Source organism: Fervidicola ferrireducens (genome assembly GCF_001562425.1).
Taxonomy (GTDB): Bacteria; Bacillota; Thermosediminibacteria; order Thermosediminibacterales; family Thermosediminibacteraceae; genus Fervidicola; species Fervidicola ferrireducens.
In genome coordinates this window covers 1-43,490 of record NZ_LOED01000019.1, presented here as the reverse complement: position 1 = coordinate 43,490, position 43,490 = coordinate 1, and the positions used below count along the sequence as shown (strand labels likewise).

Below are 43,490 nucleotides of genomic sequence, written 5' to 3'. Positions count from 1 at the left end.
TGCGTGGCGGCTCCTCCAGTTTGCCTTTCCGGTACAGCCGCAGGCAGGCAAAGAAGGAGTCCCACGCCTTCCTTGCCTTTTTGATGACCTCCTGCCCTATGTGGGCGGGCAGGGCACGATACGCCGGATGCTCCTTGAACTCGGCACACAGGGTTTCGTAGGAAGGCACGGGTTCACTCTTGAAGAAGGCCTGCCTGCACCTGTACTGAATGGCATTCCAGAGAGCAGCACAGCGATCCCCGATTGTTTCGAGTATTTGCTTTTGTTGCTTGCTGGGCAAAACCCGGACAATATTTGTTCGCCTCATGCTTCTATTTTAGCACAACTGGCCGCCGCTTTCATCCATACCCTTGAAAGGGTAGAGCCTTCCCGCGGCGGTTATGTAAAAGGCTGCGAAAACGCAGCTTTTTTTTGTCTACATGTTTTGAAACTTCTTTACCAGATTTAATAGTAATGCCGCGATACCGGCTGCCACCAGAGGGCCTGTGGGAAGGCCCTTAAAAAATGTGGACCCGGCTATCGAACCCATGAGGAGGCATATCATGGTTCCGGGATTTTCTTTTAAAAGCCTGACTCCATCCCGGGCCATCACCGCCGAGGCGATTCCGACTAGAAAAATTACAATCACCTCTATGTTAAAAATGCTCCTGTAAACCTGCTTTGTATCAAATTCGCCGGTGCACAAAGGTAGAAGAACTCCGATGACGAGAAGCACTATTCCGAGGTCCAGAATTACGTTCTGATAAGAAGATTGCGGCAGGATTCCCAAAATTTTTAATATCATGAGCGCCGCCGAAGAAATCATTATGAGGTGGTTTTTTCCGAGATATCCGAGGGCCAGGATTAAAAAAATAATGGATGAAGATTTCAAGAAGGGCACCCCCGTCGGGATCTTCACTAAATTATATTTTCATTTAGCCCAATTAATTCACCGAATTGGCGGTGAAAAAATAATATGAGTATAGATATTTTTCTTGGGGGGGTAGTGGGTCATGAGAGGAAGAAAGGTTGCCGTTTTTCTTTTGGTGAGCTTTTTATTCTGCATCGCAGCTCTTTCGCTTTCTGGCTGCGGGGCATCGCGCAGTGCAAATGCTTCAGCGGGAATTTCGTCTCATTCTCGCGGCGAGGTTATAAGGGTGGCCAAACAGTTTGGCCTTGTCTACGCACCGCTTATGGTGGCCGAAAAAATTGATTTCTTTTCAAAATACGGTCTGAAAGTGGAATGGGTCACCTTAGGCTCGGGCGGAGCGGTAAGAGAAGCTATGGCATCTGGCAAAATCGATGCGGCTTTTATGGGAATTCCACCTTTCCTGATAGGATGGGATAAAGGCCTCGATGCCAAGATTGCCGCAGGCTACACCGTGTGCCCGATAAAACTTGTGACATATGACCCCGGCATAAAAAGCCTGGCGGATTTTAAACCCGAACATAAAATAGCACTGCCTTCACCGGGAAGCGTCCAGCACATACTGCTCGCGATGGGCTTAAAAAAGCAGCTGGGGGACGGAACAGCCCTGGACGACAACCTGGTAGCCCTACCTCATCCCGACGGGATGCAGGCTATGCTGGCGAAGAAGGATGTTACGGCCCATTTCACAACACCGCCGTACCTAAACGAAGAATTGAAGCAGCCTGGATATCACGTGGTGCTGGACGGTTTTGAGGCGTACGGAGGGGAGTTTAATTTCAACGTGCTTTTGGTAACTAAAAACTATCATGACCACCATCCCGTGGGGTATGCAGCTTTCGTCATGGGGCTCAACGAAGCTGTGAATTGGGTGAACCAGCATAAAAAGGAAACAGCCGAACTTTTAGCCCCCGAATTCAACATACCCGAGGAAGAACTGTACCGTCAGCTTACCGCTCAGGGCATAAACTTCACAACGGCACCTTACGGCCTTCTGGGATTTTCGGAATTCATGAAAGAGGCCGGATACATTTCCAAAGTCCCCGGCGACCTTTCTGAAATAGCATGGGAAAACGTGCTAGCCCTTGTAGGTAAAAGCGAGGGGAACCCTAGTACCTTTGAAAGGATGCAGGGCATAAGGTAGGGGTATAAGGAAATGAAGAGAATTTTTTCCAAGTTGACCTTGATATTTACATCGGCTTTGCTGTGGGAAAGTGCAAGAATTATTGGCGGCTATTCTGAGCTGCTTTTGCCCGGCGTTTCGGGCGTCGCCCGTTCCTTGTGGATGGAAAAAATCGAACTTTTGAAAAATACGGCGTTTTCCTTAAAACTTATCGGGTTCGGCCTTGCCGTGGCATTTGTGCTTGCGATGATACTTGCGATTTTATGCATGGCAAGCAGGGCCTTTCAGGGACTAATTACCGACGTGATGGCAGTAATGCATCCGCTTCCTGGCATTGCCATCCTTCCAGTGGCCATTCTTTGGTTTGGCATTGGCGTTAAATCAGTGATTTTTGTAATAGTGTTTTCGGCTGTTTGGCCACTTCTCAACCACTTTTACACGGGTTTTCGGTCCATACCGAAAAATCAGCTGGAGGTTGGAAGGAATCTGGGGCTCTCGGGAGTAAAACTTGCTGTTTACGTTATGCTTCCGGCGTCGCTTCCCCACATTTTGGGAGGGCTCCGCACAGGATGGGCCAGGGCGTGGCAGGCGTCGGTGGCGGCGGAGCTGGTCTTTGGTGCTGCCGGGGGTCACGGGGGACTTGGCTGGTACCTTTACAAGAAAAGGTTTATGATGGAAACGCCGGGGGTTTTCGCCGGGATGATCGTGATAATTGCCATAGGCTTGCTTGTGGAATACTTTGTCTTTTCAATACTGGAAAACCTGACGGTGAAAAAATTAAAGCAAGTGATTGACTGAAGGGGGATGAGACGGTGGCACCGTTTGTCAGAGTGGAAAACCTGACGAAAATATACGGCCGCACAAATGAAGCTTTTGCGGGGATAAAGGAAGTGAGTTTTGAAGTTAACGAAGGAGAGTTTTTAGGGGTTATAGGGCGTTCGGGGTGCGGGAAAACGACCTTGCTCAGGTGCATCGCAGGATTTGAAAGTCCGGATGGCGGGAAAATCCTTTTGGACGGGAAAAGCGTATCCCGTCCGGGGCCCGACAGGTTCATGATATCCCAGGGCCTCGACCAGCTATTTCCCTGGCTTTCGCTTAAGGGAAATATCGTGTTTGCCATGAAAACGGTAAACAAAAGGGTGGCCATTAAAGAACTTCAGCGAAAGGCTGAATACTATCTCGAATTGGTGGGGCTTTCCGAATGGGGCGACTACTACCCCTATCAATTATCGGGTGGGATGAAGCAGAGGGCTTTCCTTGCCCGGGCGCTTTCGGTTAACCCCAGGGTGTTGCTTTTGGACGAACCCTTTGGTAGCCTTGACGCCTTAGGGAGAAAGGCCATGCAGGACTTGCTCCTCCAGCTCTGGGGCAAAACGGGAACCACAATAATCCTGGTAACCCATGATATAGATGAGTGCATCCGGCTTTCCGACAGGATTCTGGTGTTCACAAAAGGCACTTTAAGGCATACCCTTTTAAATCCCCTGACAAGGCCCAGAGAGTACGACGATCTAGCCTACAGGGAATTTTACAGAAAGCTGAGCCGAATTTTGGAAAGGGATAAAATTATGAATTTAACATGGGCCGACGCCGTTTTGCGGTGACGATTTGCCATCTTATGCCACCGCGCGATTTTTTTTGTATAATTAAAAGAGGAGAAGATTCAATGATGGATATTTGAAGGAAAACGCTTCGATATATCGAATATTAAGATTTAGAAAAAGAAGAGGTGAGTTTTATGGGCCAGAAGATATTAGTAGTGGACGACGAAAAGCCCATAGTCGATATTTTGAAATATAACCTCGTAAAAGAAGGATATGAAGTGCTTGCCGCTTACGACGGAGAAGAGGCCATAGAAGTTGCTTTCTCGCAAAATCCGGACCTGGTATTGCTCGACATAATGCTGCCGAGACAGGATGGATTTTCCGTGTGCAAAAAGCTAAGGGAAAAGCTCGTATGTCCGATAATAATGCTGACGGCAAAGGGCGAGGAAGTGGACAAGGTGCTGGGCTTAGAACTAGGAGCCGATGATTACGTCACAAAGCCCTTCAGCATGAGGGAGCTGATGGCCAGGATAAAGGCGAACTTGCGCAGGCTTACGCTTTCGAATCCCGCCGAAGAGCAAAAGGTAATCAAGGTAAAGGACCTGGAGATAGACTTGTCGAGCTTCCAGGTGAAGAAAAACGGCAGGGTGCTGGAGCTCACCCTGAGGGAGTTCGAACTTTTAAAATTTCTGGCCGTCCAGGCAGGACAGGTTTTTTCGAGGGAAAAACTGCTGGAAGAAGTTTGGGGTTACGAGTATTATGGGGATATCCGCACCGTGGACGTAACGGTGAGAAGGCTTAGAGAAAAGATAGAGGACGACCCTTCGAATCCAACGTACATATTGACCAAGCGGGGAGTAGGCTACTACTTTTCCAAAAACTAGGGTGATTTTAATTGTTTAAGAGCATACAGGCCAAACTGGTGACGATTTACATACTCCTTATCCTTCTTGCCATGGAAGTGGTGGGCTTTTACTTGATGCAGTCTCTTGAAAGATATCACGACAGGAAGCTCACCGAAAGCCTGATAATAAATGCCCAGCTTATCTCGGATTTTTTGCTGGTAAGGTATTTGCCTCCTGAAAGAAAATTGTCAGTTAACGATTCCACCATCCAAGAATACATAAAACAGGTGGCACCTAGCAGTATAAAATATATAGCGGTGATGGACGAAAAAGCGACGGTGGTGGCTTCGACGGACGAAACGAGGTTTAGCAGAGGCTCCAGGATTTTGTCGCCGGAAGTGATGCAAGCCACCTTTGGCAAGCAAGCCGAGGACATAAGGCAAGACCCCAATACCAAAAAAAGATATAAGTACCTTGCTTATCCGATAAAAAACGACGGTGAAGTGGTGGGAATACTTTACCTGGTGGCTTCTTTGGAGGATATCTACGAGACCCTGAACAATATAAGGTTGATCCTGCTTACGGCGACGTTCCTTGCACTTTTGATCACGGGATTTCTGGGTTACGCTTTGTCCAATACCATAACGGGGCCCATTCGTGAAGTTACGAAACGGGCCGCACTCCTGGCGGAAGGCAACTTCGACCAGAAGATAGAGGTGAAATCCGACGACGAAATAGGAAAGCTCACTGACATGTTCAATTTCCTTGCCGGTCGCTTGAAGGCCACTCTGGAAGAAATCTCAGAGGAAAAGGAAAAAATGGAAGCCATCCTTACAAACATGGCGGACGGGGTCATAGCCTTGAACGGCAGGGGCGAGGTAATCCACATTAATCCGGCAGCGATGCGCATGCTGGGCCTTGAAAGAGAACGGCTCGAAGGAGATTTTGCGGAAAAATTAAAGGATATTTTAAAAATCCACCCTGAGGATTTCCAAAAAGCGGAAAAAACTCCGCTCGAAGTTTTAGTTAAGGTAAAAGACGGCACGCTGAAGGCCATTTTTGCCCCTTTAGCGGGAGAAACGAAGGAGGCGGGTTACATCCTGCTTTTGCAGGATGTAACCAAGCAGCAGCGGCTCGAAGAAATGAGGAAGGAATTCGTCGCCAACGTTTCCCATGAACTTAGAACTCCCCTTACGACAATAAAGAGCTATGCGGAAACTCTGCTTGACGGGGCCATGGACGATTCTTCGGTAGCCCGCCAGTTTATAAGTGTTATAAACGATGAAGCGGATAGAATGACAAGGCTCGTCAACGACCTTTTGGAGCTTTCCAGGTTGGACAATAAAGAAATTAAATGGAATAAAAGGCCGGTTAGAATTGACTTGCTTCTTCGTGAGGTAATATCCAAAATGATGATGAGTGCGAGGAAAAAAAGGCTTTCGGTGGAATGCGAGATAGAGGAAAAACTCGAAGTGTTCGCCGACAGGGACAAAATGGAGCAGGTGTTTCAAAATGTGTTTTCCAACGCCATAAAGTATACCCCCGAGGGAGGCGGGATTTTCGTAAAAGCCAAAAATATTGGCAATCAAGTTTGCATCTCGGTTAAAGACACGGGGATAGGAATTCCGAAGGAAGACCTGCCGAGGATTTTCGAGCGTTTTTACCGGGTTGATAAGACTAGGAGCCGCGAACTGGGCGGAACGGGGCTCGGACTTTCGATAGCCCGCGAAATAGTGCTGGCGCACGATGGCGAGATAAACATTTTTAGCGAACAGGGTAAAGGTACGGAGGTAATAATCAAACTTCCGGCACTTGTGTAAATCAAACGTAATTTCAATGTAATACTCCTGTAATAATTTTGGGTTAAACTGTAAAGAGAGGTATTTTATTTAAAAGAGGAGCAAAGTATCATGAAAAGGCTCATCGGGATAACAGCATTGTCCCTTTTTATAGTTTTTTTGCTTTTCATCATAGCTGATGCCAAGGAAGCATTCGTGCTAAACCGCCCCAAGGAAGACTATGTGACAACTCAAAGCTACGTGGTCGTTTCGGGCGAGACCGTTGCCGATACTTCGGTCGCCGTTTTTGTGAACGGAGAAAAGAAGGAGACCATCAAGGTAGGAGCTTCGGGACTTTTCGTAACCCAGGCCGATATCAGGCTCGGGAAAAACGTCATAACTGTAAAGGCAGTGTTCCCCTCGGGCGAAGAAGAAATCGTATCGCGAAACGTATACAGGCTTGACAAGGATATGAATTTGAAAAGCTTGAGCTCCATAATCCAGGCATTAAAACTTCTCATATTGCAATAAAAGGCGGTGCAGCCGTGAAAAATAGGGATTTCTTTCTCGGTTTGTTGCTCGCTCTGCTGGTCGGCACCAGCCTTTTTCTCTCCGGCATAACGTGGTGGCGCCTTTACGGCGAATACGGTGATATTCAGGCCGAAAATTCCGCCTTGAGCGTTGTAGACCTAGCCGATGTGATTACCCCCGATAGAGTTGTGTTGCATTTCGGACAGGATATGCACAGCGTTCTTTATCCGAATGCACCTTTTTACAGGGAAAGCTGGGATTTTGCAAGAAAGGTACTCCACGGAAAGGAGCTTGTCGAGGTTAAAAACGCGAAGTTGGACGATGAAAACTTACGGCAAAAAGTGGGGATGGAACTCTTTTTCCCCGTGCCTTTACCCGTTGAATTTTTAACAAAGGTTTTCAATATGAACATAACTCAGCAGGCCATCCCTCAGGAAAGATTGGTAAATTCGATGATGATAATTGAGGATGATGGCCTTTCCGTGTTTTTTAAGGGAAGTAGCGGCGAATTTTACGGCTTAAAAAACAGAGAAAGCAGCTTTGAACTGAAAGAGCTTTTGGAGCGGGTAAGACTGGAAAATCCGCCAGTATATACGTACCTCCCGCCTGCCAAGATAAACGTCAAATTCGAGGAAGGCATCTACGTGCCTGTGTCGACAGAACAAAATGACCTGCCCGTGCTTTCTCTTAAACACGAAAAAATGCCGCCCCAAAGCACCATAGCCCAATTTTTCCCCGATTTTTCTGCGACGCGTAAAATCGAAGAAAAAGACGGCGCGGTGGTTTATACCGATGGAAACCGGGGGCTTCGCATATACCCCACCGGTGCCCTTGAGTACAGCAGGCCACTCACCGGAGGACTCAAAACGGGCTCGGATTTTTACGAAGCCTTGAAAATAGCTGCTAATTTTATCAATACCCACGGCGGATGGCCCCAGGACGTATACCTTTCAGGCTACAAGGTGGCTCAAAATCAAAGGACCGCATATACCTTTAATTTCGGCATAAGAATCAAAGGATTGCCGCTTTTAAGTCAAAGCGAATACCTTACGGTTACCGTGGAAGAAAATCAGGTATCCAGGTATTTCAGAAACATTGTAAAAGAAAACAAGGTGCTTTATGAAATTCAGCCCATATCTCCCATACAGGCTCTGGATGCGGCAATCGCCACTTTCAATTTGAAAGAGATAACATCGCTGGAACTCTCTTATCTCATTTTTGAAGATGCGCTGATTCCGGTTTGGACCGTAGAAACCCGGTCCGGCAGAATTTTTATAAACGCCAAAAACGGCATGGCCATCAATTTTTAACCAAAGAGGGAGAAAGATGGATTGGAGAAAGGCCATATGGATTCTTGCCGTATCTTTTTTTGTGCTCAACATTGTGCTTATAGCAAATCTTTATATAAAAACCATGCCGGGACAGGGTTTTAAGTTGGAAGAAGACCAGCAACAGGCGATAAAAATCCATCTCGAAAGCAGAGGAATAAAGTTGGAGACTCAACTGCCTCCCAGGGGGGTTCCCGTGTCTTTTCTAGAAGTAGGCAGAGAATCATTCAAACGGGAAGAACTCATAAAAATGTTCTTCCCCGGAGGGATAGCAGAAGTCGAGGAAATACAGGGCGGGGAAAAATATATTTCTGGCCGACAACAACTAATTTTGACGGAAAGCGGCTCCATTATCTTCGAAGACGGCGAAAAAACGGAAACTTTCGGCGAGCTGGACGAAAAAAAAGCCGTTGAAATAGCCGAAAGATTTATAAAAGAGCACGGAGGCCTGCCCGAATATGCCAGCTTAAATTACGTTAAGTACGACCCTGAAATTGGCGGATATATCGTAGAGTACATGGGGAATTACAAGGGGTTCTTCGTGGCCAACAGCTACATAAGACTTTCGGTAACCCCTCACGGCGTTGTGAATTTTCAGAGAAACTTTTTAAAACCCATCGCATTTAAAGGAAAAAGGCGACAGGTAATACCCCCGTTGACGGCGGTTTTGAAGGTGGACGCCGAAAGAAAGAGCGGGGCGCCAATGGTGGTAAAAAAGGTTGAACAGGGATTTTACTCGCAATTTTACAATGCAGAGCGGTGGTTGGCAGCACCCGTCTGGAAGGTAGAATTAAATAACGGAGAAGTTTATTATGTTAATGCCTATACCGGCGAATTAGAAAGATAATTATATGCATTGTCAGAATCCAGAATAAAAAGTAAAATATAATAAAACAACGCTAAAAAGGAGCAGGATTAATAATGGAAGTGACAGCCGTTGAATTAAAATACGGGCGCAAAGTGATAAATCTGGAAATTTCAAAAAATAACTTATTGGCGGTTCTGAAGGCAGGAAACATCCCGGCAGTCTCCGATGAAAGACAGGCCGTAATAAAAGCCCTGAAAGCCCCCATCGGTTCGCCGCCCCTTTCCGAAATCGTAAAAGAGGGCGACAGGGTGGTCATTATAGCCAGCGACATAACGAGGAACGTTCGAAATCAGGTGGTAATCCCGGCGATTATCGATGAGTTAAGGGAGGCGCACGTACCGTACGAGGATATAACCATCGTGGTAGCGACGGGGACGCATCGCGGGCATACCTTTCAGGAGCTGGAATATCTTTTTGGTCCCGAAGTAACGAAGCGCGTCCGCATAGTAGATCACGACAGCAAGAATAAGGACGACCTCGTGTATATCGGGACCACTTCCAGGGGTACGCCGGTATGGATAAACCGCTTAGTGGCCGAGGCCGACAAGGTGATAATAACCGGCGGTATTGTGTATCATTCGATGGCCGGATTTGGCGGGGGAAGAAAGGCTATTTGCCCTGGTGTTTCGGGGTTTGATACCATTCAGCACAACCACAAGCTGATGTTGAATCCTCCGGAAGAAGGTGGAGGGTTGAAAGAAACGGTAGGATGCGGAAAGTTAAAGGACAATCCCATGGCGGAGGACATGGATGAAATAGCCGCCATGGTGAATCCCTCCTTTATGGTGAATGTGATTTTGAACGACGAAGGGAAGATTGCGAAGGTTGTAGCAGGGGATTACAGGAAAGCCTTCGAAGAAGGCTGCCGGGTTGTGGAAAAGTTTTTTAGCTTGAAAGTCAAGGAAAAAGCCGATGTCCTTTTTCTTTCCTGCGGCGGATTCCCCAAGGACATCGACCTTTATCAGGCCACCAAGGCCGTGGAAAACAGCATCGGAGTGCTTAAAGAAGGCGGAGCGGTGGTGCTTTTTGCCGAATGTCCGGAGGGAGTGGGCCACGGTGATTTTTACAGGATAATCCATGAGTTCAGGGCCCGCAGGGAGAGGGAAGAGGAGCTCTGGAGGGAATTCACCATTGCAAAGGCCGTGGGCTACATGCTCACTCTGATATGCGAAAAACACCGGGTGATACTGGTGTCGAATTTCGACTCAAAAGATGTTTTGGAGCTGGGGATGATACCGGCGGAAGATGCGGGGCAAGCCTTGGGAAAAGTAAGGGAAATTCTAGGTCATGAGTTCAGGGCCTATGTGGTGCCGGAGGCCTCTTCAAGCGTGCTTTTCCTGTCGGATGACGGCGAATTATTTCCCGGGAAATAATATTTTGTAGATGATCTGAAAAGGGGGATAAAGTTGTTTTTCGATATTTATAGGACTATAGCGCAGGAAGCCTCGGGTGAAAGGTGTTTCGACATTTTGAACGGAATAGTCCGCTTTCACAGGCTGCAGCTCGGTCCGGGGATAGAAGAAGCAGCCATGTATTGCGCCGGGGTGCTGAAGGATAGAAGCCTGGAGGCCGAAGTAAAAATATACACACCGGAAAATGGCGGGGGATTTTTCGGCTACCGGCCCTCGCCGGGTTGGGAGTGTCGAGAGGCAAAGCTATGGATGTGGGACGAGAGCAAAAAGGAATATGTAAAACTTTCGGATTTTGAAGAAAGCGCCTTTTCTGTAATCCAGAGGAGCTGCCCTACCCCGGAAATGGGAATAGAAACGGAGCTCATTGAAATTGAAGACCCGGAGAGCGAGGAAAGTTTTGCGTCGAAAGATTTACGGGGAAAGATGGTGCTGGTTCGCGGCAAGGTCGGCATAGCATCCTATTTTGCGGTAAAGTACGGCGCTATCGGTATCGTTGCCGATGACCTCAACGAATACTGGCCCGTGAGGACCAGGTGGGACCTGCCCGATGCCAGGCAGTATACGGCCTTCCCGGCTTACGCGTGTGAAAAATTATTCGGATTTGTGCTGACGCCCAGGCAGGGAGAAATGATAAGGGGAATGCTTGCCCGCGGCCCGGTGAAGGTGAAAGCCAAGGTGGAATCCCGCTTTGAAAATCCACGGGTCCCGGTTGTAACCGCCTTAATACCGGGGCATGTACGGGAAGAAGTACTCATAGTCGCCCATATCTGCCATCCAAAACCTTCCGCCAACGACAACGCTTCGGGTGCAGCGGCGGCCATGGAGGCAGTGGCGGTTTTAAACGAATTGATAAAACGCGGCAAGCTCCCCACTCCCCGCCTGGGGATAAGACTCCTTCTCGTGCCGGAGATGGGTGGAACCTTCGCTTATCTTGCATCGGAACCCGAAAAGGCCAGAGCTTTGGCCGGGATAAACCTCGATATGGTGGGAGAAAATCAGATGTTGTGCGGAAGCACGATGAAGGTAGAATATCCGCCACTTGCGGCTTGCTCCTTTGTTGGTACACTTTTAAAAGAAATCACTGCATTTTGCGCAAACGACGCCGGCATGACGGGTGAGCAGAAGGGCTTCCCTGGCTTGAGATGGGGTGTTTTTCCATATTCGGGAGGCAGCGACCATTACATACTATCCGACCCTTCCGTGGGAATCCCCACGCCAATGATAAATCAGTGGCCCGACAAATTCTATCACACGGACTATGACACGCCCGACAAAGTGGATAAAACTATGTTAAAAAGGGCCGCAGTCATCGCTGCCACATACGTGTATTTCCTCGCGACCATGGGTGAAAAGGAAGCGCTTTGGATTTTAGATATGGCATTGTGTGAAGCTAAAAAAGAACTTGTAGACTGCTACCAAGGTGTACTCCGTTCGGCTGAAAGAAACTTGTGCTATGATGATACGAAGGCCAGGCTTAAGTTTTTGACGGAGATGAAAAAGGCCGCATTTAGCTCCGTAACGTGCTTTGTGGACACGCCCCGCCTGAGGGAGGCCATCGGCGAAGCGGAAAAAGCCCTGGACGAAATATCGAGGGTGCTGTGCGGCCGCCTGTCAAAGGCCCGAGAAGTATACGGCTGGGCGGGTTGCGGAGATAATAAAAGAAGGGCGTCGGACGAATATATAAAATTGGTGAAAGAAGCCCAGGCCCTGGTGCCCCGGCGGGTCTTTCCGGGGCCGGTGGAACTTGTCCAGTACCTGGAGCAGATGGATGAGGAGACGCGGAAAGAATACTTCGAACTTTTTAAGAAAAACGAGAGAAAAAACACCGAATACCTTTTCTACTATGCCGACGGAAAATCAACTTTATACGAAATAGCTCGGAAAATCTACTGGGAGACGGGCGAGGAATCACTGGAATTCCTGTTAAAATATGCCAAAATCCTGGAAAAACTCGATCTTATCGAACTACTCCCTACAACGGGCAATAATCGATAAGGAGGAGGAAGCTCGTGAAAAGCAAAATATTTTTCGCTGATGCAAGGGTAAAAAGCTACGACTACAAATACAGCTTGGTTGCCAAATTTGAGCAGATTTTAAAGATAGTGGATTTCGGCTCTTTTATAGAAAAAGGCGATTACGTGGCGATAAAGACCCATTTCGGTTCTTACGGCGCCCACCGCATCGTAAGGCCCATTTTTTTGAGAAAAGTGGTGGAGAGGGTTAAAGAAGTTGGAGGCATGCCCTTCGTCACCGATACGGTGAGGATACCGGGGCTGGAATACCTGGAAGTTGCCAACATGGAAGGCATCAACCATCTCTCGGTGGGAGCACCCGTGGTTTTGGCTGATGGGATTTTTGGGCGGGACCAGATAAAGGTCAAAGCAGGTCCCATCCTGGGAGAGATAGGAGTAGCGTCGGCCATTTATTATGCCCCGGCCATGATAGTCGTATCCCACTGCAAGGGCCATATAGGCTCCGGCTTCGGGGGAGCTATCAAAAACCTCGCCATGGGATGCATAAGCTGCAAAGACCACCAAGGCAAGGCGGAAAGGGGTAGGATACACTTTTACGAAGGAAAGCACCTTGAATGGGTTGAAGTCCGGTGTACCCGCTGCGGTCAGTGCGTCCGCGTATGCCCGCACAAGGCTTTACAGCTCGTCGATGACAGCATAGTTATAGACAAGAGTATCTGCGTGAAGTGCGGAAGGTGCGCGCGGGTCTGCCCCGCAGAGGCAATGGTGGTGCCCATCGACGAAGTGACTTTCCAGAAAGGCCTTGCCGAGTCGGCGTATGCGGTCGTTTCCACTTTCGAAAAGGGAAGAATCCTTTACATAAACTTCATAACCGAGGTGCAGCCCGAATGCGACTGCATGCCAATGGCGGACACTCCCCTGGTACAGGACCAGGGCGTACTGGTGTCCCACGACATAGTGGCGATAGACCAGGCGTCGCTGGACTTGATAAATGGTGCGGACCCCCTTCCGGGGTCGAAAGCGGCAGATAAAAACGTAAAAAAAGGCGACAATATATTGAAAGCGGTAACAGGGAAAGACGCCCAGCTTCACATCGATGCTGCATTCGAGCTGGGTATGGGAAACAAGGAATACGAACTGATACCGGTGACCGAAAAAGAAGTTCCTGAAGAAGAGAAAAAAGACTAATATAAACCTTATTAAAATTCATTGATGCCGACGATTCCGTTATAGCGGTTTGATTCCTGAACATCTCCGTCAAAGCGGAGATGTTTTTTTTCGGCAATTTTTGTGGTATAGTGTTTTGTAGATTTATTTTAGGGCTAAAAATAAAGAAGGGTAAGGGTATGAACATCACAATAATAGCTGTGGGGAAAATTAAAGAAAGTTACTTGAGAGAAGGCATAAAGGAATATGAAAAAAGGCTAAAAGCTTACTGCACCTTGCGGATAATAGAAATCGATGAAGAAAGAGCACCAGAAACTCTAGTACCGGCGGAAAGGGAGAAGGTGCTGAAAAGGGAAGGGGAGCGAATTTTGGGTAAAATCCCCCGGCAAGGCTTTAAAATTGCTCTTTGCATTGAAGGAGAGAGATTTTCGTCAGAAGGGATGGCCGAGAAAGTTAAGGACCTCGCCCTTCGCGGCATTTCAGATATAACCTTCGTAATAGGCGGGTCGCTCGGCCTTTCCGATGAAGTTAAAAAAGCCTGCGACATGAGGCTTTCCTTTTCCGACTTTACCTTGCCCCACCAGCTAATGCGCCTGGTACTCCTGGAGCAAATTTACCGGTGGTTCAAAATAATCCGCGGAGAGCCGTATCATAAATAAAGGGGGAATGAAGGATGAAAGTTTACCGGACGGCATGCCCGCGGGATTGCCTGGACTGCTGCTCCATGCTGGCCTGCGTCGATGAAAAGGGAAGGCTCGTGAAGGTAATGGGAGACCCAGAACACCCTGTCACCCGGGGGTACCTTTGCCCCAAGGGGAATTCTTATGTGGAACTGGTATACCATCCCGACCGTCTCCGCTATCCAATGATGAAAAAAGGCGGGCGATTTTTAAGGGTTACGTGGGATGAGGCTCTGGACTTTGTAGCAAAAAGGATGGTGGAGGTTATCGAAAAATACGGTCCATTAGCCATTCTCCATTACCACTATAGCGGCTCGGAAGCGCTGACCAAACACATAGACACCAGGTTCTTCAATGCATTAGGCGGCATCACCGCCGTAAAAGGCGACCTTTGCTTCAGTGCAGGCCTGGCCGCGCAAATTTACGACTTCGGCGGCCTTTCGCAAAACAGCATCGAGGACCTGCCCAACGCCAGAGGCTGTGTGCTCTGGGGAAGAAATGTGAAATCCACCAATATCCACGCCATGTCCTTTATCGCCGAATGTAAAAAAAGGAGAGGCAGAATTGCCGTGGTAAATCCCCTCTCCACTGGCCTTGAGGATATGGCCGACCTGGTGGTAAGGCCAAAGCCCGGCACCGATGCTGCTCTTGCCTTAGGGGCTTGCAGATACCTGCTGGAAAGGGAAATGTTGGACCGAAATTTCATAGAAAGCTACACTTTTGGCTTTGACCGGTTCAAAGAAGTGCTTAAAGATTATCCTCTAGAAAAAGTTTCACAAATAACCGGAGTCAATGTTGAAGATATAGCAAGGCTTGCGCGGTTTTATGCTGAAAATAACCCCGTTACCACTCTCCTCGGCTTTGGACTTCAAAGATACCGAGGCGGCGGCAACGCCGTAAGGGCTATAGATGCCCTTGCAGCCCTGACGGGAAATATTGGAAAACCAGGAGCTGGAGTGTCGTACTGCAGCGACATCTTCTGGGAAGTAGGAAGCCATGTAAAGGGCATCTCCTCGGCGGGCAGGACCTTTAACGTTTGGAGCCTGGGTGAGGATATATTGAAGGCAGACCCGCCGATAAAAATGGCCTTTATTACCAACGCAAATCCGGTGGTCAATGCACCGGACAGCGCAAATGTTATAAATGCCTTGAAAAAAATAGAAACTGTTGTTGTGGTGGACCTTTTCATGACCGACACGGCAAAAGAAGCCGATGTTATTTTACCCTGTACCACCTTTTTCGAAGAGGAAAACATAAAGGTGAGTTCTTGGAGCCCGTGGATTTACTACTGTCCTAAGGTCATCGAACCTGTAGGTGAAGCAAGGTCTGACGAAGAAATTTTCATAGAGCTTGCAAAAAGACTAAAGTTAGAAGGGTTCCCCTGGAAAAGTCCGGAAGAATTTTTGAAATTTGCGGCAGAAGCTTTTAAAAAATTCGGCGTAAATCTTGAACGCCTGAGGGAAGAAGGACACATCAAAACTCCCTCTATACCGGATGTCGCCTGGCAGGACAAAAAATTCCGCACTCCTTCCGGCAGGTTCGAGTTTTACTCTCAAAGAGCCCTCTCAGAAGGTCAATCGCCAACGGCAGTTTACGTCGCCCCGGAAAGTGAAAAAGACCCCTATCCGTACCATCTAATAACCCCTCATTCCCGCCACCGCATACACTCTCAGTTCCAAAAAACGGAATATATAAAGAAGTTAAATCCCATTCCAAAAGTGTATATTAATTCTGAAGAAGGAGTAAGGCTCGGATTGAAAGAGGGGCAGGAAGTGGAAATCTACAATGATACGGGGAGTATAAAAGCCAGAGTTTATTTTGACCCGATGATGAGGAAGGATACCGTTAGCTTAGAATCGGGATGGAATGTGGAAAGCGGCGCTTGTCCTAACTTCCTTATACTTTCACGAGTTAGTGAAATGGGAGGCTGTGCGGCCCTTTATGATGTTAAGGTGGGCATAAAAGCTTAAGATGGTCCATTGAAAATTTTACCATTATATGTTATAATTTTTCTACAAAAATAAAAATGAGAGGATTGCAGAAATCGGGCTGCCGGAGGTGCTTTTATTTAAAAACAAATAAAAGCAAATTCATCCCCCTTCGGTAGCCCGAGTTTTTAGTAAGGAAAAACGATAAAAAGGAGTGAGCCAATATGGATTTAAAAGGTAAAAAAATAATGGTCCTTGCGGAGGAAGCCTTCGAAGATTTGGAACTTTGGTATCCAGTCCTGCGGTTAAAGGAGGAAGGTTGCGAGGTAACGATAGTGGGTACCGGAAGCAGCGATACGTACAGGGGCAAGCATGGAGTCCCGGTTAAGGTTGATAAAAACATCGGAGAAGTTTCGGCAGATGATTACGACGGTGTAGTCGTCCCCGGAGGATGGGCGCCGGATAAGTTGAGAAGGTATGAAGCGGTAAAAAAACTGGTCAGGCAGTTTGCCGAGCAAAAAAAGCTTCTGGCTACTATTTGCCACGGGCCGTGGGTCCTAATCTCAGCCGGTGTTGTGAAAGGCTATACGATGACTTGTGTTGAGGCTATAATCGATGATATCGTTAACGCCGGAGCCGTATATGTGGACCGAGAAGTGGTGGTAGACGGGAATATGATAACTTCAAGACGGCCGCAAGATCTGCCGGCCTTTATGAGAGAGATAATTAACTATCTGAAACAGCACTGAATAAAAGTCATCTAAGGATTTCCCATTTGACAAAAAATTTAATTAAGGAGAAGAGAACACAAAAGATAAAGATAAAAGGGGGCCTATCCATGTATAAAAACGTAAGTATCGAAGATGTGGCGGGGAAGTTGGTGGAGCAGCTGAAAAAAGGTGCTTTTCTGACCGTAAAAAGCGGCGACAGGGTGAATACCATGACGATTGCCTGGGGTACGCTGGGCTACATGTGGCAAAAGTATGTGTTCATGGCGATGGTGAGGCAATCCAGGTACACCTTTGAACTCATGGAAAATGCCGCAAGTTTTACCGTGAGCCTCCCTTTGAAAGGCCAACTGAAGGAGGCCTTGAGCTTTTGCGGCACCAAATCGGGAAGGGACGTAGACAAATTCGAGGAATGCGGTCTTTCCCTTTTGCCTGCTGAAAAGGTAGAGACGCCTGTCATTGATGGATGCGACCTTTATCTGGAATGCAAAATCATTTATAAGTCACCTATGCATCCCGAACAATTACACGAACAAACTAAGAGATTATTTTACGGCAACGATGACTACCATGTCCTTTATTTTGGGGAGATAGTGGCCGCTAGGATGAAGGAAGAAGCCTAGTGCCTTATCAGGATGATTCCAAGAATTACAAGCAAAGTGCCGAAAATTTTCTTAAGCGTTATGTTCTCGTGCAGGAAAAGGAAGGCGAGAATCAGCGTAAACAATGGAAAAGAAGAACTTACAGGGACAACCTTTGAGGCTTCGCTGTACTTCAGGGCGTAATAATAGGTCAGCTGTCCTAGTAGTGAAGCCATAATGCCTTCTGCTGCGATAAATATAAAAGACCTTGCATCTACTTGGAAGTTTTTAAAACTGCCCGAAAGCAGGCCTGCGGCGAGCAATATGATGCTTATCGTGAAAGAACGGAGCGACAACGCAAGAAAAGGCGGCAACTTTGTGAGACCCATCTTGCCGAGTATGGGTGCCGCTCCCCAGCACAAAGCTGTGAGAAAGGCAAATATAAAGGATTTCATGCCAATCCTCCTTTGTACTTAGTACTTAAAAATACGATCATGATGCCGGGAGTTTTGTGTAAATATTATATCATCAAAATCCCGGCTTTCAAAATTGCAAAACATGTAGTAAAATAGTAGTGAAAGCTGTGAAAATAACAAGGAGGGCAGGTTATGCTAACTCCACCCCAGGAGTCCGGGTCTTCCCTTAGATACAAAATATATCAGCATCTGAAGAACGCTATACTGAACGGTGTATACAAGCCCGGCGAAAGTCTTATAGAGATGAAGATAGCAAGGGAACTAGGCGTGAGCCGCACTCCGGTGAGGGAAGCCATAAGGCAGCTGGAGTTAGAGGGATTGGTTTCCAGTATCCCGAATAAGGGGGTAATAGTTGAGGGCGTCACGGAACAGGATGTGGAAGATATTTATACGATAAGAAAAATGATCGAAGGCCTTGCTGCTAGGTGGGCTGCGGAGAAGATAACCCCCGAACAGCTCAAAGAACTTAAAGATGTGGTAGACCTTATGGAATTCTACACGAAAAAAGGGGAAATAGACAAGGTATCGGAACTGGATACCCGATTCCACGATATCATATTCAGGGCATGCAAGAGCAGGCCCTTAGAATCTGTGCTCACCAATTTCCACCATTTCATTCAGAGGGCCCGGTTGGTTTCCATCAAAAGCGGCGGAAGGGCGCCGGTTTCATTGGAAGAGCACAAAGAGATATACAACGCCTTGGCCGCAAAGGACCCTGAAGCGGCGGAAAGGGCCATGATAAAGCACGTGGAAAAGGCAAGGAAAAATCTCCATCCGTATCTGGAGGGGCACAAATTGTACCGCAGCACGGAAAATCCTTGCTAGGGCAGCAAGGATTTTATTTTTTTTCGAGCAATTTCATCAAAACCGCTCGGTTGGAAACCGGAAACAGGGAAGAGAGTACGGCGCGTTCGGACGAAATATCGTCCACGGAAAGTTCCTGCAGGTTCCGCTCGAATATCTGAATCTTCTCCTTTATGGATTTGAGGTCAAAACCGCTGTCCTTCATCTGTTTTATCCTGATAAGTCTTAGAATGTCTCCATCCGTGTAACGCCTCTGGCCCCCGCTCGTACGAGCCGGACTTATAAGCCCCATGCTTTCGTAATATCTGATTTGCCGCGCAGATAGACCGGTTTTCTTTTCGACATCACCTATGGGATAAAGGCCCTTGCCTTCAGATGCCATCGTATCATCCCTCCCCTATTTTAATACTATTCTAACAAAAAACAATAGTATAGTCAATAATGGGAAAAACATGCAATGTTAAATATTTGCGGAGAAATTAAAAAAACCTTACATAAATTTGACGTAACTTTACATTTATGATATCATCCCGCTAGAAGTAAATACGGAGGAGGGGCTTTTTATGGCCAGGTTCACGAAAGAGGATATCATGAGAAAGGCCGAAGAACTCGATGTTAAGTTCATCCGCCTTCAATTCACCGATATCCTCGGAATAATTAAAAATGTCACCATAACGGTGGACCAACTGGAAGAAGCTCTGGACGGAAAAATCATGTTTGACGGTTCGTCGATCGAAGGCTTCACGAGAATTCAAGAGTCGGATATGTACCTGATGCCCGATTACGACACCTTTACCATCCTGCCGTGGAAACCCAGAAAAGGCGCCGAGGCAAGGCTCATGTGCGACGTTTACATGCCCGACGGCCAGCCTTTTATAGGTTGTCCCAGGACTATATTGAAGAAAGTTTGCGAAAGGGCCAGGAATATGGGATACGAGTTTTACGTGGGTCCAGAACCGGAGTTTTTCCTGTTCCAGCTGGATGAAAACGGACGACCCACTACAGTTACCAACGATAAGGGTAGCTATTTCGACCTTTCGCCGGTAGACCTGGGGGAAAACGCCAGGCGCGATATAGTACTGGCCCTGGAGGAAATGGGTTTTGAAGTGGAAGCTTCTCACCACGAAGTGGCGCCGGGACAGCATGAAATCGACTTTAAGTACGCTCCCGCCCTCAGAGCCGCCGACAACATAGTGACCTTTAAATTTGTGACAAAAGCCATAGCCATGGAGCACGGACTTTATGCCACCTTCATGCCCAAGCCCATCTTCGGTGAAAACGGCTCCGGAATGCACCTTCACATGTCGCTCTTCAAAGACGGGGTAAATGCATTTTACGATGAAAACGACGAGGAAACGGGACTTTCTCAGGTAGCCAAATATTTCATTGGCGGCATATTGCACCATGTAAAGGGCTTCACGGCTATTACCAACCCCACAGTAAATTCGTACAAAAGGTTGGTCCCGGGATATGAGGCGCCTGTATACATTTCGTGGTCTACGAAAAACAGAAGCGCCCTGATAAGGGTTCCTTCTTCGCGCGGAAACGGCAGCAGGATAGAATTAAGAAGTCCCGATCCCTCGGCAAATCCCTATCTTGCATTGGCCGTAATTCTTGCTGCAGGGCTTGACGGCATAGAAAACAAAATAGACCCGGGCCCCCAGACCTTCGACAACATTTACGAGATGACGCCGGCTGAAAGGTTGGCGGCAGGCATTGAAAGTCTGCCGGGTAGCCTGAAAGAGGCATTGGAGTACCTTTCCAAAGATGAGGTCATAAAACAGACGCTCGGCCCTCACGTCTACGAGCATTTCGTGAAGGCCAAGCTCATAGAGTGGGACACTTACAGGATGCAGGTCCATCAGTGGGAACTTGACCAGTATCTTGGCATATTTTAGCTTGACTGAGCCCTTAAAAAGGGCTTTTCTTTTTGTTAAAAAAATATCAATATAAAAAAATAGTATCAAAAATTAAACTTATTGACATTTTAAGAATGGGGAGTTAAAATAAAAAACGATGATATATCAGTAAAACATCGTAATAAAAAAAGGTGGGTTTTTAATAATAGTCGGGAGGAAAATATACATTGGCAAATAGGACAAATGACGCTAGAGAAGAAGTTAGGATCGAAACATTAAGTGATAAAGCATATCACATAATAAAGGAAAAGCTTCTTCATATGAAAAAAGGCAGCTATCTTAGCATTCGAAAGGTTGCCGAAGAAATTAATATGAGTTACACCCCTGTAAGAGAGGCTTTTTTAAGGCTTCATAAGGAAGGTTTTTTGGAGCTTGTTCCTAAAGTTGGTTTTTTTGCTAATGCAATAGGATTAGATGAAATACTTCAGATTTATGAAGCAAGAGAATGTATAGAAATATTCATTTTACAAAAAGTGTTTGATCAAATTGATGAGAGTCATATAAAGCAGATGAAGGAGTGCCTGGAAAAGCAAAGAAGGAGCTTTGAGGAGAAGCGAGTCCACGATTTCGTGAAAGCGGACCAGAAATTTCACGAGGTATTTATAGACTTATACAATAATAAGTATTTGTCAGGGTTATACAAGAATTTGAGGGAACAGTATTTTATATGTTCTAAAAATATAGCCGAGGGCATAAGTGATGCGGCAATAGTTGAACATATGGAGTTGCTGGATTGTATTGAAAGGAAAGATTTGGGGAAAGCGTTGGAAGTTTTAAGTAAGCATATAGAAAATTCAAAAGAACGCATAAAGGCAGGTTATATGAGAATTAAATAAATTTTTTCTCCGATGTGATATATCAGTGATATACCCTAGCTTGGAGGACAAAATCATGACTAAATTCATAGGGCACGGAATGCTGGAGATCTATTCAAAAGAGCTTCATATTGCTGGGGAAGAAAAGTTGAGCAATGTAGTAAGATTTCTCAATATACCTGAGAATCTACAAGAACATATAGTCTTTATAAAAGGCGGCAAAACGCTAAATGATGACGATTTAATAAAAGATGAGGATGAAGTCCATTTTTATATAGTTCCATTTGGCGGATAATTCTCTTTGCAATCTTATTTTAGGGGGTTGTCAAATTGGTTCATGTGATAAAAAATGTGAAAAAGCCCGAACGTGAAATAATAGAGGCCTTTAAAGATATTTCCTCGGCAACGGCTCACGAAGCTTCGGGCAAAAAAGGGGCGGTTTCATATCTGATAAAGCCTATAAGCAAGGGAATGAAGGTATGCGGTCCTGCGTTAACGGTCCAGTGCATGCCAGGCGACAATCTTATGCTGCACAAAGCTCTGGAAATCGCGACCGAAGGTGATGTTATTGTAGCTGTTACTAACGGTGCTTACGAATACGGCTATTGGGGAGGTCTCATGACCGTCTCAGCGATGGCGAGGAAAATAGGAGGACTTGTAATAGACGGATGCATTCGAGATTCTAGCGAAATAATCGAAATGGGATTTCCCGTATTCTGCAGGGGCTTTTCCATAAGAGGGACTTCTAAAAATTCACTGGGGTTGATAAATTATCCGATAGTTTTAGGAGGAGTTATTGTAGAGCCGGGAGACCTTATTTTGGGCGACGATGATGGTATTGTGGTAATAAAAAGAGAAGAGTGCGAAGAGGTGCTGAAAAAATCTAAAAAGAGGGTAGAGGACGAAGAAATCAAAAAACAAGCTCTGAGTACGGGTATATCTAGCGTGGAATACAACAAGCTGACCGAAGTTTTTGAAAGATTGGGATTAGTAGAAGAGTAGTTGCCATCTTATTTCTTGAAGGGAGAAATGGAGCGTATGAAAATTCCAGTTGAAACTCTAAAGAGTGCCGCATATGAGATACTGGTGGGGCTTGGGGAAAATCCAGAAAACGCAAGGACAGTATCCGAAATACTGGTAAGGGCAGATATGAGGGGCATATCGACGCATGGTACATACCTATTGAACGTGATTTCTATGCGCCGGGAAGGAGGACAGATAAATATACCGACCCATCCGGAAGTCGTTTTAGACAAAGAAGCTGTTGCGTTAGTTGACGGCAAAGATGGAATAGGAATGGTAGCAGCTAATTTGGCTTTGGAAATTGCCATGGAAAAAGCCGAAAAGTATGGTGTGGGTATGGTTTTGATAAGAAATGCAAATAACGTGGGATGTCTTGGATGCTACACGCAGCGTGCGGCGGAAAATGGTAAGATCGCAATAATGTCATCTAATGCGGCGCCTGCTATGGCTCCCTGGGGAGCGGCGGAAAAATTCCTTGGCACAAATCCTATAGCGATTTCCATTCCGGCCAAAACCGTGAATTTCACAGCGGACATGGCTACCAGTGTCGTAGCAAGGGGGAAAATTCGAGAGGCCCTAAGGAATGGCAAGACCATTCCGGATAATTGGGCGATGGATCCAGAAGGTAGACCTACCACCGATCCGGCCAAAGCTTTAGAGGGTTCGCTTATGCCGATTGGCGGTCCGAAGGGTTCTTCGCTAGCTATGGCTGTCGACATAATCTCGGGGGTCCTTGCGGGATCAGGATATGGCAATAAACTAAAATCCTTCCACGTGTTAGAAGGACCTACCGGGGTGGGCGCTTCTTGTATCGTAATAGATGTGTCTCATTTTATGGACGTGGAATCTTTTAAAGAAATGATGGAAAATTATTTCAATATGGTCAAGAATTTGAAAAAAGCAGAAGGTGTGGAAGAAATATTCATACCTGGCGAAATTGAGTATAGAAAAGAGAAAAAGAGCCTCAAGGAAGGCGTAGAAATTAGTGACAAGCTGGCCGGTTCTTTGAATGAACTCCTTAAAAAAGTGGGATCAAATTTGAGAATAATCGATGAAAATTAAGCAAAGGAGGTTTAGAGGTTGAAAAGAATAATAAGGGTAAACACTAGGACTGGTGAAATTACAGAAAAGGCTCCCACAGAACAAGAGCTAAGATGGGGCGGCAGGCACTTTATCGCAAAGACGCTGCTCAACGAAGTGCCTCCCACCTGCGAGCCGTTGGGCAGATATAATAAGCTCATCATATCTCTTGGGTTATTTGCAGATACCAACCTGAGCACAGCGGGCAGACTTTCAATAGGAGGAAAGAGCCCCCTGACTGGAGGAGTAAAAGAGTGTAACGTCGGAGGAAATGCGGGAAAAAGATTGGCAAGGATAGGAGTAAAGGCAATAATCCTGGAAGATATTCCCCAAGAGCCTAAGACTAGAATACTATTTGTAAGTGCCGATGAGGCAAAGCTTATTGATGCTCCTCATCTGAAAGGTAAGCTGGTTGACGAGACTTTTGAGATTTTGAGAAAAGAGTTTGGGGAAAGAAGTGGATTAATTTGCATAGGGCCTGCTGGAGAAATGAAGTTGTATGCTGCAGGAATAGCCTTGAGCGATGACCGGGGAGAGCAGGTAAGGTACGCGGCCCGCGGCGGATTAGGGGCTGTGATGGGATCGAAGGGCATAAAGGCGATAGTAATAGATGATTCAAAACAGGTAGAACCTGATTATTACGATCCGGAACTATTGAACACTGCGGTAAAAGAGGTATTTAGGATACTGCAGGAAGATCCGAAAAGCCAAAACCGCCGCAAGTATGGCACCCTAGATATATTGGAAATGGCCAATAATTTGGGTTTGTTACCTACAAGGAACTTCAGCTCCGGACAATTTGAATTTGCAGGAAATATGACGGGACCCCGCGTGGCGGAACTTATAAAGGAAAGAGGAGGATGCGGCAAATCGGGTACCCCGTGTGTTCCGGGATGCACAATTATGTGCAGCAACGTATTCCCGGACAAGGAAGGGAAGAAGATAGTGGCTTCATTGCAGTACGAGAGCGTAGTACTTCTCGGGCCTAACTGCGGCATTGGCGATATCGATGACATTGCTGAATTGAATCATTTGTGCAATCAGGTAGGAGTTGATACCATCGAGTGCGGTGCCGCTATAGGCGTGGCGATGGAAGCGGGGGTCTTGAAGTTCGGGGATGCAGAAGGAGCTAAAGACATAGTGCGGCAAATCGGAGAAGGAACCTATTTGGGAAGGATAATTGGAAACGGAGCTGCATTTACCGGTCAGGCATTCGGAGTAAGGAGGGTGCCGGTGGTCAAGGGTCAAGCAATGCCTGCATACGACCCGAGAGGTCTAAAGGGTAACGGAGTGCTTTACGCCACTTCAACAATGGGAGCCGACCACACCGCCGGAAATGCCTTTGAGACGGTAAGGACACATAACCCCCTTGCAAGAGAGGGGCAAGTCCAAATATCCAGACAGCTGCAGATTAGAGCCGCTCTAATAGATTCATTGGGAGTGTGCCTGTTTGTAAGACCTGCATTTATTAAGAAGAAAGAATTGCTGAGCATGCTTTGCAAGGGAAGATACGGTTGGGATATGAGTTTTGAAGAGATAAAACGAATGGGCGTTGATGTCCTCGAGACGGAAAGAAAGTTTAACGAGCTCGCGGGTGTTTCTGAAAAAGTTAAGAGGATGCCGGAATTTATGAGAGAGGAACCGTTGCCACCTAACAATGAGGTGTTTGACATACCACAGGAAGAGCTAGAAAGCATTTGGGAAATCGAGATGGATCCGGAAACCTTTTAATTAAAAATCGATATATTTGCAAAAAAAATTTTAGAAAGGAGAATAAAAGATGGCTGAAGTAAAAGTGGTAAATATTAAGGATGTCGAAGGAGAGTACAGGGAACCTGCAAGAAAGTCGTGGATTTTAGTTTCGGAAAAGACGGTAGGGGCTAAGAATCTTGCAGTGGGAATAAACGAGACCTATGTAGGGAGTATGGTTCCTGAACACAAGCATGAGAAAGAAGAAGAAGTCATGTACTTCTTCCAGGGCAGAGGTAAATTTATTACAAAGGACAGAGAAATCCCTATTGAACCCGGTGTTTGCATCTACAATCCTCCAGGAGAATATCACTCGATCGTCAATACCGGAGATGAACCTTTGAAGTTTATCTGGATTTATTCGCCGCAGCTGGAAAGCCACAGGAAATAGAATTTTTAATGTATAAACTGAAAACAGCCGGTGGGTAGATATAATGAAACTACCCACCGGTACAGAAAATAGCTGGAGGTTTTTGGGACATGAAAATAATAAAATGGCTGAATGATCATTTTGAGGAATATGTATTAAGCATATTACTTGCCCTTATTGCCTGCGTAATGATGCTTCAAGTGATAATGAGGTATGTGTTTAATTCCTCGTTGTCCTGGGCAGAAGAGCTTTCACGCTACGCTTTCATATGGTCAGCTTTTTTGAGCATAGGGTACACGATCAAGGAAAAAACGATTCTAAAAGTGGATACATTCATTGGTATACTGCCGAAAACATTGAAGAAAATTGCAAGAATATTGGTAGTTTGCGTTAATATAGCATTTTTTGTATTTCTCTTTATTAACTCTATTCCGGTTGTAGAAAAAATAATGCTAAGCAAACAGATTAGTCCGGCAATGGGTGTTCCAATGTATACCATTTACGGTGCGACAGTAGTGGGGTTTCTTCTTGCTGCTATAAGATCGCTCCAAGATGCAATAAAGGTAGTTAGAGAATTTTCGGAAAAATAGCTTCATTTTTGATATTGTAAATATGGAGGTAAAGCAAATGGCTATTCAAATGTTTGGCATATTGATAATCGGGCTTTTACTGAGTATCCCGATAGCGATATCGCTAGGTTTGGCAACCATTTATCCAGGGCTTTTAAATCCTCATTTTGCCGGAAATATACAATTTGTAATTCGAAATATGGTAAGTGCGTTAGATAGCACTCCCATACTTGCTATTCCAATGTTTATACTCTCTGGAGACATCATGACGAAGGGGAAAATCTCCGAAAAATTATTCAATTTCTTTGCATATTTCGTGGGTAATAAAACTGCGGGAATGCCAATTGCCGCTATTATAACTGCATTGTTTTACGGGGCGATTTCAGGTTCTGGCGTGGCTACGACTGCGGCGGTAGGAGGAATGGCAATACCGTTTTTGGTGTCGTTAGGCTACGATAAGGTTTACAGTGCTGCGATGATTGCAACTGCTGGAGGTTTAGGGGTCATAATCCCTCCGAGCATTCCATTCGTAACGTATGGTGTGGTGACGGGAGTTTCCATAGGTAGTTTGTTTATTGCAGGAATCTTCCCCGGAATTTTAATAGGACTTTCTCTAATGGTCTACGCCTACATTTATGCCAAAAGATATGGTGAAGACAAAGAAAAAATCCTAGATAGGTATAATTCATTGAGGCAGAAAGGCTTTTTCAAACTCTTTAGGGAAAGTTTCTGGGCTTTGCTGACACCAGTGATCATACTCGGAGGCATATACAGTGGTGTTGTAACTCCTACAGAAGCAGCGGTAATCTCGGTATTTTACTCGATTTTAGTATGCCTGTTTATATATAAGACATTAAAACTCGGAGATATTTTGAACATTCTAAGGAATTCTGTTAAATCTTATGCACCAATTGTAGTTTTACTCTCTCTAGCTATAGTATTCGGCCGAGTTTTAGCATTGTTACAGGCTCCGGTTCTCCTGAGAGATTTTATCGTCGCGAATTTCGGAAACAACTGGATAATGTTCCTGCTGGTATTAAACATAATATTGCTCATCTTAGGTATGTTTATGGATGTAGGACCAGCAATAGCAATACTTGCTCCCATGCTATTGCCGTCGGCTGTGGCAATGGGTATTAATCCGATTCATTTGGGTGTAATAATGGTGTGCAATCTTGCAGTAGGAATGGTTACACCGCCTTTTGGAGTAAATCTATTTGTGGCTGCACCTATGATAAAAGAAGAGGTAATGAAGATAGGCTTGAAGGCAATACCGTTTATAATTTCCTTTATAATTGCGCTTTTCATAATAACTTACGTTCCTTCGATCAGCCTTGTGCTTCTTCAAAAATAATATTTGGCAAAAAATTTTGAAATTAGGAGGTGATAGGGAAAATAAAATCAAAATTAAAAATTTATAGAATTCGTTCTGTTGAAAAAATATGGCAAGGGGGTTTGTTGCTGTGAAAAAAGTAAAAACTATCTCATTAATCCTTGTGGTATTGATATTGGCGATGAGCCTAACCGCCTGCGGAGGGGCAAAGAAGGGATCATCTTCACAATCCCAACAGAGCAGTTCTGAACCCGAGTATACTTTGCAGCTGGCAGGTGCTTATCCATCTACGGGAGAAACGCCGAGGGCTAAAGCAAGTGCAATGATAAAAGATTTAATCGAGAAAAAGTCCAATGGAAAGATTAAGGTTGAACTATACTTGGACAGCCAGCTTGGCGGAGATAGGGAGACATTAGAAAGCTGTCAGGCGGGAAACATCGCGATGGTATCCCTGACCACAGCTCCTGCGGTTAACTTTGTCCCGAAACTTGCAGTGTTTGACATACCGATGCTTTTTGATAACCTTGACATTGCAAAGAAAGTTCTTTCCGGAGAGTTCAAAGAAAAATTGGCTCAAGAGTACGAAAAAGCTGGATTTAAACTGCTGTTGATGGTCCCGATAAGCTACCGTGAAATGACGGCCAATAAAGCGATAAACAATATCAACGATTTTAAGGGAATAAAGATAAGGACTATGGAAAACAAGTACCACATGGAATTCTGGAAGAATTTAGGTGCAAATCCCACGCCGCTTAACTTCAGCGAGCTTTATGTAGCATTGCAACAGGGGACTGTAGATGCTCAGGAAAACCCGTACGACATTTTGCTGGCAAATAAATTCTATGAGGTCCAAAAATATATAAATCATACCCACCACATTGCTTTCGTTCACACCGTTGTGATGAACAAGAATCTATACGACAGCATGCCCGATGATTACAAGAAGATAATCGATGAGAGCATGAATGAAGTTAGTGAGTTCCTGTTTAATGAGTCAAAAGCTCAAAATGAAAAAATGCTGTCCGAGCTTAAAAATAAGGGAATGCAGGTTGTCGAGCTATCTGAAGACGTGAAGGCGAAAATGAAAGAGGCGGCAGAAAAGGTAGCCGAGATGGTTAAGAAGGATATAGGTAGCGATTTTGTCGATGAACTTTATAAAGCAATAGAAGAAGCAAAGAAGTAATTTTACTGTGAATATTGCGGGGCTTGAAATTCCTTTAGGAGGAAGTCAAGCCCCGCGAACTTGGAGAATGCTGATAAATATAAATTATATAAGGCGTTAGGAGGATAATTATGAAAGCCTTGGTTTATATGGGTCCGTATGACATTAGGTATATGGACGTTGAGACCCCCGAGCCAAAAGAAAATGAAGTTTTGATAAAGGTGAAAGCCGTATCCATATGCGGTTCAGACCTCACAGGATACAAGGGCGAATCCACAATGCGAGTGCCACCGCTTATCATGGGCCATGAATTTTCTGGGGAAATTGCTAAATTGGGCGAGAAAGTAGAAGGCCTTAAGGTAGGAGACAGGGTTATAGTTGAAACTAATCTTTATTGCGGCTATTGTGCTGACTGCAAGGCGGGCTTCAGCAATGTTTGCGATAACAGGAAGATAATAGGGACCACTATGAAAGCCGGTTCTTACAACGGCGCTATGGCCGAATACGTGGTGGCTCCTGCTGAGAAAGTGATGCTTCTACCGGACAACGTATCATTTAACGCAGCTGCTCTTACCGAACCCCTTGCCATATCGCTTCGGGCAACGAAGCACGCCGGTGACTTGAATGATAAAATAGTTGCGGTATACGGCGCGGGGCCGATAGGACTCCTTACAATTCAGTGTGTGAAGTTTTTCGGGGCAAGAAGGATTATTGCGATGGACATAATTAAGGACAGGCTAGAAATGGCTAAAAAATGCGGGGCTACGGACGTGATTGATTCAAAAGAAGAAATGATTAAGTTCGCTCGGGAAGTGACTGAAGGGGTAGGCGTAGATGTGGTATTTGATGCCGTTGGAGTAACCGATACTGTAAACGGCAGCGTTGAAATCGTCAGGAATGGTGGAAAGGTGGTATGGATAGGGCTAGGCGCAGCGAAAGTTGAATTTGATTACAAAAAGGCTGTTTGTAAGGAAATAACCTTCTACAGCAGCTACATGTACACTACGGAGATGCGAGAAGGCCTGGAAATGATTAAAACAGGCAGGATGAACGTGGAGCAGATAATCACAGGTATCTATCACATGAGCGAAGGACCGAGAATTTTTGAAGAACTTGCATCAAGGAAATCAAAAGACGTAAAAGTGATACTATACAACGACTAAGGGTAAAAATTTTCTTCTTAACTGATATATCATTAAAACATCAAAAATGGCAATAAACAAAACAAAAATAAAGGGGAGGAGTTATAAATGGGAGAATGGAAATTTCCTAACGAAGGCTGCCTTGAAAAGCCAAACAAAATGTACTACCACACGATGACAAAAAAGGATGTTGAGGAAAGACTTAAGGTCAACGATATCATCATAATACCGGTGGGCTCAACAGAAAATCATGGAAATGCGGGTCCGATGGGAGAAGATACTTTTATCGTTACGAGAATTGCAGAAATGGTTGCCGCAAAAGCAGGTTGTACCATCGCATCTCCGCTTTGGTACGGTTCACATCCCTTCCACCACATTGGGCAACCTGGGACGGTGCCGCTTCCCGATGATGTGTTCGCGGCGATGATAAGAGCAATAATTTCCGGGTACTGGAATACAGGGTTCAGGAAGCAGATCTTCATAAGTATGCACGGGCAGGAGTATATAATTCCTTCTGCAATACAGGAATGGGCCAAAAAATATCAAGTTCCGGCATTGATACTTTTCGTAGATCTGCCGAGAGTCATGGGGCAGACTTTGATGGACAAAGAGCATGGAGGCCCATTTGACACGCCCTTCCAGCATGCTGATGAGGCGGAAACGTCGATTTCCCTGGCACTTTTCCCAGAATTCTGCGATATGGAAAATGCAGAGGACACTGAAGTGAAAGGTTACCTGCCTCCGGGACACGTAGACAGGGGCGGAGACATATACGGGTACCCAATTCCTGGACACTGCCAGGTGGGCAATGTGGGAATAGAATGTATAACCGCTCCCGAGGGCGTTCTAGGCAAAGCCACAAAGGCTAATGCCGAAAAGGCAAGGGCTTGTATCGAAAGGGCTTGCGATTATCTGTTGAAGCTTCACAATGACATATTAAGCATATTCCCGCCGGGCAAACTGCCTGATGCCAGCAGGATTACCCAAAGAGACCCGAAAGAAATAGAAGCCCTCTTGAAAGGCCCAACCAAGGGAGGAAAGCACATCTACACCATAGCTTGGCCGTCGTAAGTTAAGTGTAGAGGGGAAAGTATCACAATAAAAAAGGGGACGAGGGCAGAAATTTTTGCCCGCGTCCCTATATAAAAAATTGGAGGTGATAAAAAATGGAAATGATGAAGGCCGTGGTTTTTTACGGCCCTGGCGATATGAGATATGAAGATGTTCCAAAGCCCGTTCCTAAGGAAGGAGAGGTTTTGATAAAGGTTAAGTATGCTTCCATATGCGGGTCGGATATAGAAGAGTATAAGATAGGGTCAGACAGGGCAAGACCTCCGCTTATCTTCGGCCACGAGTTCTCTGGAGAGGTTGTTGAAGTAGGACCGGGAGTTTCAAAGGAAAGAATCGGACAGCGGGTGAGCGTAAACCCAATACTGTACTGCGGGAAATGCTATTACTGCAAAAAGGGATTGATAAATCTATGCAATAACAGGAGAAGCGTTGGAAGGACTTTAGGGATAGAAAGGAAAAGGTGTGACGGTGGATTTGCCGAGTACGTTTGCCTTCCTGAGTTTTCGTTAGTTCCGCTGAAAGAAGGGGTAACTTATGAGGAAGGTGCGCTGCTAGAGCCACTCGCGGTGTGTTACTGTGCTGCAAAAGAGGGGAATTTTGAAAAAGGAGAAAATGTTTTGGTTATAGGCACGGGTCCGATAGGACTGATGATAATACAGTATTTAAAAATACTGGGTTCTGGTAAAATTGCGGCGACAGATGTAGTTGATTTCAGGCTAGATGCTGCAAAAAAGTGCGGGGCTGATTACACGATAAATGTGAAAAACGAATCTCTCGAAAAAGCTCTTGAGTTGACAGATAACGTTGGTTTTGACAGGGTAATAGTTACGGCAGGCGCTCCAAGTGTCATAAATGACTCGATAAAGCTTGGGAGGAACGGCGGAGGAATAGTGCTGGTCTCCTTAATAAGAGAAAATGTAGAAATTAATCCAACAGACATAGTAGGGCGGAAACTTTCAATATACGGCAGTTATATGTTTACTAATGAAATGAATGAAGTGATGGATTTCATTGTTGAGAAAAAGTTGGATGTCAATAATATTATTTCATCGGTGCATCCTCTTTCGGAGACCCCTGAATTATTTAAAATGCTCGCATCCGGGAACAATCGCGAAATAAAGGTTTTGCTAAAAGCAGATTGATTTAAATTTGAAACAAGAGGTGGTCATTTATGAAAATGAAGTTATCTTGTTTTGGGAAAATAAAAGATATTGATGACATAGCTAGGGCTGGTTATGATTGTGCGGAATTGCAAATTAGAGAAATTATGGAATTAAGTGAAGATGAGTACAAAGAAGCACTGAAAAAGGTAAGGGATTCGGGAATTACGTGCGAAGTTTTTGATAATCCCATTCCCTTGACGGTATCCATAACTTCGCCCGATTTTGATATGAATTATTGGACGGAATACCTGAAAAAGGGCGCGTATAGGACAGCGGAAATGGGAGCTCGCTATTACGTGTTCGGCAATGGAAAATCCCGCAGCCTGCCTACGGAAGGTGACGTCAAAGGGGCCTATGAAAAGCTAATGACATTTTTGAATATCCTGTGCGATATAACTGCAGAGTACAACATAACTGTGCTTTTAGAACCCTTGGCTAATAGCATCACGAATTTTATAAATACGATTCCTGAAGCGGTGGAGTTCATCGAGAAATTTGGAAGGTACAATTTGAAAACCATGTGCGATTTTAGGTATCTTCCGGCAATGAACAGGGATGTGGAGGATATAGCAAACTACGAAAAATACATAAAGCACATTCATGTAGACAATCCCCTTTCGAACTTCCCAGAAAGATTCGTCCCCAGCCTGGATGATGGGTATGACTACACCCCCCTCATAAATGTTCTCAAGAAAATTTGCTACAAAGAAATCATCTCCATAGAAGCTAGCGTGTTTAAAGACTTTAAAGAAGACATAAAGAGAGGAATAGAATTTTTCAAGCATTTCGGCATAGAGCCTTACAGAAATTAGAGAAGTTGAGCAAATATTTTATCCTTGTAATTGCTTTACTTTAGAAAACCGAGGGGATAGAACAATTACGCTAGGGCCGAGAATGTTATTAGTGAAAACAAATGTCACGTTCACTTTGTTCTCAACTTTGTTGGGTCTATCCCCTCTTTGCTGTACTTTTAAGTATACAGTATGCTTATGATAATGCTCAGGCTTTATTATAATTGAATCCCTATAAAGTAAGTTTTGCGCCTAATATAAGGAACTGGGTATCTAAGAGGCCTTTTATTCTGCATAAAAGTTGCTCACTTATATAACTAACTAAATTCATGAATTTAATAAAGGCTGATACAAAAATTGGAAAGTAGAATTGCCCAATAAACATCAATTCAGATCCATAATATTAGGATAAAAGGGTGAAAGGCATGGAAACGATGGAACAAAAGCTTGAAATACTGAGGCAAAAGAGGGAAGAGGTAAGGCTGGGCGGCGGAGAAAAGAGGATAAAAAAGCAGCACGAAAGCGGAAAGCTCACAGCCCGGGAAAGGATAGAAAAGCTGCTCGACGAAGGGAGCTTCGTGGAAATCGACGCCTTTGTAGAACACCGCTGCATAGACTTCGACATGGCAGACACAAAAGCACCAGGCGAAGGCGTGGTCACAGGCTACGGCACCATAAACGGCAGATTAGTTTTCGTCTTTGCTCAGGACTTCACAGTAATAGGCGGGTCCTTAGGCGAAATGCACGCCGCAAAAATATGCAAGATCATGGACATGGCCATGAAGATGGGAGCCCCAATAATAGGCCTGAACGATTCCGGCGGAGCGAGGATTCAGGAAGGCGTAGATGCGTTAAAAGGTTACGGTGAAATATTCTTCAGGAACACGTTAGCCTCGGGAGTCATACCACAGATATCGGTAATATTGGGCCCATGCGCCGGTGGCGCCGTATACTCACCGGCCCTCACCGACTTCATCTTCATGGTAGACGGCATAAGCAAGATGTTCATAACCGGGCCGCAGGTAATTAAGGCGGTGACCGGCGAAGAGGTGAGCCCTGAAGAACTAGGAGGCGGCCTTGCTCACAACCAAAAAAGCGGAGTGGCCCATTTTCTGGCATCAAGCGAAGAAGAATGCATAGAGAGCATAAAAAAGCTTCTATCCTACATACCGTCCAACAACCTGGAGGACCCGCCCTACGTAGAACCGAGCGATGAAGCATACAAGATCATTGAAGAACTGAACACACTGATACCGACTGACCCTAACAAACCCTACGATATGAAAGAGCTGATAAAAAAAGTAGTTGATGACGGTGACTTCTTCGAAGTGCAGCCGCACTATGCGCAAAACATGATAACCGGCTTTGCCAGGCTCAACGGCAGGAGTGTGGGCATACTTGCCAACCAACCCAAAGTTCTAGCGGGCTGCCTAGACATAAACGCCTCCGACAAAGCGGCAAGGTTTGTGCGCTTCTGCGACGCCTTCAACATCCCATTGATAACCTTCACCGATACCCCTGGGTATCTGCCCGGAGTAGCCCAGGAACACGGCGGCATAATAAGGCACGGCGCAAAACTACTATACGCCTACTCTGAAGCCACCGTACCGAAGATAACAGTAATAGTTAGAAAGGCTTACGGCGGGGCGTATATAGCTATGTGCTCGAGGCACCTTGGAGCCGACCAGGTATTCGCATTCCCAACAGCCGAAATAGCCGTAATGGGGCCCGAAGGAGCGGCCAACATAATATTCAAAAAAGAGATAGAAGAATCGGCGGACCCCATAGCTACGAGGAAGGAAAAGATAGAAGAATACCGGGACAAATTCGCAAACCCCTATCAGGCGGCCAAGAGAGGATACGTTGACGACGTAATAGAGCCCTCAACCACCAGGATAAGGCTGATAAGCGCCCTTGAGATGCTGGCGAGCAAGAGGGAGAAGCGCCCGGCCAAGAAACACGGCAACATGCCCGTCTAAAGAGGGAAGGTGTATAAAATATGAACGACGTTACGAACGCCCTAGCAGAATCCCTAAAAACCGGCCTGTTGGGCATGGGAATAACCCTGATATCGCTATACATTCTATCATTGCTCCTTGACCTCATGAAGGTAATATTCTACAAGAAAGAAAAAGAAGAAAATAAAGTAGGCAAAAACGAACAAGAAGTAGCGAACAATTTCGATATAAGAGAAAAAGCTGTACTTGAAGAAAAAGAAGAATCCGAAGCGGTAGAAGAAGGCGAAGAACAACTGGTAGCAGTAATAACTGCAGCCCTTGCGGCATACCTTGGAAAATCTGCCGACCAGATAAAAATAGGATTTATCAGGCGGATTCACGAAAGGACCTCTGCCTGGGGCATGGAATCAAGATTCAATCCAATGGAGTAATCCAATTGAGTAATTTCTACCGCCGATAAAAAATAAAATAATCAAAAACAGAAAGGAGATTTACCTATGAAAAAATATAGAATCACAGTAAATGGAAAAACTTACGAAGTCGAAGTGGAAGAAATAACAGCACCTGCCCCTGCGCCAAAAAAGGAAACACCTTCTGTTTCCACTATTGAAGCACCAAAGGCTAAAGCAGAGCCTGCTCCCACACCTGCAGCCACACCCAAAAAAGCAACGCCAGCGGGTAAACTCACCATAAACGCCCCAATGCCCGGAACGATCCTCTCCATAAAAGCAAAACCAGGTAGTGCCGTCAAAAAAGGCCAGGTAATAATGATCCTTGAAGCCATGAAGATGGAAAACGAAATCCTCGCGCCGCAGGACGGTAAGATATTATCGATAGAAGTGACGGAAGGCAGTTCGGTAAACACTGGAGACATTCTTGCGGTAATGGAATAAAGAAGATGCGGGGAGGAGAACGGAATTGGTGCAGAGTATAATAAACTTTCTAAAAAGCACTGGATACTTCAACGTCACCCCCCAGCAGCTTGTCATGCTGCTCATAGCCTTCACGCTGATGTATCTTGCGATAGTAAAAAAATACGAGCCTCTGCTTTTGGTCCCCATAAGCTTCGGTATGATGCTGGCCAACATACCGGTAGCTGGCCTCATGGAACCCGGAGGATTTCTATACTGGATATACCAGGGGGTGAAACTCGGCGTATTTCCGCCCCTCATATTCCTGGGGGTGGGCGCTATGACCGACTTCGGCCCTTTAATAGCATACCCCAAGAGCCTTCTTCTAGGTGCGGCAGCACAACTTGGCATATTCATCACCTTTCTCGGCGCAACCCTTTTGGGATTTAACGTAAAAGAAGCCGCATCCATAGGCATAATAGGAGGAGCCGACGGTCCTACCGCGATTTTCCTGACGAGCAAACTGGCGCCGCACCTATTGGGTGCGGTAGCAGTAGCGGCCTATTCATACATGGCCTTGGTACCTGTAATCCAGCCCCCGATAATGCGCCTTCTCACCACCAAAAAAGAGCGGACTGTAGTAATGGAACAACTAAGGCCCGTATCGAAGACAGAAAAGATAATATTTCCGATAATAGTAACAGTGCTGGCAAGCTTTTTGGTGCCGCCGGCAACGGCTCTGATCGGATGTCTGATGCTTGGGAATCTTTTTAGGGAATGCGGTGTGGTGGATCGGCTGTCGAAGACAGCCCAGAACGAACTGATAAATATTGTGACGATATTCATAGGTTTAACTGTAGGAGCGACAGCAAGCGCGGAAAACTTTTTAAGGATTGAGACGATAGAAATATTAATATTGGGGATGGTTGCATTTGCGGGCGGTACTGCTGGCGGGGTGCTATTTGGCAAGCTGATGTATGTATTGAGCGGAGGTAAGGTAAACCCGCTGATAGGGTCTGCAGGAGTATCAGCTGTTCCTATGGCTGCACGGGTATCACAAAAAGTAGCACAGGAAGAGATGCCCGGCAACTTCATCCTCATGCACGCAATGGGGCCTAATGTAGCCGGCGTCATAGGTTCTGCAATAGTTGCAGGTGTGCTTTTATCGTTATACAGTGGATAATACCAACTACTTATCACAACAAGGGCTTATACATATCGCCTTTCAAGGGGTCTATGCGATACTCTTCCAGGAGTTCTGCAATGCATCCGGCTAGCAGTTTTATCCCTTCTTCGAGCTTTTCGGAAGGAATTTGTGCAATGCTGAGCCTGAAGCTCGTTGTCGGACGGCGGTCGGGATAGAAAAAGTCTCCCGGTGTAATCAGAATCCCGTTTTTTATGGCCTTGCCGTAAAGGTTCATGGAATAGCATCCGTCGGGGAGTGTTATCCAAAAGAAAAGCCCTCCTGAGGGCTTTGACCAATATACCCCGGCGGGAAAATGCTTTTTCATGGCCTTTAATGCAATATTCCACCTTTCGCGGAAAATTTCCCGCATTTTATCGGCGTGGTCGTAAAAGGAACCGTCCTTCAGCATGACATCGAGGGCCCTCTGGGCAAGCTCCGATGATGTTATATCGGAAAAATACTTCACTTCTTGCAATTTCTTTGAAAAAGGCTCCGGCGCGACTATGAAGCCCAGCCTCAATCCAGGCATGAAAAGCTTGGAAAAGCCCTTAATGTAAAAGACCCTGCCCTCGGCGTCCAGGTTCTTTAAAGGTAACGGCCTTTCTTCGTAGTAAAGGTCGTTCATGTGGTCGTCTTCTATAATTAAAAAGTCGTACTTTCGAGAAAGGGCTAAAAGCTCTTTCTTTTTTTGTTCCGAATAAGAATACCCCGTGGGGTTCTGAAAGTTGGGCATAGTGTAGAAAATTTTTGGAGGTTTGAGGCGGAGCCTTGCAACCAGCTCATCCATGTCCGGGCCGTCCTGGGTTAGAGGGATTTCCACAATCCTTGCCCCCCTGGATTTAAAAGCATCGATGGCGCCAGGGTAAGTAGGAGATTCGACAAACACTACGTCGCCGAAATCTAAAAGAGCTTTTGAAATAATATCGATCCCTTGTTGGGCACCTGAAACGACGTGAATTAAGTGCACGGGTACCTCTATGGCATATTCCTTGGCAAGGTATTTTCCCAAGGAATGCCTAAAAGGTAGATATCCTTGGCTTTCGCTATAGGAAAAGGCATAGCCTCCATCGCGGTCAAGTACCTTGTTTATAGCTCTTTTAAAATCTTCCACCGGGAAATATTCAGGAGGAATAAAGGCGCCGGCGAAGTCATAAGGTACCTGATGGACTGAAGATCTTTCTTCGGAAATGTCTTCTCTCATCTCTCCTTCGTTTATTGATTTTACCGCCGACCTTACGTAAGTGCCGCTGCCAACGCGGGAAACGACGTATCCCTCGCGCTCGAGAAGACGATAAGCATTTACTACGGTGACTGTATTGACTTTGAGCAGGGATGACAGCTTTCTTATGGTAGGAAGCTTTTCCCCGGGGGATAGCTTTTTTTCCTCTATCAGCCTTACAATGCCTTCATATAACTGGATGTACAGCGGCTTATCGGAGCCGCGATCCAGATGTATCGATACAAAATGGTCCATTTTAATATCACCACCGCATTGTAGCAAAAATGTATTGACAAACAATGTTCTAAAATAAGATAATATGTACGTACAGTTATTAAAACAACAATTGTTTCGATACAAAATTATACCACAAAAGTTTATTTAAAAAAATCATTGCAAAAATTTTTTTACCTAAGATGATGGGGGGAGAATGTGACATGGAAGGAAAGAGCATGATGGACACGAATGCACATCCCGACCGCTACAGTCTAAACAAAAACCTGGCCGAGATGGTGAAGGGCGGAGTGATAATGGACGTGACCACTCCAGAACAGGCCAGAATCGCGGAGGAAGCCGGTGCAGTAGCGGTTATGGCCTTGGAGAGGGTACCTGCTGACATCAGAAAGCATGGCGGCGTTGCGCGCATGTCGGACCCGAAAATAATAAAAGCCATAAAGCAGGCGGTAAGCATACCGGTAATGGCCAAATGCAGGATAGGCCACTTCGTGGAGGCACAAATCCTTGAAGCGATAGGGGTGGACTTCATCGACGAAAGCGAGGTTCTGACGCCAGCCGATGAGTTTTGCCACATAGACAAGAAGAAATTTAAAGTGCCCTTCGTTTGCGGTGCTCGAGACTTGGGCGAGGCCCTGCGCAGGATTGCCGAAGGAGCGGCCATGATAAGGACCAAGGGTGAAGCGGGTACGGGCAACGTGGTGGAGGCAGTGAGGCACATCAGGACGATCAACGCCCAGATTCGAAAGCTACAGAATATGCCGAGGGAGGAACTTATCACAGCAGCTAAGGAAATGGGAGCTCCTTACGAGCTCGTGCTTTACGTGGCCGAGCACGGCCGGCTTCCGGTGGTAAACTTTGCAGCGGGAGGTGTGGCGACGCCTGCCGATGCGGCCTTGTTGATGCAGCTTGGGTGCGACGGAGTTTTTGTGGGTTCGGGTATATTTAAGTCGGAAAACCCCGAAAAGAGGGCCAGGGCTATCGTGAAGGCCGTCGCCCATTATGACGATCCGGAGGTACTGGCGGAAGTATCGGAGGACCTGGGTGAGCCCATGCCTGGTTTGGAACTGGAGCGCCTGGAGAGCCGTTACGCCGAGCGCGGGTGGTAATATGAAAGTCGGGGTATTGGCCTTCCAGGGTGCGGTGCGGGAACACATTAATATGCTCAAAATGGCCGGCGCCCAGCCGGTTCCTGTAAAAAAAGAAGAAGAACTCAATGATGTGGATGCTTTAATCTTGCCTGGTGGAGAAAGTACCGTAATAGGTAAATTCTTGAGGGAGACAGGTCTCGGGAAAATCATTGTAGAGAAAGCCAAAAACGGCATGCCGATTTGGGGAACTTGTGCAGGTATGATCCTCCTGGCAAAAAAGATAGTAAACGAGGACTACGTGCACCTTGGCTTGATGGATATATGGGTCAGGAGGAACGCTTACGGCAGCCAGTTGGACAGCTTCATCGTAAGAAAACCCGTACCGGCTGTGTCGCCAAAACCGCTGGAACTGGTATTTATCAGGGCGCCTTACGCCGAAAAAGCATTGCCCGGCGTGGAGGTCCTGCTTGAGCTGGATGGGAAGATCGTCGCGGCAAGACAGAATAACCTATTGGCGACGGCTTTCCATCCCGAGGTAACGGATGACCCGAGCTTTCACAAGTTCTTTCTTGAAATGATACCTTCCAGCAAGTGAGCACCAACCTTTTCGGTTGGTGCTATTTTTATCTCACTAAAACCTAATTTATAAAAAGCCATAATCATGATTTTCAAGTATTATGAATTAAAAATACAGAAAAAATTTAACGTATTAAAGGGATAAAGGTAATTTTAAACTTTGAACAAACTATTTTCATCCTATATAATATCAGCTAAATATCAACTAAATATCAAAAAAATCTTTAGTAAAGGGGGTTCGAAGTTGGAAGATGTAAAGGCAAAGGTAAAGGAGATTTTTCCAAAAGTCCAGGAATTGCGAAGGGATTTTCATTCCCATCCTGAATTGGGATTTGAGGAGGTTCGCACCTCGAAAATAGTTGCCGAAATATTGGAGAGCCTCGGATTAAAAGTCCAAAAAGGTATAGCAAAGACCGGAGTTGTGGGGCTCCTCGATACCGGCAAGCCGGGTCCGACGGTAGCTCTGAGGGCTGATATGGATGCTCTTCCGGTGAGGGATGCGAAAAAAGTAGCCTACGCTTCGAAAGTGGAAGGAGCCTGTCATGCATGCGGTCATGACGGACACACGGCAATACTTCTGGGTGCTGCTATGATTCTTTCCTCAATGAAGGATAAATTCTCCGGAAAGGTGAAATTCATCTTCCAGCCGTGCGAGGAGCAGCTTCCGGGCGGGGCAAAGCCCATGATTGAAGCAGGGGTCCTTGAAGACCCGAAAGTGGACAATATTTTCGGCCTTCACCTCTGGACCAATTATCCTATTGGCACAGTGGGACTGAAAAGTGGCCCCTTGATGGCATCTCCCGATTCGTTTGAGATTGAAATTATAGGCAAAGGGGGTCATGGTTCGGCGCCCCACGAAGCCGTGGATGCAATAGTGGTTGCATCACAGGTTGTAATGGCTCTCCAAACCATCGTCAGCCGTTCGGTCAAGCCTATAGAACCGGCTGTGGTAAGCGTAGGAATGTTAAAAGCTGGTTACAACTTCAACGTAATTGCCGATGTGGCTACTATATCCGGAACCGTCAGAACATATAGCGAGGAAGTCCGCAACCTAATTCAGACGCGAATCGAAGAGATTGTTAAAGGAATTACGGCGGCTTACGGCGCCGATTACCGAATCAAATACACGAGGGGTTATCCGGCTGTTATAACCGACGAAAAGGTGACGAATTATGCAAAGCAAATCGCATCGGAAGTGGTTGGAGGTCAGAACGTAATTGATGCCGAGCCTGTGATGGGAGGTGAAGATTTCGCATATTATCTGCAAAAAGTTCCCGGCACTTTTGCGTTTGTCGGGGCAAGAAATGAAGAAAAAGGCATAAATAAACCACATCATCATCCGGAATTTGATATAGACGAAGAAGCCCTGGCCGTGGGCGTGGAGCTCATGGTTAGGTACGTAATGGAAAATGAGAGATTGAAAATATAAAAAACGGGAGAGGTGATTGGTTTGCAGGGTGAAACCGTAAAAAGCAGAAAGAGTTTGATGGATGGATTTTTGAACTTCGTGGAACGGGCCGGAAACAGACTTCCTGACCCGGCAACGTTGTTTTTTCTGCTCTGCTTAATCATAATTTTGCTTTCCCATCTTGCGGCAGTAGCCGGATGGCAAGCAGTCAATCCTGCCACAAATGAAGTGGTAAAAGCCGTAAGCCTTATGACCAGGGACGGCGTTGTAAAGATAATGACTCAGATGGTGAATAATTTTGCGTCCTTCCCGCCCCTTGGACTAGTTCTCGTTGTAATGATGGGTGTCGGGGTGGCGGAATACAGCGGACTCATGAGCGCTTTGCTTCGCAGGCTGCTTATCGGCGCTCCCACATCGGTGATAGTTCCAGCGGTGGTTTTCACCGGAATATTGGGCAACGCGGCCGGCGACTCAGCCCTCATAGTAATGCCGCCCTTGGCCGCCATGATATTCGCGAGTGTGGGGAAACACCCCCTCGTAGGGATTGCGGCGGCTTATGCGGGTGTGGCCGCGGGTTTCAGCGCCAATTTATTCGTAAATATGCTTGATGTATTGCTGGCCGGTTTTACGGAAAAGGCGGCTCAGATTATAGACCCCAAATACGTGGCAAATCCTGCGATGAACTATTATTTTCTGGCTGTTTCTACCATAATCTTAACTTTTGTTGGAACTTACGTTACGGTTAAGATTGTAGAACCGAGGATGGGAGTCTATCGTGGAAATGCTGAAAAATTTGAGCCACTTAACGAAACCGAAAAAAGAGCGCTGAGGGTTGCAGGGCTGGTTGCGTTAGCATATGTAGCAGTCATTGCATTGATGACCCTGCCGCCGAACGCGATTTTAAGGAATCCGGAAAATGGCTCCCTTATAATTTCGCCTTTTATGAATAGTTTGGTTCCGATTATGACCGGGCTTTTCATGTTTCCCGCTATAGGATACGGCATCGCTGCCGGTACCATCAAGTCCGATAAGGACCTGGCGTCAATGATGGCAAAAGCCATGAGCACCATGGGGTCATATATAGTTTTGGCGTTTCTTGCAGCTCAATTTATGGCGTTCTTCAACTGGAGCAATATAGGGACCATTTTAGCAATAAAAGGGGCGCAGCTGTTAAAAGACATCGGTTTTACCGGCCTTCCGCTGCTAATAGGCATAATAATCATTTCCACATCCATAAACCTTCTGGTGGCCAGCGCTTCTGCCAAATGGGCCGTCCTGGGGCCGGTTTTCGTTCCGATGCTGATGCTACTGGGTTATTCCCCGGCGCTGACGCAGCTCGCGTACAGAATAGGAGATTCGATTACAAATCCCATTACGCCACTACTTGCATACTTCCCCATAGTCCTCTCTCATGCGAAGAAGTATGACGAAAAACTTGGAATGGGCACTCTGATCTCATGCCTCCTGCCTTATTCAATATATTTTGCAATAGTATGGATTTTACAGCTTGCAGTTTGGTACCTGCTGGACCTGCCCTTGGGACCGGGAAGCACGATAAGGCTTTAAAAAAATATCCCCAACCGCTCCGGTTGGGGATATTTTTTTGATATTTGAAAAAAGCTGCCGGTTTTTAGAAAATATTGTGTAAAAGCTACGGTTTTTTCTCCGGGGAGTGATATGAGTTGAAGCATCATCTTAACAAAAATTTAATTATATCGTTCTTGCTGCCATTATCTATACGAGTTTTTCCTTTTCGCAGGCCGCAGCATATCCTGCGGATGTCGGAGGACATCAATACGTGACATCCTCCCCCTAATGAATTAGGGGGCATCCTAGCGCGGGATGGCGGCACACGCCGCAGGTTAGCCAGCACTCACCGGTCTACCCAGTTCATCGCCTTGGCCTTAAGGGGTGTCACGCTCCCTTTTCTCCCAGGGTCATGCCCCAAGAGCATCGAGCGCTTTTGCGGCTATGTTTATTGCCCCCACCCTATCCGCATCAGATTGGTAGCCACATTTTATGCATTTAAACCAGCCTTGGGCCTTACGATTATACCGGGAAGCATTCCCGCACTTCGGACAGGTCTTGGAGGTCTCCTTGGGGTCGA

At 46.0% G+C, this 43,490-nt stretch carries 43 protein-coding genes and 1 pseudogene; 38 read left to right on the top strand and 6 right to left on the bottom strand.

Going from position 1 to position 43,490, the window contains the following annotated elements; all coding sequences use genetic code 11:
• Together AN618_RS12705 and AN618_RS07905 are read right to left on the bottom strand one after the other, a co-directional pair.
• Positions 1–307 (bottom strand): annotated as a pseudogene (locus AN618_RS12705) (RNA-guided endonuclease TnpB family protein); the annotation flags it as partial.
• Positions 308–415: 108 nt separating this feature from the next.
• The gene (locus AN618_RS07905; RefSeq protein ID WP_066353719.1) at positions 416–871 is read right to left on the bottom strand and encodes a DUF441 domain-containing protein; all 456 of its coding nucleotides are present in this window, start codon (positions 869–871) and stop codon (positions 416–418) included.
• A gap of 121 nt (positions 872–992) precedes the next feature.
• Here AN618_RS07905 and AN618_RS07900 point away from each other — a divergent pair, with 121 nt between their 5' ends.
• The 15 genes from AN618_RS07900 to AN618_RS07830 all read left to right on the top strand — a co-directional run bounded on the left by AN618_RS07900 (position 993) and on the right by AN618_RS07830 (position 17,435).
• Complete coding sequence (locus AN618_RS07900) at positions 993–2,051, top strand: ABC transporter substrate-binding protein (RefSeq protein ID WP_066353718.1); 1,059 nt, start codon at positions 993–995, stop codon at positions 2,049–2,051.
• 12 nt (positions 2,052–2,063) lie between these two features.
• A complete protein-coding gene (locus AN618_RS07895; RefSeq protein WP_066353716.1) occupies positions 2,064–2,828 on the top strand; it encodes an ABC transporter permease in 765 nt (254 codons plus the stop codon).
• Between the two features lie 14 nt (positions 2,829–2,842).
• The gene (locus AN618_RS07890) at positions 2,843–3,634 is read left to right on the top strand and encodes an ABC transporter ATP-binding protein (RefSeq protein ID WP_066353715.1); all 792 of its coding nucleotides are present in this window, start codon (positions 2,843–2,845) and stop codon (positions 3,632–3,634) included.
• 134 nt (positions 3,635–3,768) lie between these two features.
• Positions 3,769–4,458 (top strand): response regulator YycF, encoded by a 690-nt coding sequence (gene yycF, locus AN618_RS07885; RefSeq protein WP_066353714.1) that lies wholly within the window; start codon positions 3,769–3,771, stop codon positions 4,456–4,458.
• 11 nt (positions 4,459–4,469) lie between these two features.
• Entirely contained in the window at positions 4,470–6,239 is a 1,770-nt protein-coding gene (gene pnpS, locus AN618_RS07880) for a two-component system histidine kinase PnpS (protein WP_066353713.1), read from the top strand.
• Between the two features lie 90 nt (positions 6,240–6,329).
• Positions 6,330–6,728, top strand: coding sequence for a hypothetical protein (locus tag AN618_RS07875; RefSeq protein WP_066353712.1), 399 nt, complete (start codon positions 6,330–6,332; stop codon positions 6,726–6,728).
• Between the two features lie 14 nt (positions 6,729–6,742).
• Positions 6,743–8,038: a two-component system activity regulator YycH gene (gene yycH, locus AN618_RS07870; RefSeq protein WP_066353710.1), complete on the top strand. Its 1,296-nt coding sequence runs from the start codon at positions 6,743–6,745 to the stop codon at positions 8,036–8,038.
• Positions 8,039–8,054: 16 nt separating this feature from the next.
• Positions 8,055–8,903, top strand: a complete 849-nt coding sequence (yycI, locus tag AN618_RS07865; RefSeq protein ID WP_066353709.1) for a two-component system regulatory protein YycI — start codon at positions 8,055–8,057, stop codon at positions 8,901–8,903.
• A 74-nt stretch (positions 8,904–8,977) separates the two neighbouring features.
• Positions 8,978–10,297 (top strand): nickel-dependent lactate racemase family protein, encoded by a 1,320-nt coding sequence (locus AN618_RS07860; RefSeq protein WP_066353708.1) that lies wholly within the window; start codon positions 8,978–8,980, stop codon positions 10,295–10,297.
• A 33-nt stretch (positions 10,298–10,330) separates the two neighbouring features.
• Entirely contained in the window at positions 10,331–12,331 is a 2,001-nt protein-coding gene (locus tag AN618_RS07855) for a DUF4910 domain-containing protein (RefSeq protein ID WP_066353707.1), read from the top strand.
• Positions 12,332–12,345: 14 nt separating this feature from the next.
• Positions 12,346–13,497 carry a DUF362 domain-containing protein gene (locus AN618_RS07850; protein WP_066353706.1) on the top strand — a complete coding sequence of 384 codons (1,152 nt, stop codon included), beginning with the start codon at positions 12,346–12,348 and terminating at the stop codon, positions 13,495–13,497.
• 158 nt (positions 13,498–13,655) lie between these two features.
• Entirely contained in the window at positions 13,656–14,135 is a 480-nt protein-coding gene (gene rlmH, locus AN618_RS07845) for a 23S rRNA (pseudouridine(1915)-N(3))-methyltransferase RlmH (protein WP_066353704.1), read from the top strand.
• Positions 14,136–14,149: 14 nt separating this feature from the next.
• Complete coding sequence (locus AN618_RS07840; RefSeq protein ID WP_066353703.1) at positions 14,150–16,126, top strand: molybdopterin-containing oxidoreductase family protein; 1,977 nt, start codon at positions 14,150–14,152, stop codon at positions 16,124–16,126.
• A 182-nt stretch (positions 16,127–16,308) separates the two neighbouring features.
• Positions 16,309–16,833, top strand: coding sequence for a type 1 glutamine amidotransferase domain-containing protein (locus tag AN618_RS07835; RefSeq protein WP_066353702.1), 525 nt, complete (start codon positions 16,309–16,311; stop codon positions 16,831–16,833).
• An 89-nt stretch (positions 16,834–16,922) separates the two neighbouring features.
• Complete coding sequence (locus tag AN618_RS07830) at positions 16,923–17,435, top strand: flavin reductase family protein (RefSeq protein WP_066353701.1); 513 nt, start codon at positions 16,923–16,925, stop codon at positions 17,433–17,435.
• Here the strand turns inward: AN618_RS07830 and AN618_RS07825 are convergent.
• Complete coding sequence (locus tag AN618_RS07825) at positions 17,432–17,848, bottom strand: EamA family transporter (protein WP_066353698.1); 417 nt, start codon at positions 17,846–17,848, stop codon at positions 17,432–17,434. The two genes, AN618_RS07830 and AN618_RS07825, sit on opposite strands and share 4 nt — an antisense overlap.
• Before the next feature lie 153 nt (positions 17,849–18,001).
• Here AN618_RS07825 and AN618_RS07820 point away from each other — a divergent pair, with 153 nt between their 5' ends.
• The gene (locus tag AN618_RS07820) at positions 18,002–18,694 is read left to right on the top strand and encodes a GntR family transcriptional regulator (protein WP_066353696.1); all 693 of its coding nucleotides are present in this window, start codon (positions 18,002–18,004) and stop codon (positions 18,692–18,694) included.
• A gap of 13 nt (positions 18,695–18,707) precedes the next feature.
• On the opposite strand, the gene AN618_RS07815 is transcribed toward AN618_RS07820, so the two are convergent.
• The gene (locus tag AN618_RS07815) at positions 18,708–19,055 is read right to left on the bottom strand and encodes a MerR family transcriptional regulator (RefSeq protein WP_066353695.1); all 348 of its coding nucleotides are present in this window, start codon (positions 19,053–19,055) and stop codon (positions 18,708–18,710) included.
• A 181-nt stretch (positions 19,056–19,236) separates the two neighbouring features.
• Here AN618_RS07815 and glnA point away from each other — a divergent pair, with 181 nt between their 5' ends.
• The 18 genes from glnA (at position 19,237) to AN618_RS07725 (ending at position 36,852) form a co-directional block, all read left to right on the top strand.
• The gene (gene glnA / locus AN618_RS07810; RefSeq protein WP_066353694.1) at positions 19,237–20,571 is read left to right on the top strand and encodes a type I glutamate--ammonia ligase; all 1,335 of its coding nucleotides are present in this window, start codon (positions 19,237–19,239) and stop codon (positions 20,569–20,571) included.
• A gap of 188 nt (positions 20,572–20,759) precedes the next feature.
• Entirely contained in the window at positions 20,760–21,428 is a 669-nt protein-coding gene (locus AN618_RS07805; protein ID WP_066353693.1) for a GntR family transcriptional regulator, read from the top strand.
• A 55-nt stretch (positions 21,429–21,483) separates the two neighbouring features.
• On the top strand, positions 21,484–21,702 hold the full coding sequence (locus AN618_RS07800) for a hypothetical protein (RefSeq protein ID WP_066353691.1): 219 nt from the start codon (positions 21,484–21,486) through the stop codon (positions 21,700–21,702).
• A 44-nt stretch (positions 21,703–21,746) separates the two neighbouring features.
• Positions 21,747–22,409, top strand: coding sequence for a 4-carboxy-4-hydroxy-2-oxoadipate aldolase/oxaloacetate decarboxylase (locus tag AN618_RS07795; RefSeq protein WP_066353723.1), 663 nt, complete (start codon positions 21,747–21,749; stop codon positions 22,407–22,409).
• A gap of 36 nt (positions 22,410–22,445) precedes the next feature.
• Positions 22,446–23,492 (top strand): Ldh family oxidoreductase, encoded by a 1,047-nt coding sequence (locus AN618_RS07790; protein WP_066353690.1) that lies wholly within the window; start codon positions 22,446–22,448, stop codon positions 23,490–23,492.
• 18 nt (positions 23,493–23,510) lie between these two features.
• The gene (locus AN618_RS07785; protein WP_066353688.1) at positions 23,511–25,241 is read left to right on the top strand and encodes an aldehyde ferredoxin oxidoreductase C-terminal domain-containing protein; all 1,731 of its coding nucleotides are present in this window, start codon (positions 23,511–23,513) and stop codon (positions 25,239–25,241) included.
• A 49-nt stretch (positions 25,242–25,290) separates the two neighbouring features.
• Positions 25,291–25,650, top strand: coding sequence for a cupin domain-containing protein (locus tag AN618_RS07780; RefSeq protein WP_066353685.1), 360 nt, complete (start codon positions 25,291–25,293; stop codon positions 25,648–25,650).
• Positions 25,651–25,739: 89 nt separating this feature from the next.
• Entirely contained in the window at positions 25,740–26,219 is a 480-nt protein-coding gene (locus AN618_RS07775; RefSeq protein ID WP_066353684.1) for a TRAP transporter small permease, read from the top strand.
• 37 nt (positions 26,220–26,256) lie between these two features.
• Entirely contained in the window at positions 26,257–27,552 is a 1,296-nt protein-coding gene (locus AN618_RS07770; protein WP_187694906.1) for a TRAP transporter large permease, read from the top strand.
• Between the two features lie 109 nt (positions 27,553–27,661).
• Positions 27,662–28,714, top strand: coding sequence for a TRAP transporter substrate-binding protein (locus AN618_RS07765; RefSeq protein ID WP_222926417.1), 1,053 nt, complete (start codon positions 27,662–27,664; stop codon positions 28,712–28,714).
• A gap of 110 nt (positions 28,715–28,824) precedes the next feature.
• Positions 28,825–29,856, top strand: a complete 1,032-nt coding sequence (locus AN618_RS07760; protein ID WP_066353680.1) for a zinc-dependent alcohol dehydrogenase — start codon at positions 28,825–28,827, stop codon at positions 29,854–29,856.
• Between the two features lie 87 nt (positions 29,857–29,943).
• Positions 29,944–30,906 carry a 3-dehydro-scyllo-inosose hydrolase gene (gene iolN / locus AN618_RS07755; RefSeq protein ID WP_066353676.1) on the top strand — a complete coding sequence of 321 codons (963 nt, stop codon included), beginning with the start codon at positions 29,944–29,946 and terminating at the stop codon, positions 30,904–30,906.
• Between the two features lie 95 nt (positions 30,907–31,001).
• Entirely contained in the window at positions 31,002–32,048 is a 1,047-nt protein-coding gene (locus tag AN618_RS07750) for a zinc-dependent alcohol dehydrogenase (RefSeq protein ID WP_066353675.1), read from the top strand.
• Between the two features lie 29 nt (positions 32,049–32,077).
• On the top strand, positions 32,078–32,881 hold the full coding sequence (locus AN618_RS07745) for a sugar phosphate isomerase/epimerase family protein (RefSeq protein ID WP_066353673.1): 804 nt from the start codon (positions 32,078–32,080) through the stop codon (positions 32,879–32,881).
• Positions 32,882–33,285: 404 nt separating this feature from the next.
• On the top strand, positions 33,286–34,839 hold the full coding sequence (locus AN618_RS07740) for an acyl-CoA carboxylase subunit beta (RefSeq protein ID WP_066353672.1): 1,554 nt from the start codon (positions 33,286–33,288) through the stop codon (positions 34,837–34,839).
• A gap of 20 nt (positions 34,840–34,859) precedes the next feature.
• Positions 34,860–35,249 (top strand): OadG family transporter subunit, encoded by a 390-nt coding sequence (locus AN618_RS07735; RefSeq protein WP_066353671.1) that lies wholly within the window; start codon positions 34,860–34,862, stop codon positions 35,247–35,249.
• 66 nt (positions 35,250–35,315) lie between these two features.
• Positions 35,316–35,711 (top strand): biotin/lipoyl-containing protein, encoded by a 396-nt coding sequence (locus AN618_RS07730; protein WP_066353670.1) that lies wholly within the window; start codon positions 35,316–35,318, stop codon positions 35,709–35,711.
• Positions 35,712–35,736: 25 nt separating this feature from the next.
• A complete protein-coding gene (locus AN618_RS07725) occupies positions 35,737–36,852 on the top strand; it encodes a sodium ion-translocating decarboxylase subunit beta (protein ID WP_066353668.1) in 1,116 nt (371 codons plus the stop codon).
• Between the two features lie 13 nt (positions 36,853–36,865).
• On the opposite strand, the gene pdxR is transcribed toward AN618_RS07725, so the two are convergent.
• Positions 36,866–38,329 (bottom strand): MocR-like pyridoxine biosynthesis transcription factor PdxR, encoded by a 1,464-nt coding sequence (gene pdxR / locus AN618_RS07720; protein ID WP_066353667.1) that lies wholly within the window; start codon positions 38,327–38,329, stop codon positions 36,866–36,868.
• 200 nt (positions 38,330–38,529) lie between these two features.
• Between pdxR and pdxS the strand changes: the two genes are divergently transcribed.
• From pdxS to AN618_RS07700, 4 genes are all read left to right on the top strand, one after another.
• Positions 38,530–39,417 (top strand): pyridoxal 5'-phosphate synthase lyase subunit PdxS, encoded by an 888-nt coding sequence (gene pdxS / locus AN618_RS07715; protein WP_066353722.1) that lies wholly within the window; start codon positions 38,530–38,532, stop codon positions 39,415–39,417.
• Position 39,418: 1 nt separating this feature from the next.
• A complete protein-coding gene (gene pdxT, locus AN618_RS07710; RefSeq protein WP_066353666.1) occupies positions 39,419–39,994 on the top strand; it encodes a pyridoxal 5'-phosphate synthase glutaminase subunit PdxT in 576 nt (191 codons plus the stop codon).
• Positions 39,995–40,219: 225 nt separating this feature from the next.
• Positions 40,220–41,404: a M20 metallopeptidase family protein gene (locus AN618_RS07705; RefSeq protein ID WP_083515122.1), complete on the top strand. Its 1,185-nt coding sequence runs from the start codon at positions 40,220–40,222 to the stop codon at positions 41,402–41,404.
• Positions 41,405–41,461: 57 nt separating this feature from the next.
• Positions 41,462–42,949 carry an AbgT family transporter gene (locus AN618_RS07700; RefSeq protein WP_066353721.1) on the top strand — a complete coding sequence of 496 codons (1,488 nt, stop codon included), beginning with the start codon at positions 41,462–41,464 and terminating at the stop codon, positions 42,947–42,949.
• Between the two features lie 371 nt (positions 42,950–43,320).
• On the opposite strand, the gene AN618_RS14005 is transcribed toward AN618_RS07700, so the two are convergent.
• The coding region (locus AN618_RS14005) for a zinc ribbon domain-containing protein (RefSeq protein ID WP_157081673.1) at positions 43,321–43,490 on the bottom strand (170 nt) is incomplete at its 5' end.

What these genes read in the sequence shown, in the direction of transcription:
- AN618_RS07760 (WP_066353680.1), top strand. Translation starts at nt 28,825, where the DNA reads ATGAAAGCCTTGGTTTATATGGGTCCGTATGACATTAGGTATATGGAC.
- AN618_RS07740 (WP_066353672.1), top strand. Translation starts at nt 33,286, where the DNA reads ATGGAAACGATGGAACAAAAGCTTGAAATACTGAGGCAAAAGAGGGAA.
- rlmH (WP_066353704.1), top strand. Translation starts at nt 13,656, where the DNA reads ATGAACATCACAATAATAGCTGTGGGGAAAATTAAAGAAAGTTACTTG.
- iolN (WP_066353676.1), top strand. Translation starts at nt 29,944, where the DNA reads ATGGGAGAATGGAAATTTCCTAACGAAGGCTGCCTTGAAAAGCCAAAC.
- AN618_RS07815 (WP_066353695.1), bottom strand. Translation starts at nt 19,055, where the DNA reads ATGGCATCTGAAGGCAAGGGCCTTTATCCCATAGGTGATGTCGAAAAG.
- AN618_RS07730 (WP_066353670.1), top strand. Translation starts at nt 35,316, where the DNA reads ATGAAAAAATATAGAATCACAGTAAATGGAAAAACTTACGAAGTCGAA.
- AN618_RS07750 (WP_066353675.1), top strand. Translation starts at nt 31,002, where the DNA reads ATGGAAATGATGAAGGCCGTGGTTTTTTACGGCCCTGGCGATATGAGA.
- AN618_RS07775 (WP_066353684.1), top strand. Translation starts at nt 25,740, where the DNA reads ATGAAAATAATAAAATGGCTGAATGATCATTTTGAGGAATATGTATTA.
- AN618_RS07735 (WP_066353671.1), top strand. Translation starts at nt 34,860, where the DNA reads ATGAACGACGTTACGAACGCCCTAGCAGAATCCCTAAAAACCGGCCTG.
- AN618_RS07840 (WP_066353703.1), top strand. Translation starts at nt 14,150, where the DNA reads ATGAAAGTTTACCGGACGGCATGCCCGCGGGATTGCCTGGACTGCTGC.
- yycF (WP_066353714.1), top strand. Translation starts at nt 3,769, where the DNA reads ATGGGCCAGAAGATATTAGTAGTGGACGACGAAAAGCCCATAGTCGAT.
- AN618_RS07770 (WP_187694906.1), top strand. Translation starts at nt 26,257, where the DNA reads ATGGCTATTCAAATGTTTGGCATATTGATAATCGGGCTTTTACTGAGT.
- AN618_RS07830 (WP_066353701.1), top strand. Translation starts at nt 16,923, where the DNA reads ATGTATAAAAACGTAAGTATCGAAGATGTGGCGGGGAAGTTGGTGGAG.
- AN618_RS07875 (WP_066353712.1), top strand. Translation starts at nt 6,330, where the DNA reads ATGAAAAGGCTCATCGGGATAACAGCATTGTCCCTTTTTATAGTTTTT.
- AN618_RS07820 (WP_066353696.1), top strand. Translation starts at nt 18,002, where the DNA reads ATGCTAACTCCACCCCAGGAGTCCGGGTCTTCCCTTAGATACAAAATA.
- AN618_RS07835 (WP_066353702.1), top strand. Translation starts at nt 16,309, where the DNA reads ATGGATTTAAAAGGTAAAAAAATAATGGTCCTTGCGGAGGAAGCCTTC.
- AN618_RS07860 (WP_066353708.1), top strand. Translation starts at nt 8,978, where the DNA reads ATGGAAGTGACAGCCGTTGAATTAAAATACGGGCGCAAAGTGATAAAT.
- pdxT (WP_066353666.1), top strand. Translation starts at nt 39,419, where the DNA reads ATGAAAGTCGGGGTATTGGCCTTCCAGGGTGCGGTGCGGGAACACATT.
- yycI (WP_066353709.1), top strand. Translation starts at nt 8,055, where the DNA reads ATGGATTGGAGAAAGGCCATATGGATTCTTGCCGTATCTTTTTTTGTG.
- pdxR (WP_066353667.1), bottom strand. Translation starts at nt 38,329, where the DNA reads ATGGACCATTTTGTATCGATACATCTGGATCGCGGCTCCGATAAGCCG.
- AN618_RS07745 (WP_066353673.1), top strand. Translation starts at nt 32,078, where the DNA reads ATGAAAATGAAGTTATCTTGTTTTGGGAAAATAAAAGATATTGATGAC.
- AN618_RS07790 (WP_066353690.1), top strand. Translation starts at nt 22,446, where the DNA reads ATGAAAATTCCAGTTGAAACTCTAAAGAGTGCCGCATATGAGATACTG.
- glnA (WP_066353694.1), top strand. Translation starts at nt 19,237, where the DNA reads ATGGCCAGGTTCACGAAAGAGGATATCATGAGAAAGGCCGAAGAACTC.
- AN618_RS07895 (WP_066353716.1), top strand. Translation starts at nt 2,064, where the DNA reads ATGAAGAGAATTTTTTCCAAGTTGACCTTGATATTTACATCGGCTTTG.
- AN618_RS07700 (WP_066353721.1), top strand. Translation starts at nt 41,462, where the DNA reads ATGGATGGATTTTTGAACTTCGTGGAACGGGCCGGAAACAGACTTCCT.
- AN618_RS07780 (WP_066353685.1), top strand. Translation starts at nt 25,291, where the DNA reads ATGGCTGAAGTAAAAGTGGTAAATATTAAGGATGTCGAAGGAGAGTAC.
- AN618_RS07825 (WP_066353698.1), bottom strand. Translation starts at nt 17,848, where the DNA reads ATGAAATCCTTTATATTTGCCTTTCTCACAGCTTTGTGCTGGGGAGCG.
- AN618_RS07900 (WP_066353718.1), top strand. Translation starts at nt 993, where the DNA reads ATGAGAGGAAGAAAGGTTGCCGTTTTTCTTTTGGTGAGCTTTTTATTC.
- AN618_RS07800 (WP_066353691.1), top strand. Translation starts at nt 21,484, where the DNA reads ATGACTAAATTCATAGGGCACGGAATGCTGGAGATCTATTCAAAAGAG.
- pdxS (WP_066353722.1), top strand. Translation starts at nt 38,530, where the DNA reads ATGGACACGAATGCACATCCCGACCGCTACAGTCTAAACAAAAACCTG.